We start from the raw sequence: 56,158 nt of genomic DNA on the forward strand, positions 1-56,158 counted from the left end.
CTTAGAGGATATCCGGCACACAATATGCTTGCATCTACGAACACGCGGCTTCAAGTTTCCCGGATAGAATCAGCGCACAGGCCAAATCAACCAACGCCCTAAAATTCACGCCCAAACACGTGTAGCGGGTACGAATCGCCCGAAATCCTTTCAACCAAGCGATCGTGCGCTCGACGACCCAGCGCCGCGCCGGTTGGGTGGTCGCGCCCGCGGTCGTTTTCTCTTCGCCAATCCGGCGAATGTGCGGCACATAAGCCTTCTCCGCGACTTCCGTGTCGACCCGGGCGTAGTCGTAACCTTTGTCCAAGCACAGATGTTGGGGGTGTTCGGTGGTCGGCGCGGGCCGCGGCAACACATCCAATGCCAACGTCGGGGACACCAACCGACTGTCATGCACGTTCGCGCCGACCAACTCGATCGCCAAGGGGACCCCCTGTTGCTCGACGTGTAGATGGAGTTTGCTGCCGCTGCGCCCCCGGTCCGTCGGATTTCGCCCCAGCCCCTCCTCGGCCAGACACACCGGTTGGCCACGGACGGGGGCTTGCAGCAAGGTCCCATCCATCGCCTGCCACTCCCACTGAATGCCCTTCAGTGCGTGATACTCCTGAGCATACAAGCGGAAAATCTCCGCAAACACGCCGGCGTGCGCCCAGCGCTGAAAGTGCTCGTGGACGGCACTTTTCGAACCATAGCACGGCGGCAAAAAATGCCACTGGCAGCCCGTTTTCAGGACGTAGAAGATGCCGTTCAAGATGCTGCGGAAATCACGGGGCGGACTGCCACCGGATTTTGTTCGCTTAAAGGGAGCCAACAAGGGTTCAACCTTGCACCAGAAATCATCCGAAATTTCATGGATTATCATCGTCTCCTCCGTGGTTGGATGGACAGCCCTCAAAATTTTTCCACTAGTTACATTATAGGACATAAGCATCTGCTGTGCCGGATGTCCTCTTAGCCTCCGCCGACCGCCTGGATGATCTCCACCCGATCCTCGGGAACCAGGACATGCTGCGCGAAGCGGCTGCGCGGGACCAGTTCCGCATTCACTTCGACAGCGATACGCCGGCCGGTGAGCCCCAGTTGCTCGACCAGCGCCGACATGGGGATGGACGCCTCGACCTCGGTGGCGGAACCGTTGATAAAGATTTGCATGGTCAGTTTGCCTGGACGCCGATGGACATGCTGGGATTCTATACCCTACACCGGTGCTCCGGCTCCCCGCCGCGCGCTGTTCGGACGGATCAGATCGTGCGGCCGGATTCCGCGCGGTCGGATCAAGGGTCGCCGGCACCCGGCACTTCTCAAGCGTTCTGTGTTCCGCAACCAAGCCCAGGCACCGCGCGCCCCAACCTCAAGCACCTGCCAGGATTGCAATTCCATGACCGTCTCTATACCGTACGGCACGCCGTGAATCCTGGCCGACACCGCCGACTGGCGTCGAACTCCAATTACGCGAGAAACCAGGCCGGCTGAAACCGAAAGTGGCTGAACCGAGGAGGGCACCGTGAGTCAATGGTCCGAGGATTTGATCTCGGTTGAGCGCGCCGGAACCCTGGATGGACTGTTCCTGCAGCGGGTCCGACGCTCGCCCACGCGGATCGCATACCGTTACTGTGAACGGGACCGCGGCTGGCAGCAGCTCGACTGGCGGCAGATGGGTCAGGCGGTGGCACGCTGGCGGGCTGCCCTGGCCGGTGAGGCACTGAGCGACGGTGATCGCGTCGCCATGCTGCTGCGTAACTGCCCCGAGTGGGTGATGTTCGATCAGGCCGCCATGTCCCTGGGCCTGGTCACGGTCCCGCTTTACACCGACGACCGGGCAGACAATGCCGCCTACATTCTGCAGGATGCGGCGGTGAAAGTCCTGCTGGTCCAGGACGCCAATCGCTGGAAGCGCCTGGCCGAGGCGGTGGGTGACGCACCCTGGCCGCTGCGCGTGGTGCTTCTGGACGGCGGCGCAGAGGCGCTGCGCCTGGCCGCGACTGACCCGCGCGTGGTGGTGGCGGACAGTTGGCTGCCGCCCGCGGCCCCTGATCTTAAGGCGCGCGAGGCCGACCCCAACGCGCTCGCCACCATCGTCTATACGTCCGGCACCACCGGCCGACCCAAGGGGGTGATGCTCTCGCACCGCAACCTGCTTGCCAATGCCCACGGCGGAGTGACCGTCATCGATTGCTATCAGGAAGACGTCTTCCTGTCCTTTCTGCCGCTGTCCCATTCCCTGGAGCGCACCGGCGGCTACTACCTGCCGATGATGGCTGGGGCCTGCGTCGCCTTCGCCCGATCGGTCGCCCAGCTCGGCGAGGACATGCAGACCATTCGGCCGACGGTGATGATCGCCGTACCGCGAGTGTTCGAACGTGTCTATGTCCGGATCGCGGACCAGTTGGCCGCCCGACCGGCACCGGCCCGCTGGATCTTCGCGCTGGCGGTGGCGGCGGGCTGGCGGCGCTTCCTGCGCGACCAAGGCCGGGGCGGCTGGCATCCACTGTTGCTCCTGTGGCCGCTGTTGCGGCGCCGGGTCGCGGTTCAGGTTCTGGCCAAGCTCGGCGGGCGCATGCGGGCAGCGGTGAGCGGCGGCGCGCCCCTGCCCTACGGGGTGGCACACACCTTCATTGGCCTAGGCCTGCCGCTGCTGCAAGGGTATGGCCTGACCGAGACCAGCCCGATCATCGCCGTCAACCCGCTGCAAGCCAACATCCCGGAAAGCGTGGGTGTCCCCATCCGCGGCATGCAGGTGCGCATCGGGGCGGACGATGAACTGCTGGTCAAGGGCCATAACGTGATGCTTGGCTATTGGAACAACCACGCGGCCACCGCCCGCGTCCTGACGCATGACGGCTGGCTGCACACCGGCGACCAGGCGCGCATCGCCGACGGGCACATCTACATCACCGGTCGCCTCAAGGACATCCTGGTGCTATCCAACGGCGAGAAGGTGCCGCCCGCCGACATGGAGATGGCGCTCGCCCTGGACCCCCTGTTCGAGCAGGCGATCGTGCTCGGGGAGGGCCGCTCCTACCTGACCGCCCTGCTGGTGCTCAACGCCGATCTGTGGCCCGGTCTGGCCCAGGAACTCGGGCTCGACCCCGGGTCCCCCAGGAGTATGGAAGACCCCCATCTGCTGAAAGAGATGCTCAAGCGCGTGCGCCTGACGCTCAAGGACTTCCCCGGCTACGCCAAGATCCGGCGGGTGGCCCTGAGTCTGGAGCCCTGGACAGTCGAGAATGGACTTCTGACCCCAACGCTGAAAGTAAAGCGAAATCAAGTGATAGCGCATCACCGTGCAGCCATCGAGGAGATGTACGGGAAGGAGACTTGAACGGCCCGACGCCCCGCGACCCATCCGGCCAATGCATTCCGCAGTTGCACGCGGCGCCGAGAGTGCCTAAGATTCAGGTGTCACGCGGGTGTAGTTCAATGGTAGAACTTCAGCTTCCCAAGCTGATAGCGTGGGTTCGATTCCCATCACCCGCTCCACATCCCCCTTGCCGACATGCGCCGACTCTACCAAGCCCGCGACCGCATCGAGGCGCAACTGCTCCTGGACTTCCTTGATCGCCACCTGATCCGCTCGGTGGTGCTCGGTGACTTCCTGGCGGGCGCCGCGGGCGAACTGCCGGCCGACATTTGCCCCACCCTCTGGCTGATCGACGACCAGGATCTGGACCGTGCCCACGAGGTCCTCGCCCGCTTTCTCGCTCCACCGCAATCGTCGCTGGATGCCGCTCCATGGCATTGCGCTGCCTGTGGCGAGCAGATCGAGGGCGACTTCGACCGGTGTTGGAACTGCGGTCGGGCGCGGCCCGAATGAAGTTGGCAGCGTTCGACGATCGATTTGCCCCTGCCCTGCTCGACTGGTTCGACCGTCACGGACGCAAGGATCTGCCCTGGCAGCAGCAGCCCACGCCCTATTGGGTCTGGGTCTCGGAGATCATGCTCCAGCAGACCCAGGTCGCCGTCGTGATCCCCTACTTCACGCGCTTCATGGCCCGCTTCCCCACCCTGAACGATCTGGCGGACGCACCGCTCGATGCGGTGCTGGCACTGTGGTCCGGACTCGGCTACTACGCCCGCGCCCGCCATCTCCATCAGGCGGCCCGGTTGATTCGGGACCAGCATCAGGGAGACTTTCCGAACGACCGGCAGACCATCGAATCCCTGCCGGGGATCGGGCGCTCGACCGCGGGCGCCATTCTGTCGCTCGCCCTGGGCCAGCGTCACCCCATCCTCGACGGGAACGTACGGCGCGTCTTCGCCCGCTGCTTCGGGGTAGAGGGCTGGCCTGGCCAGGCGGCGGTGCAGGCGCGGTTATGGGAGCTTGCCGAGGAGCTCATACCCGTGGAACGGGTGGGCGCCTACAACCAGGCGCTGATGGACCTGGGTGCCACCCTGTGCACCCGCGCCCGACCCGGCTGCGACCGCTGCCCGCTGGCCGAGTCTTGCGTCGCCCGCCGCCAGGGCCGCCAGTCGGAACTGCCGCAGGCGCGACCTGCCAAACCGGTCCCGCGGCGCGAGACCCTGATGATCCTGGCCCGCGATCCGCGGGGCGCCGTCCTGTTGGAACGTTGCCCCCCCGCCGGCATTTGGGGCGGACTCTGGAGTCTGCCGCAAACCGCTCCCGATCGCGATCCGGCGCAGTGGTGCCGGGAGCGCACCGGCACGGAACCCTTGCGGGTTGAAATGCGCCCCGCGCGCCGTCACTCCTTCAGCCACTTCACGTTGACCATGCGCATCGCCGAGATCTGGGCCATCGCGCCACCCGTGGGGATTGCCGATGGCGACAGCCAACGCTGGTTCAGCCCCGGCGAGCTCGCCGGCCTGGGCCTGCCGGCGCCGATCCGCTCCATACTCGCGGACCTGACGGCACCGGCCAACGCGGATTCGAACCAACCACCTGCACAGGAAGAGACCAGATGAGCCGTACCGTTCAGTGCGTCAAGCTAGGCCGTGAGGCCGAGGGCCTGGAGCGTCAACCCTACCCGGGCGAGCTGGGCAAGCGGGTGTTCGCGCAGGTCTCCAAGCAGGCCTGGGCCGACTGGCTGCGGCATCAGACCATGCTCATCAACGAGAACCGCTTGAGCCCGATGGACCCCAAGGCACGCAAGTTCCTGGAGGAGCAGATGGAGCAGTATTTTTTTGGCGACGGCGCGGAGCTCCCCCAGGGGTACGTACCGCCACCGACCTGAGCCCGACCCCGGCGCACAAGTGTGCTAGACAACCAGGCTGTCCAGGATCATTCCCCGGTAAAGCCCCCAGTCGAAACAGGGCCCCGGATCGGTCTTACGGCCAGGGGCGATATCGCTGTGACCGGTGATGCGCGCGGGCGTCATGGCCGGATAACAGCCCAGGATGGCCAGGGTGCAGTTGGTAAGAACTCGATACTGAATCGGCTCGAAGGGCAGGTCATCCGTCCCCTCCAATTCGATGCCGATCGAGAAGTCGTTACAACGTTCGCGCCCGTCGTAACTGGAGCGGCCGGCATGCCAGGCACGCCGGCCGCACGGCACGTATTGAACGAGCTGGCCGTCGCGGCGGACCAGCAGATGGGTCGAGACAGGTCCGGCAGCGGCGGCCACCACGAAATAGGGATGCGCCGCGGGATCCAGTCGGCCGAGAAAGAGGTCGTCAATCCATTGGCCGCCGAACTCACCCGGCGGCAGACTGATGTTATGTATCACCAGCAAGTCGATCGGGGCGTCCGCCGGCCGGTCGTCGCACCAGGGCGACGGCCGCTGAACCGCACCCGATAGCCAGCCCGCGGCATCAACCCGCATGCCCATCAGAGGCTTCTCCCGCACGTTCAGTTCTCCTGCGCCAAAGCTTCGGCACCTGTCCGAATCCGGTGGTTGATACCGGCCGCATCGCCCACCTCGAAAAGGACGAGTCCCGAGCGAGAAACTGCGGAACCAGGCCCTACCATTGTGTCTGTCTGTTAACCCTGGATTACAACATGATTAGGCCGGCAGGTCAGCGGGCGACCTGACCCCGGTTGCGACACCCCGCCCGCCGCCGCGTCGATGCTGCGACCCCCTCCCATCGGCTCCCGAGCACAGCCGGTTCACGGCTGAAACCAAACACCGGCACAGGTGGACAGGCGCACGATCGAGCACGGCGCGAGACAAACCGGCACGTTCTGGCGCGCTAGTTGCATGACTTCAACCAGAACCCGCGACGACAGGGAGAGCGGCCGAGCGCCGGCGGCCCCTCGTGTCATCCAGCTCGAAGTAAAAAAAGATATCAATGACAAACCGCTTCGACCGGCCTCCCACCCCCCCCCAGCCAAACCCCGGGCAAGATCCACCGCTCGGCAGCACGCTTTCATCACCACCTGCAGAACGCTACCTCACCGTTTGCGGACAAGCACTTGCCAACATCTTGCCGCCGTTGCTGCGGGCGCTGTTCGATCGGCTCGATATCGCACTCTATGACCTCGCGGACAAGTCCGCGAACAGTCAGGCCCATATCGTCTATTTCGACGCCATGCGGATCATCCGCAACCAGTGTCACACCATCCAGCGCAATTTCCTGGGCCTGCTGCGCCAAGGCGCGGGCCGTGCCGCCGCCGGACAGATCGAGCAGGATTTGCGGGCCGACCAGCGCCTGGCGAGCGAGCCGTTCTCCTTGCTTCCAGACACGGAACTCGACGAGACCCTGGCCCTGTCCAATTTGGTCTCCAAGGCCGAGGCCAGGTATCAGGACGCGTTGCTCGACATGAACGCACACCTGGCCCAACTGCTCGGCCGCGCCGCGATCGACCCGCAATCCAACCCTTATGGACCCTTCGCGCTCTGTCAGGCGTTTCGCGGAGCACTCAAGAGCGCGCAGCAGTTGGAACCGCAGATCAAGCTCGTCATCTACAAGGCCTTCGATAAGCAGGTGCTGGACCAGTTGGCGCCATTCTATCGCCAATGCATCGCCGCGGCTGCCGCCTCCGGCCACACCCGCATCAACCGACCGGGCGGCGGATCGGGCGCGGGTGGCGGCCGGGACGCCAACCAGGCGACAACAACCGTGGTCCCGGAGGACAGCATCTCCCTGGGCCCGGAACCAACCGCGGATGCGACCGAGGTCCCGTTCGAAACACTCCAGAGCCTCTTGGAAAGGACGCGCACCCAAACAGCGGCCCCGCCACCCGAGTCGGTGCGTGTCCCCACCAAAGAGTTGCTCGGCGTATTGACGCGGCTCGGCGGTTACGTCCTCGCCGAACAAATCGCTCCGGTCGGCAGCCAACTGCGCGAGCGGCTGTCGAGCGTCATGACATCAACGCAGAAACAACCCCGTCACCTTGAACGCACCGATCAAGACACCCTCGACCTGGTCTTCATGTTCTTTGAACACCTGCTTGAAGGGAATGCCTTGCCCGACCCCATCAAGGTCCTGCTGGCGCGAATGCAGATCCCGATCGCTAAACTCGCGCTCCGCGACAAGGGCTTGTTCTCGGCGCGCGAGCACCCGGCGCGCCGACTGCTCAACCATATCGGTGAAGCGGCGGTTGGTTGGAGCGAAGCCGATGGCCGCGGGCCAAACAGCCTCTATGGCATGATCGAACGGGTGACGGAACGCCTGATCCTCGACTTCGACGGCGATCTGCAGTTGTTCTCCCGCATGGACCGATTTTTCCTCGCCTATCTCGACAATGAGCGAACGCATCCCGGCCCACCGGCCGCTGCGGACCTGGGAACGGCGAGGACCAACAGCAGTGCCGCACAACAGGCGGTCGCGGCGGTATTGAGTGCCGCGCTCACCCGTTATCCCCAGAGACCCGCGGCGATCGAATCACTGCTGCGCGAGGGGTGGCAACCGATCATGCTGACGATCTATCGGGACGATGGTGTCGACAGTGCGGATTGGCGCCAGGCCATCGCCATCGTCGATCGGCTGCTCTGGAGCGTACAGCCCAAGCGCGACCTGCACGAGCGCCGGGAACTGCTGCGCCGGATCCCCGAGTTACTGAGCGCCCTGCGGGCAAGGCTCGTCAAGGGCGGCTGCGATCAACGCCAAGTTTCCCGCTGGTTCAAAGATCTGCAGACGATTCATCTAAGCATCTTACAGGCCGGACCAGACCAACCACCACCGGACTTGGCAGCAACCCGAACCCACCCCGCCGCCGCAACGCGCAGGGCGGACAGAGACACGACGGCCACCAACGATGATCGGCACCCGGAGCAGCGCACCGACCTGAAACTGCCGGTCGGCGGTTGGGTGGAACTGACGCGCGATCACGGGATCAAGCTGCGCTATCGCCACACCGGTTGGAGCCCGATGGGTTTGCGCCTGCAATTCGTCGATCGCCTGGGCCGGCCTGGTCCGGATCTGTCGGGTACCGAATTCCAGGACCTGCTGGATCAGGGCCAGGCAGCCGTCATCGCGGCCCCAGCGGAACCCCTCGCCGATCACGCCATCCGCTCCGTCATGGGCCAACTCGCCTCCTGAGCCGCGGCGATCTTGCTGATTGCGCGTTCCGGAGTAAAGTACTCCAAGTATGACCCGCGCTGATGCGGCGTTCTCGAATCCCCCTGGAGCACCCATGGACACGCCAACGACACCCGCGACCTGGCAGACACCGGACGACCTTCGCGCCCTGCTGCCCGACCGGAAACTGATCGAGTCCCAGGTGCAGGCCGCGCTGGCGGAGGATGTGGGCACCGGTGATCTCACCGCCGCCCTGCTGCCAAGCCGCCAACAGGCACAGGTCGAACTGATCACGCGGGAGGCCGCGGTGTTGAGCGGCAGCGCCTGGTTCGATGCCGCATTCCGGCTGCTGGACAGCAGCGTCGCGCTGCACTGGGAGGCGCGCGACGGCGACTGGATCAGCGCGGGACAGCGGCTCTGCGTCCTCACCGGCCCCACGCGGACGCTGCTCACCGCCGAGCGCACCGCCATCAATTACCTGCAAACCCTGTCCGGCACCGCGACCCGTGCGCGGGCCTATGCTCAGGCCGTCGCCGGACTGCCGGTGCGCGTGCTCGATACCCGCAAGACCCTGCCGGGGCTGCGCATCCAGCAAAAATACGCCGTGCGTTGCGGCGGCTGCCACAATCACCGGATGGGACTCTATGACGCCATCCTGATCAAGGAGAATCACATCCTCGCCGCCGGTTCCATCAGCGCCGCCCTGCAGGCCGCTCAGAACGGGAATCCGGGCGTCGAGATCGAGATCGAGGTCGAAGGACTGGCCGAACTCGCGCAGGCATTGAACGCCGGTGCCCGACTGATTTTATTGGATAACTTCAGCCTGACCGAACTGCGCGAGGCGGTGGCGCTGAATGCCGGCCGTGCCCGACTGGAAGCCTCCGGCGGCGTCAATCTCAGTACCATACGCGCGATCGCCGAGACCGGCGTGGATCGCATCTCGGTCGGCGATCTGACCAAGGACGTCACCGCCGTCGACCTGTCCATGCGGTTCGTCTCCTGAGCTTCCGTCCGTCTCCTCTGTGCGCGGAGTCCCTGATGCCATCGCTGTTGTCTCGCACGGTCTGGTCCTGGCTGCTGTCGGCAGCGCTTTTCCCGGTGCTGGCCGCGGCGGCCTGCGACCCCGGTCAGCGTCTCACGCTGCTCCACTTCAACGACTACCACGGTCAACTGGAGCCCTATGCCGACCCGCGGGACCACACTGAACGCGGCGGCATCGCCCGCCTCGCCGCCGTTGTCGCACAGATCCGCGGTGAGGACCCGCGCCCCGTCCTGCTGCTGTTCGGCGGCGACTTTCTGCAAGGCACCCTGACCTCCAGCCTGTTTCAGGGGATACCGGACCTGACCCTGTTCGGACGCATGGGAGTCGACGCCGCGGTCATGGGGAATCACGAACTGGACTACGGACAAGACACCTTTCGGCGTCTGGCCGGTCTGGCCCGGTTTCCGATCCTGACCGCGAATGTCGCGTCTCACCCGGACCCCCTGCCGGTGCGGCCTCAGGTGATCCTGGAACCGGCCGACGGACTCAAGGTCGGCGTCCTGGGCCTCACCAGCCCGGAACTGGCAACGGCCACGCACCCGCGCAACATGGACGGGATCAGTGTGGAGGAGCCGGTCACCGTCGCGCGGCGCCTGGTACCCGGATTACGGGAGCAGGCGGATCTGGTGGTGGTGCTGTCGCACATGGGGATCACCGATGACCGCCGCCTGGCACAGTCCGTCCCCGGCATCGACCTGATCGTCGGCGGTCACAACCACAACCTCTATGCCGAACCGGTCATGGAAGCCGGAGTGGCCATCGTTCAGGCCGGCGAACGCGGCGGCTGGCTGGGGCGCCTGGACCTGGAGTGCCGCGACGGCACGCTGTCACGCACCGGCTACACCCTGATCCCGATCGACGCATCGAGTCCGGCCGACCCCGAGATCGCGGCAGAGGTGCAGCGCATCGCCGCGTCGGCCAACCAGGAGATGGATCAGGAAGTCGGCACCAGCGCCCGCGAACTCAGCGCCTGGCGTGAACTGATCCGGCGCGAAGAGGCGCCCTTCGGCGACTTCCTCGCCGACCAGGCGCGGGAAATCACCCTGGCCGACGTCGCCCTATTCAACGCCGGGGGATTTCGCTCCAGCATCCCGGCGGGTCGCGTCACGCTCAAGGCCATCTACCAGGCCTTTCCGTTTCGCAACGAACTGGTGGTGGGCGACATCACCGGCGCCCAGTTGCTCGCTGCATTGCAACGCAGCGCCGCCCTGGACCCGGCGGACAATCACGGCGCCTTCCTGCAAGTCTCCGGCCTGCACTATGTGATCGCCGGTGATCAACTCGAATCCGCCACCCTGGGCGACGCACCCATCGACCCGACCCGCCGTTACCGGGTGGTGACCTCCGATTTTCTGGCCGCCGGCGGTGACGGTTACGCCATGCTCATGGCGATGGAGAACCAGGTCATGACCGGCCGCCTGATCTCCGACATGGTCATCGAGGCCTTCCGCGGCGGCGCACCGGTGGATCCGCGCACCGACGGACGCATTGTGCGGCGCGCGGCGCGACCTTGATCATCGTGCCGACCGGCCATGAGGGAACTTGAACTGTCCCAGTCGTTGAGCAGCGCGCGCGGGAGAGCACGGTTTTCTCTTGACAAACACATTGCAAACGCGGATAAATTCCGGTAGGAGCCTTGCCCTGCCAAGTGTATGAAGGGTCATTGGGAGGTGATTCCACGCGATAGCCTAAGTTTTGCCCGATCAAACTTCCGATTCGTGATTTCCGGGAGAAATGCCATGAACGCAAACACTGAGCAAACCACCAACACCACCGCCGAAGCAAAGCTGCCTTACGAACCGCCCACGGCGACTTTGGTCACCCGTGAGCAGGAGGATCGGCTGTTGGGGCCGGGTAATTTCCCCGGTAACGGAGTCCCCTGCGGCTGCTGAGTCCACTGCCGCTTCACGTCGACCTGTGCAATACTTTAAGCGCTCCAATGACTTCATCATGCGGAACGTCGGCGGCGAAAGCTTGCTTGTGCCGCTTGGCACGCGCGTCGTTGCTGTGAATGGCGTGATCGTCCTGAATGGCACGGCGCGCTGCGTGTGGGAACTCCTGGCGCAAGAACGCTCCTTGGACGAACTCGCCGCCGCCGTGGCGGAGCGCTTTACGGTGGATGTTGAGCACGCCCGTATCGATGTGCAACGGTTCCTCGACGAGATCGGCCGGATGCGCGCCCTGCAACCATGACCGTGCTCCCGACCGACTATGGCGCACTGCTTCGGGAGTTGCAACGGCGCGCCGCCTCGATGCGCCAGCCGGTGAGCGGCGTGTTTGAATTGACGGAACGCTGCAATCTGTCTTGTCGCATGTGTTATGTCCGCCATGACGCCCGTGATACGGCGCAACGCTCAAAGGAGTTGTCCAGCGCGCAGTGGCTTACGCTTGCACAGGACGCCGTGGACAATGGCATGGTCTTTCTGCTGCTGACCGGCGGCGAAGTTTTTTTGCGTCCCGATTTCTTCGAGATTTACATACCGCTTACGCGGTTGGGTCTCATTCTCACGATTTACACCAACGGCACCCTCATCACCGACGGCATTGCGCAACGCTTGGCGGAAGCCGCCCCGAGCCTCACTGAAATCACGCTCTATGGCAGCACTGCTGCCGCCTACGAAGCGGTCACGGGTTGTCCGGGCAGTTACGCGCGCGCCTGCGCTGGAATTGAAGCGCTCCTCAAGCAGGGCATTCCGTTCGGACTCAAGACCACGATCACGCGGCAAAATGTCGGTGAATTGGAAGCGATGCGGCAGATGGCGCGCCAGTGGGGCGTGCCGTTTTCAGGGGCTTGGCTGCTCTCGCGGCGGCGCGATGGCCATTCTTCCGATGTTGAATACTGCCGTCTGTCCGCGCAGGATTGCGTCAACCTCGAAGCCACCGACCAGGTCTCGGCCGACGAGTGGCTCGAAACCGCATTCCGCGAATCATCCGTCAAGAGTGATGCCAATTTCTACTGCCAAGCCGGCAAGACCGCATTTGTCATTCATTCTTCCGGCGCGATGAGCCCCTGCCTGACGTTGTCTCAACCCGCGGCCCGTCCGCTCGCCAGCGGTTTTCGCACGGCCTGGGAAGGCGTGCAGCGCTTTGTCGACGAGGCACCGCCACCGGACTCCGCCTGCCTTGCCTGCGACGCGCGACGCTATTGCCCGCGCTGCCCGGCGTGGTCGTCGATGGAAACCGGCACATTGACCGACGCGGTGCCCTATCTATGTGAGATCGCCCGTCTGCGCAAAGCGCGTTACGAGTGAAAACACGTGGTGGTGCCCTGACCGCCAGGCCGGTCAATCCGGCACTCGCGGGATCCGGCGCATGTGCACCGCCGCCAACCACTCGGACAAATATCCAAGCGCGGCACCCAGATTCCGCTCGGCACCCGGCGACAACCCGGCGCCGAGGTCGAACGCATAACCGCGGATCGCCAGCAACCGGCAGTCCGGCAACGGGCCGCCGATAACCTGGGCGTAGACCCGCAGCAGCGCGCCGGGCCTCATGGCATGGGTGGTGATGGTGAGCGCCGGCTCCTGGATCACGGGTCCGAAGGTGAATGGCTCCGCTCCACTGAGGGCGGCATCGACAAAGACCACGCGCTTGCGGCCATCCAGGTCCAGTACGTGCTCGATCTGAAGCTGGAAATCGGTCAGCAAATCGAACGCCTGATCTGGGACCGTGCGGGCTGCACGCATCGCGCTCAGGCGTTCGATCAGGGTGGGGCCGAGCGCATCGTCGCCGCGCGAGGGGTTACCGCAGGCTATAATTAATGTATTCGGAACGGACATGGCGCAATCAATCTTGAGGACAGTGACCCTTGATGTTCGACCGCCCAGTGAGACAATGGCCGAGTTCTCCCAGGATTGGAAGACGGGTAAGGCATCGACCACAGACCGCATCTCATTCGCCTCTCCAGAACTGCTGCGGAAGGTGCTCACGGCCAAGCGATGGGAACTACTCAAGGTGCTCTGCGGCGCCCGCCCAGTGACAGTTCACGAGGCAGCGCGTCGCGTCGGGCGTGATGTCAAGGCAGTACACACCGATTTATCGGCTCTACTCTCCGCCGGCGTTCTTGTGCGCACCGCGGCAGGACAAGTCGAGTTTCCCTACGAGGCCGTCAAGGTCGAGTTCTTGTTGCAGGCAGTATGAAGCCCTTGAGCTCCCGCCTTAGGCGGCTTCGCTCTCGCCTGCAATCAATGCGGGAGACGCCCCTATTATCTCACGCCTGCCGTGATCGGCAGACCGACCACCATCGGGTCTCCGCCCTGCCCGACACCCTCAGCAACTGAGTCGAGGTCCATCAGGACGTGTCTACGGCCTGCTATTCAAGACCGCGTGGGCGAGTTTGTCCTGGCAGCCTGATCCACCGCTTCCTGCTGCATTTGCTGCCCAAGGATTCATACGGGTGTACCGCTTCGGCTTCCTGGCCTACTGCTGCCGGGTGCGCTGTCTGGAGCTAATCCGCACGGCATTCGCCGCCCCTTGGCAGGAACCTGCCGAAGCACCTGCAGCAACCGCACCCTTTGACGACTATCATGTCCCAAATGCCGCGCCGGCCGGCTGTCTGTGACCATGAATCTGGCCCCGCAGCGGCGTGGCCAGGGAGTCGTGACTGCGCTGGTTCCCATCGCGACACCAAGGCTCTCTCGCCACCCTGGACCGGCCCGCCCGCGGCCTTGACAGGCCTGCGCTCGCGCTCGCCCGCACTTCGGAAAATGATCTACAATTGACACACAATCGCCTGATTGCCCGCCCTGCGGCCCCCCTCGGTTGCCAGGTTGGTACGCCTCACCGACGGCCTTCCCAGTGCTGACATGCCGCCCGGCACCGGCCGGCGACCCGGGCCTCGGAGATACAATACTTCTCTACAGACGGCCGCGCCAGCCGGGGTACCGTGCCAGGATCGGATGAGTCAAACAACCGTTTATCCGTCGAGCGTGCCAGGCGCCGTGCCACGACCGGGGATCAGCGCGGCGCGCAGGATAGACGTTAGTCGTTAGGTCCACCAAGGAAAGCATATGAAAAACCGAGGGGAATTTATCGTATTCCGTTATTCGCTAGTCGAAGAAGCGCAACAAGCGTTAATCGTTGAGCCGCTTCCAGACCCGAAAGGCGAAGCAGTTACGTTTGCATTGCTTGGAGATCCTGAATTTTCCCGAAACAATGTCTCGTATGCATTTGTCGGGTTTTCCCGAGTTATTCCTACTCCGCTTTTTCGTTTCCAGGAGAATCGATATCTTGCCGGAAAAGTTGCAAAATTGCGCAAGGCCCAAGTACACGAGAAAATACCAGGGGATATTATTGAGCACGAAGCGGACGACTGGGTCCCGCTCGTAGCAATATTTGATCTATTTGAACAGTATATTTTCGTGCAGCGCGAATTGGAAATTTGGGACAGAGACTCAAGTTGCTAACGCGATCCAAACCGGACTGCGAGAGCCTGTCCTAGCCAAATATAATCACAGATTGTTTGTGGAGCCTAAGACCCGGACTGAGGATTTTTGGTCGGTGGTCGAAACACATAACCGAATCTACAAGTTAGAGATTCGCCTTATCTCTCCTAATATACTGCGAACAAACGAAAAAGCACGAGAGGCGTTAGAGGAATTGAAAAGACTCTATGGCCAAGACGAAATCGCTCTGACGCTTGAGAACGAGTCAGGGAATTTGCGGATTCCTAAGATACCCATAGCTGATTACATTGACTATGCTGCAGAGGGAGAAGGTAAATGGACACTAATAACTGAAGGCGCTAAAGGAGGAAAGAAAAAGCACACGAGCGACAAAGCAGCAATCACATTAGACTTACCTATTCCGTCCGAAGACGAAATTCATAACGAAGGACAATTGGAACTCGAAACGGGCATTCCCGCACCTGGACGAGGCGCAAGTGACGCACAACTCGTTGCAGAGTTGTTGGAAGAAGCTAACGCCCTAGAAAAGTCCCCGAGCCGTGGTTAGATTCATACTTGTTTTCTGCCTAGCATTCAGTATTTCGCTATTTGGTGCGTTCTACGCAGGCAATGTCGCTAAGTCGGTATTCGAGGATTTGCTGTCTTCGTTTACAGTACTCGCGATGATTACCGGAACGGTCTCTTATGCTCTATATGCCTACGTCGACACGATAACTAAAGATGTCGCAGGTGACAAGAAAACATGTGCGCACGAAAGCTATCGCGCTGCTATCGACAAGCTATCCGATCTAAAACAAGAGATTATTGTAAATGCGTTTGCGGTCGTTGTATTATTGATCATAGAGCAGCTTGCGCACAGCATTTCTTTAGCGTTTCCAACCAGCCCAGCGGAGCCTTTCAACTGGTACTGGGCGGCCCTTTTCTCCATAAGGATGGCTTGCTTTTCCAGCAGCGTCTTAATTGTCGTAATCCAGTTCCATGCGTTTATTGTCGCGAGCGATTACCGTCGCGTTATTAGCAGAAAAGGGCCGTAGGCCGTAGGCCGCAGGATGGCCTGAGGAACGAACCCCAACATTTCAAGACTCAGATCTCATTGCGGAACGAATTCAAGAAAGCGCCCAACAATCTCGTGGAGAATATCAACCAATGCGACTTTACTTGGACATGTGTTGTCTACAGCGACCAATGGACGACCAAACGCACCTTCGTATTCATATGGAATCTGAGGCCATTCTTGGCGTGTTGGCTTGGTGCGAAGCGGGAAAGGCAGACTTGCTGAATTCAGTCGCGTTGAGTTACGAAGTCGACCATAACCCGCACCCAGCAAGAAAAGCCTTTGTTCAAGAAGCCTTGCTGAATAGCAAGCAATTTATTCACACATCGGATTCAGTAAAACAACTGGCCCGCGGATACTGTGATCATGGAATTAAAGCATTAGATGCTTTGCATCTGGCCTGTGCTGTGGAAGCACAAGCACATTATTTCTGTACATGCGATGATCGCTTGTATCGGCGGGCTAAACAGCTAGATAGCAAACAAACGCTGGTTGTCTTTCCGCTGGAACTTGTTGAGATGATTGAACCATGAGCGTACCTGCAAAGTCTTTAACTGATATTACCAATCAAGCCATTCATGTGCTTTCCAGAGAAATTGGTGCCGCTGATACCATGCGTTTTTTAAGTCAATTCTCTACAGGCAGTGGAAACTATACTGAGGAACGAGCCGCACTTTTTGACCATTTGACATTGGACGAAGTTCTTGCCGAAATTAGGGAGAAACATGGCGACAAAAAGCAAGCCGGATAGGACAGCTTGGAAAAGCGATATGCTGAAAGCGTCCGTGTCGGGACCGAGTGCAGTCAACCAAGGTTGACCTCTCATTTCCGGATGATGACCAGATCATCCTGACTGGGAATCGTTGCCGGATAGATCAACCCCGGATATGTTGCATCCAGGTAATCGCTGATAAAAGCGTCGAGCCTGGCCGTATCGCAAGGGGCCGCGGACAATGGATTGAGGAGACACATTCTGAACAGGACAAGCAGGTCTTCGCGAGTCGGCACCTGGTCCAGCGGGGTATCGATGGTATAGATGGTGACCTCCGCTTGTCGACCGGCCAGGGCCTGGTAAAAACGCGACTCGTGGCAGCACGCGTGCAAGTCCAGATTGGTCGCCGCTTCGTCCCAGCGCCCTGCCGCCCGCTGGAATCCGATACCGATCAGCGCCATCGGGGCCGAGGGTTGATTGAGGATGATCGCCAAGTTTCCACCGGGCTTCAGCAGGGTCAGTGCCAACCGGATCTTTTCGCGAATATCATCGAGCCCGTTGAAGTGATACAGCACATGCGAGAGTGTTATCAGATCGAATCCCTGAGGATGATCAGTGGACACCCGATGCCGGGCAGATGCGCCCCAAGGGCACGCATACACATCGGTAGACTTTTTCGTCAACACATCGCAACAGCGCGGATTCGGCTCCAGCAAAATGATCTGTTCGGCATAGGGCCGCATCAAGTCCGGTAAATGGCCTTGTCCGGCACCAATGTCGAATATGGAAAAGCCGGCACGATACACGATGGGCAGCGCCCCTTTGTCCTGCAACTGCCGAACGGCTTCGCTATTTTGAAGTGAATAGCGATGAAACAGAGTGAGCGCTTGCTCAAAAACTTCATAATCCAATAGCATCTTATTGGCGGCACCAGCTTAGAAGGCTGAACTCAGGAGTCAAGTACCAGCGCCCGCCCCAGGCTGCCATCCGGATGCCGGCAGAGACGGTCCAGCACCAAGCCCGCGGCGTCCTGTAATTCGATATCCAGGGGCATCCGCCCCAGGGCATGGGTGGCACAGGAGAGGCAGGGGTCATAGGCGCGAATCGCCACCTCGATCTGGTTCAGCAGCGGCTCGGTCAGTTCCCTGCCGCTCAGGTAATCGGCGGCCACCTGGCGAATCGCGGTGTTGATGGCCTGATTGTTGTTGGTCGTGGAGACGATGAGGTTGGCGCGCGTCACGAGTCCGTCTTCGTCGATCTCATAATGATGGAAGAGCGTGCCGCGGGGGGCCTCCACGACACCGATGCCCTTGCCATGCATCGCCCCGCGCAGACGCAAATCCGTACCCTGTAGATCCGGGTCCGAGAGCAGTTCGCGGATCCGCTCGGCGCAGTGCAGCAGTTCGATCACCCTGGCCCAGTGGGTGGCGAGCGCCGCCTGGAGCGGTCGGCCCTCACCGGCGGCGGCGAAGTCCTGACGTTCCTGCTCGGCCAGCGGGGTATGGAAACAATCGCAATTGTTGACGCGGGCGAGCGGTCCCACCCGGTACCAGCCGCGCTCCGGCCCCAGTTGTGTCAGGAAGGGAAATTTCATGTAGCTCCAGTCCTTGACTTCTTCCTGAATCAATTGCTCATAACCTGTGCAGTCCTGGTGATCCATGAGCGTGTCGCCGTTCGGGTCACGCACACGCAGGCCCCCGTCGTAAAGTTCTAAAGCCCCGTCCGGTCCGATCAGGCTCAGGGTGTTGGCATCCACTGCCCCGAACCGGTAGTGATACTCCGGGTTGCGCAGGATGATCCGTTTCATCAACTGGACCGCGCCCTCGGCCCAGTCGCACACCTGATCGATATCGGCCTGGAGCAGATCCCGCTCCTGTGCACTCACATGCTTATTGACCCCGCCGGGCAGCGCACCGGTGCCGTGGACCCGCTTGCCGGCGGTGATGCGGATCACCTCCTGTCCGAACTTCCGCAGCAACACACCCTGCTTCGCAATCTCCGGATGATCCTGGATCAAACCGACGATGTTGCGGTGAGCTACCGGGTCGTCGACACCGAACAACAGGTCCGGGGATGAGAGATGAAAGAAGTTCAGCGCGTGCGATTGCAGCACCTGCCCCAGATGCATGAGCCGCCGAACCTTCTCCGCGGTCGGGGTGAGCACATCGACACCGACCAACTGATCACAGGCCTTGGCCGCCGCCAAATGATGGCTGACCGGGCAGATACCGCACAGGCGCTGGACCAGCACCGGCAACTCCCAATAGGGCCGGCCCTGGATGAACCGCTCGAACCCGCGAAACTCGACGACATGCAGCCGCGCCTGCCGCACGTGGTTGTCTTCATCCAACAGCAGGGTGACCTTGCCGTGCCCCTCGACCCGCGTCAGCGGCTCGATACAGACACGCTTCAAGGTCTCCGGATGGCGGGCGGTTTCAAGTGGATGGATCATGGGTAAGTCTTCCGCGCGCTAATCGTAATGAATCTGATGATAAGAGAACGCAATCGGTTCTCCCGACAGCCAGGCGGTCAGGAAGGTCCAGAGGGTCTCAGCGGAAGGCGGACAGCCGGGCAGGAAATAATCGACCTTCACGACCTCGTGGATGGGATGGACCCGGTCGAGCAAGAGCGGGATTTCCGGGTCGCGCGGGATGCCCGGATGATAGACACCGACGCCGCGCACATAGCTCTCTTCCAGACACTCACGCAACGCGAACGCGTTGCGCATCGCCGGAATACCGCCGTTGACCGCGCAGGCGCCAACCGCCACCAGGGTCCGGCAGTGGCGGCGAAACGCGCGTAAGACCTCCAGATTCTCGGTGTTGGCCACACCGCCCTCGATCAGGCCCAGGTCGCAGTCGCCGACCGTCTTGATATCAGTCAGTGGCGAGCAGTCGAACTCGACGAGATCCACCAGTTGCAGGATGCGCTCATCGATGTCCAAGAGCGACGTATGACACCCGAAACAGCCGCACAGCGAGGCGGTGGCAATGCGCGGTTTGGCGGACACGTCAATCACCCCCCGGCTGAGCACGCAGGTCCCCGACCACGCTGATCGGCGCCTGATCATAGAGCCGTTGCCCGATCGGTTGCTCATACCCACGATGCTTGGGGAGAATGGCTCCGGTCGGACAGACCTGGGCGGCTCGGTCGCTCGCGGCGAATTGCGAGTCACCGAGCAGGCCGCTCGGCGAGTCGATCACCAGATGGCTCGCCAACCCGCGACCGCTGACTGCAAAGACCCGCTTGTGGTCATGATCGCGGCTGGCGCGCACACACAGTTCGCACAGGATGCAGCGGTTGAAATCGATCATGAAATCCGGATGCGAGGCATCCACCGGCCGCTGGGGAAAGCACTGCGGGAAGTGAGGGCTGAGCATCCCGACGTAATAGGCAACGGCCTGGAGCTGACAACTGCCGCTGCGTTCACAGGCCGGGCAGACATGATTGCCCTCGACGAACAGCAGTTGCACGATCGAACGCCGCGTGGCCGCAATCGTCTCGGTGTTCGACTCCACCGTCATGCCATCCAGCGCCGCCGTGGTGCAGGCGGAGACCAAGCGTCCGTTGACTCCGACCATGCAGACCCGGCAACTGCCATGGGGTGCATAGTCCGGGTTATGACACAGGTGCGGGATATAGACGCCGACGGCCAGCGCCGCATCCATGATGGTCTGGCCGGGCGTGAAGGGAATCTCCCTGCCATCGAGACGCAGCGTCGTGCTCATGCCTCCTCCTCCACATGATCCGCGACACCGTCGCGGCCGGTGAGAGCCCGCGCGCACCCCAAGGCGGCATCCAGGTCGAACGACGGGCTGTAGTCGGCGCTGCGCAGGTGTCGCTGATAGATCGCGGGGAATTTGTCCAGCGTATTGAGCACATGGTTCGGTGCGGTGTGCCCGAGGCCGCAATAACTCGCCTGCCGCATCAGCGGGCCGATGTCACGCAACTCCTGGAGATCATGGGCGGACGCCTGACCGGCCGCGACCTTCTCCACCAGATTCCTCAGCAGTGCCGTGCCCACCCGGCAGGGGGTGCAAAAGCCGCAGGACTCGTGGGCGAAGAAGGCGGCAAAATTGCGGACCAGCTCCAGCAGGTCGCGCGAACGGTCGAAGATCATGAATGAACCGGCGGTCGGCAGGTCCTCGAACGCCAGCAGACGGTCGAACTCGGCGGGCGCCAGCGTGGTCCCGGCCGCCCCGGACACCTGAACCGCCTGCACCTCCCCTGCCCCGCAGTCGGTCAGCACCCGATGCACCGGGGTGCCGAAGGGATATTCGTAGATCCCCGGCCGGGCACAGTCGCCGCTGACGGACAGGATCTTGCTGCCGGCCGACTGATCCGTTCCCTCACCGCGCAGCCAGTAACCGCCCCACTGAACCACCCGTGCGGCCGCCAGAAAGGTCTCCACATTGTTGACCACCGTCGGTCGGTCCTGGTAACCGCTGATCACCGGGAAGGGCGGGCGCTTGCGCGTGACCCCGCGCTTGCCCTCGAGCGACTCGATCAGGGCGGACTCCTCGCCGCAGATATAGGCCCCGGCGCCCAGGTGGATGGCGATATCGAAATCGAAGTCCGGCTGGCCGAGGATGCCCTTGCCGAGCAGCCCCTCGGCACGGCGGCGCGCCAGGACCGATTCCAGATGCGGCACCAGATAGCGGTACTCGCCGCGCAGGTAGAGGAATCCCAGACGGGCGCCGATCACCCCGGCGCACAGAGTCATCCCCTCGAATACCAGATCGGTGTAACTGGTCAGCAGGACCCGATCCTTGAAGGTCCCGGGCTCACCCTCATCCGCGTTGCACACGACAAAGCGCGGCACCGTCCGGTCGCCGCCCTCGGCTTCGCGACAGAAACGCCACTTCAAGGCGGTGGTGAACCCGGCACCGCCGCGCCCGCGCAGCCCCGAGCGCTCCAGTTCGGTCAGCGCCGTATCGGCTCCATTCTCCAGCAAGCGGCGCAGACTCGCCCCATCGGTTACCGGATTGCTGAGCAAGAGCCCGCACCGACGGATATTGTCCGCCACCCGGAAAAACGCGCCGGGCCAGCGCGCCAACGGCACCCCCTCATCCACCAGGTCGGCGATCCGATCCACCCGCGCCGCGGTCAGCGCGGTCACCGCCTGACCATTGACCAGGAGCGCCGGTCCCTGATCGCACATGCCGGTGCAGGAGGTGAGCCCGATCGTCACCCGCCCGTCGGCCCGGGTCTCATTCAGCCCCAGACCCAGGCGCTCGGCGAGCAGTCCGACCAGACGCTGGTTGCCGAGCATCCGGTCAGTGATATTGTCCGAGAACAGAATATCGAAGTCGCCGCGGGGCTGATCGTGCAGGAAGGCATAGAACGCGACGGCCGCGCGCACCTGGGCATGCGCGACGTCCAGCGCGGCGGCCAGGGCATGGACCGCCGCCGGCGGGACCCAGCCGAACTGCTGCTGGACCGCGATCAGATGCTGGAGCAACTGCTCCGGCGCCAGTCCGCGCAAATCGAGCGACCGGGCGACGAAGGCCTGGACTTGCGAGTTGACGGGTTCGCCCATCACAGCCTCCAGTGGTTGCGGGATGCATCGGCGTACTCAGGCGATTTCCGGCAATCGCCTTAAAGAGTATAGAACGACGGCCGCTCTGGCGCCCGGCGGCCTGTCGGGGGACAATCAAGGTTCCGACTCCCCCCTGCACGACCGGCACCGCGACCCGATGGACCCAGCACAAATCGATTGTCAAGAGAACACAGATCCCCCGCAGGTGCAGATCGTCTCCTTATGGCGCCGACTCGGCGCCCTGCTCTATGACGGAATCCTGCTGTCGGCGCTGCTGCTGCTCGCCACCGCCTGCCTGATCATCCCCTATGATCTGCTCGCCACCCGGCCCTATCCCCACGCGGATTGGCTGTACCGGACCTTGCTGCAGCTCTATCTGTTGGCGGTGATCGCCGGCTTCTATGTGTATTTCTGGACGCACGGCGGACAGACGCTTGGGATGCGCAGTTGGCGCGTGCGCGTCGTCCGCGCGGATGGCGGACCACTGAACACCGGCGACGCCCTGCGCCGCTTCGCCTGGGCCGCGCTGAGCCTGCTGCCGCTGGGCCTGGGCCTCTGGTGGTGTCTGGTCGACCGTGAGCATCTCGCCTGGCATGACCGGGCCTCGGGGACACGCCTGTTGCTCGCCCGGCCAAAAGCAGCGACCCGCCCAATCAAAGCCTAACACTAACGAGGTATTCGCAGCGGATCGCCGCGACCAACAGCCGAGCCGCCGGGCGTCCGGCGATCCCGGTGGGTTCGAGGCTCGCCTGATCGCCGACCGCCGGGGCACCCTCAGCCCACCCGCCGCAACAGCACCAAGGCCGCGCCGACGAACAGGAGCGGCGGGGCCAGTGCCGCGGCCAGCGGACTCAGACCATAAATGAGCGCGAGGTAGGAAAAGGTGCGGCTGATCAGATAATAGACGATGCCGACCATGACCCCGACGAACATCCGCGCACCGGTACCGCGGCTGCGCGCGGAACCGAGCAGGATGGGAATGGCCACCAGAACCATCGACAGGGTCAGCAACGGATAGACCACCTTGCCCCAGAAGATCACCTCGTAGTTGCCGGCATCCTGCGCGTTGATCCGCATGAAGCGGATGTATTTCCAGAGCCCCCACACCGGCAGGATGCGCGGATCGACGACCACCACCTCCAGGATGCCAGGGTCCAGCATGGAATCCCAGCCGGCGTTCGGGAGGCGTTCGATCCGGACCCCATCCTGACTGACATGACTGCGCGAAATGCCCTCGAGCACCCATTGACCGTCGAGATAGCGCGCGCCTTCGGCGTAAGTCGCGATCAGGGTTCCCGCGGTATTGTCGACCCGGTAGGTCGAGATGGCACGCAGACTGGTGCCGGATAGAATCTCGCGGATATTCACATAGGCACCGTCGTCGATCGCCCAGAACCCGGAATCGGTACTTTGCGCAACCTCGCCGGAGAGCGCCGTGCGTTTCAACTCAAGGCCATGTTGCTCGGCGACCGGCGCCACCACCTCGCCGACGAACATGGCGATCACGGCCAAGACGATGCCGCCCATGACGCCGGCCCAGGCGATGCGCAGGATCGAGATGCCGGCCGCCCGCATCGCCACCAGTTCCGAGCGGTTGGCCAGTGCCCCCAAGCCGAGCAAGGCACCGATCAGCGTCGCGATCGGAAACACCTGGTAGGCATAACGCGGCAGGGCGAGAACCATGAACAGCAGGGCGTCCTGGATGCGGTAGCCGGCCGTACCCACTTGCTCCAGCTCATTGGCCAGGATGAAGAACCCCAGCAGCGGCAGCAGCACGCCCAGGGTCAGCAGGGCTCCGCCGATCACCGCCCCGGCCAGATAGCGATCGAGAATTCCAGGGATCATGTAAAGCTCACCGCGGTGGTAGACTCAGAACCCTTAGGATACTCACCCCGATCGCTCAACGCTGACTGATTCCGATCCGATTCGTTCCCCGAGGTACCCGCTGATGGAGTTCAAGATCAAGACCGGCGATCTCGCCAAACACAAGACCCCCTGCCTGGTGCTGGGTGTCTTCGAGAAACGCAAGCTCGCCGAACCCGCACAGGCCGTCGACCAGGCGAGCGGCGGCCGCCTCACTGAGATTCTCAAGCGGGGCGACCTGGACGGCGAGACCGGCCGGACCCTGATGCTCTATGACGTGCCCGGCATCGCGGCGGAGCGGGTACTGCTGGTTGGCTGCGGCAAGCACAAGGAGTTCACCCGCGCCAACTACCGTCAGGCGCTGGCGGCCGCGGTGGACCTGCTGCAGCGCACCCATGCCGGTGATGCCCTGAGCACCTTGGCCGAATCGATTCCGGATGGCCTCACCCGCTATCTGGCGCTGCGTGACGCCGTGACCACCACGGCCGACCGGGTCTACCGCTACAGCCGGACCAAGGAAGACAAGCAAGCCCCCAAGACTCCGCTGCGCACCCTCACCCTCTGGGTCGCGACCCGGCAGCAGGTCGACACGGCCGAGCAGGCCACCCGGCACGGCGCGGCCATCGCCGCCGGGGTGACGCTGGCCAAGGAACTGGGCAACCTGCCGGGGAACATCTGCACCCCGTCCTATCTGGCCGATCAGGCACTGGATCTGGCCAGCCGCTTCGACAAGCTGACGGTCGAGGTCTTGGAAGAGGCGCAGATGGAAGAACTGGGCATGGGCGCCCTGCTCTCGGTCTCCCGCGGCAGCCGGCAGCCAGCCAAGCTCATTTGCTTCAAGTACCAGGGCGGCCCGCAGGACCAGAAGCCGGTGGTGCTGGTCGGCAAGGGCTTGACCTTCGACGCCGGCGGCATCTCCATCAAGCCGGCCGCCGAAATGGACGAGATGAAATACGACATGTGCGGCGGTGCCGGTGTCTTCGGCGCCGTCCAGGCGGCCTGCGAACTCGACCTGCCGCTCAATCTGGTGGGTCTGGTTCCGGCCTCCGAAAACCTTCCGGATGGTGCGGCCAACAAGCCCGGCGATATCATCAAGAGCATGTCGGGTCAGACCATCGAGGTCCTCAACACCGACGCCGAGGGCCGGCTGATCCTGTGCGACACCCTGACCTACAGCGAGCGCTTCGACCCCGCGGTGGTGATCGATCTGGCGACCCTGACCGGCGCCTGTGTCGTCGCCTTGGGTAAGCACCCCTCCGGTCTCTTTACCGCGGACGACCGCCTCGCCCAGGAAATCCAGGACGCCGGTAACGATGCCTGGGACCGTGTCTGGCGGATGCCGCTGTGGGAGGACTACCAGGCCCAACTCGACAGCAACTTCGCGGACATGGCCAACATCGGCGGACGCGACGGCGGGGCCATTACCGCTGCCTGCTTCCTGTCACGCTATACCAAGAAATACCGCTGGGCACACCTGGACATCGCCGGCACCGCCTGGCTGAGCGGCAAGGAAAAGGGCGGCACCGGCCGACCCGTGCCACTGCTGGTGCAGATCCTGTTGCAGCGCAGCGGCGTGCTCCCGATGACCGATTAGGCGATTGCCGGAAAATCACGTACCGAATCGCGAAGGAATTTCGTCTGCCTTCAAGGAGCGCCGACCGGGGCATTGCCGGGCTACGTGACAAACCCCGGGGATTCACGGTGCAGACTGAGCGCCACCGGCCGCTACGCTGATCAGAACCTGGTCGTTGTCACTGGATGGATGAGCTGCGGCAACTGGTGTCGAAATTGACTGATCCAGATCAGGACCGGCGATACGGCAGGCAGGATGAGATAGCCGAACTGGTAGACGAGGGCCAGGCCCTCGTAGCCCAGTGCAGAAAAGCCCAGCCGCTCGCGTGCCTCATCGTTGATGTTGAACGCCAGAACCTTCGTGATCTCGGCGGCGAGGCCAAACAACTGCACCAGAAACAGGATCAACATACCGATGATCCAATATCCGAGCGTCTTGCTGTCATGGCCGGGAGCGGCGAGCACCAGGGCCGTGTAGAACGGTACGCAATATCCATAGATCAATGGATTGACCGTAAACACCAAGTCGCCCTTTACCGCCGCACCAAGGTCCGCCTGGAGCGCCGTGAGTTGCGTTGTAATTGACACGGCATTGCCATCCGGCTTGATCGCGCGTACGAGATCAGGGAAGGCCCAGCTCATCAGGCCATCGAGCGCAGCCGCGACGGGGAGCACGAACAGGATCGAAAGAAAATACCAGGCGCCAAAACACAGCGGCAGCCAAATCAAAGCCTTTAGTGTAAATTTTCCGATCGGACTCATCTTCGGATACCTTGGTTACCGATTTGGGGTAGGCCCATGGGTGGATTGCCAGCGCAGCCACAACAGGAAGACGATCAGCACATCCAACATAATGAGCGTCTGCCAGACATACAGGTGCGCCCATTCAAAAAACGTTCTGTTCCATTGGCCGATATAGAAAAGACTGATGATGCGAAGCAGGTTCAAAGCCTGGATGGTCGCCAGGCCGACGACGATGCCGATGAGCTTTTCGCGCCAGCGAGAAGGAAAAGCGAGGATCGCCGCGACCAGAATGATACCGGCCTCCACGCCATTGCATCCGGCTTCGATCGAGACGGCGAATCCCGTGCCATGGTCCCAGATCAGTTTTCCTTGGGCCTGGACTTGATCATCAAAAAGCTGCATCAAGCCGGCGCTGATCCATGCGATGGCCGAGGTGAACGGCAGTACGAATCCCGTTTGCCCGATCGGCAGGAGTTCGATGGCAAACAGAAAGCCAACGAGCGACAGGAAGACAAGGACATAACGCACCATAGGATTTCTCTCACGGCTAGGCGGATAAGGCGATTGGCGGAAAAGAACCGCAGTGGGACTGTTTGCCCTTGATCCACCCATCAGGGAGCACGATCAAAGCCATCCGCCGAGTCCCGCTCGTCAAGCAAGCGGCCGACAATCTCCCGCAGGATCTGGATCAGCGCCGCACGGCCACCCGCCTGAAACAACGCCACCAACTCGCCTGCCGGCCGCAGTTGGAAGACCACAGCGACCAGCAGGGCGGCCTCCTTGAAGCTGACCTGACCGGAGCGCAGCGCAACGCCGAGCCGCTGGCGGGTCGCCGTGGCGAGCACGGGCAAGGCAGCCTCCAGCGTGCGGAATCCATGGGTGAACGACCGCAGCTCCATCAGATCCGCACTGTCCGGCACGCCGGCAATCGAACCCCAAGATACAGCAATCAATGACGCTGCCACGGCGGAGTCGAGCCGACGTAACGGACCCGGCAGCAGCACCGGAAGCCGCGCTTCCAGCCGCCGCCCGGCCGCGCCAAGGAAGGACGCGCCTTGGCGGCTGACGCGGCGCAGCATGACCACCGCGTGCTCGCCGCTCGCGGCATTACGGCTCAAGCCGATTTGCACCGGATGGTAGCCGCCGGCGGACCAGAAACCAATCAGGCCCGGGGTAGCCCCAAAGCTCGTACCCAAGAGATCGATCCCCTCCAGGCGCGCCGCACGATAGAGCCCGCGCAGCAGTCGGCGGCCCAGGCCGCGACGCGCCAGCGCCGGGTGCACGGCGATGCGGACCACCCGCAGGTAACGCAGCCGCGGCGCATCCAGGAGACCGGCGTGCGCGGAGAGTGTCTGCGGCAGCAGGTGACCCCGCGGTCGCCGACGGCCGTCATAAACCGCCTGAAGCAGATCCGGATCGGTCATGCCCCCTTCGGCCACCGCGATCAGGGTCCCCGCGACCAGCCCCTGATGGCGCAGCACCAGGACGCGCACTCCGGGCCCGTCGAGCAACAACCGCAGATCGAGCGGCCGGGTCTGGTAATGCGCAAGGACCAGGAGCCCGAAGACCTGCCCGAGCAGGCCGTCATCCATCGTCAGGGCGTCGCGATTCAGACGCTCGGGTTGCCAGGCGGCGGGGTCGATCGACTCCAGATCGGCGTCGCCGGCAGCGGCGGCATCCAGCAACAGGGCGCGAAACACCAGCGACTCCAAGGGGTCGTCGGCAGCCCAGCGAATCGGTTGCTCCAGGGTCAGGCCCCGCCATTGGGGAGTCAAGCGGTCCAGGGTCTCGCGAAAGCGCAGGTCGAAACCGCGGCCGGTCCCCTCATACCCGTGAACCGTGGTCGCGAAGACCACGCGTGGATACTGTTCCAGCAACGCGGTCAGCAGCGGGGCGGGGATGCCGGCAGCTTCATCCACCAGCAGGAGATCCGCGTCCGGCTGCGCCTCTCGGCAGGCATCGGGCGCCATGAAGACGATGGCCCGGTCACCCGCGCGCAGCCCACTGCCGTCCGGTCGCGACCCCGGCCAGGCCAGGGCCGCGTGGTGAAACAAGGCATCGCAAGATGCGCGGTTGGGGGCAGTCACCAGGATACGGTAGGGCCGCGCCGCGGCGGTCGCGGTCTCCGGAGCGAGCAAGCGGGCGGCAGCGAGCCCCAGGGCCGCGCTCTTCCCGCGCCCGCGGTGCGCGGTGAGGACCAGCGGTCGGCGGGGACGGCCGCGCGCGTGCCGCAGGATCACCGTGATGGCGTGCTGCTGGTCAGGGGTCGCCGCAGCGGCGGGATCGACGTCCGGCCAGGATGCACCGGTCGCCGTGCCGTTGACGAATGGCAACGGCAGGTCAGTGACTGAACCGGCAGCGCCGTCCCTCTGCGCGCGGATCACCACGCCGGACTGGCGCCGCAGTACCCGGATGAAACGGGCGATGAAGCGTCCTTGCGGCGCGTCGGCACCCACCGGCCAAGGCGCGATGCGCGCCGCCTGGGGGTCAGGCAGACATGACCAGTCGTCAAACGGCGGGGTCAGGAGCACCAAGAGACCGCCCCCGCGCAGGGTTCCGGTGACGGCACCGAACCCGTCCGGATCGAATCCGGACCAGGCGTCATACACCAGTAGCTCACACTCACTGCCCTGCAGACGCGCGCCCGCTGCCAGCGGACGCACGCCTGGGTCGAGCGGACGATCGGAGAGCCGGAACACCTGGCGGTCACCACACCCAGCCGCCGCGACCACGGAGCGCGCCGCGGCGGCCGTCCAGTCCGGATCGCCACTGAGCACCAGGGTCAACCGATGGCGCAGCGTCCGGGCCTCGACCAGCATTCGGGCAGCCAGGGAGACCACCAAAGGGTTATGACTTCACCTTCACTGAGTGTTCTGCGCGGGTATCGGGCGCCTCTCCCATGCGAGGCGTAGGCGGCATCGAGTCCGGATCGGCGTCCGGGAAGCGGCGCGGGTCGACCTCGTCCTCATCCATGAGAATGCGCCGGCCGTCGCCTTCCAAGTCGTCGAACTGACCGTTACGGGCCGCCCAGAACAGCACGGCGACCGCCACCAGCCCGAGCACGAGCATTCCGGGAATCAAACCGTAGATGACGTCCATTCGCTATCCTATTAAAACGTTAAACCGCGCCGGCTCCGGCAATCGTCGCGTCTGCCGAGGCCGATCTCATCCAATAACATCGCATACCGCGCCGGGCGCGGTTTAATTGAACATACCGCGAATCCGCGCCGAGTTGCCGATCACCGCCAGTGAGCTGATCGGCATGGAGATCGCGGCGATCAGGGGCGTGATGACAGCGGCCATCGCCAGCGGCACCATGATCAGGTTATACGCGATCGAGATGGCAATATTCTGCCGGATGGTCCGTAACGTCCGGCGGGACAACTCGGCGGCTTCGAGCACCCGCTCCAGGGCGTCGGACATGAGCACAATATCCGCGCCGGCGATCGAGACATCGGTCCCGCTGCCCATGGCGATGCCGACGTCAGCGCGCACCAGGGCCGGCGCGTCGTTGACCCCGTCGCCGACCATGGCGACCCGCTGTCCAGCGGCCTGTAAATCCGCGATCACCCGGTCCTTGTCCGCCGGCAGGACCTCGGCGATGACCTCGACATCGCCCAATGCGGCAGCGATCCGCCGGGCGACGGCCAGTCGGTCACCGGTGAGCAGGGTCACCCGAATACCCTGGGCCCGCATCCGCCCGACGACCTCGGCCGCCCCCGGCCGCAGTCGATCCTCGGTGGCCAGGACCAGGGCTCCCAGACCAGCGACCGCACAGTGAATCAAACCGGCGTCCACCGGCCAGTCAAGGTCCGCCGCGGCGCCGTCGGCCGGGGGCGCCGTCAGACCCTGACGTTCAATCCACTCGGCCGTTCCAACCGCCACCAAGGCGCCATCGACCAGGCCGCGGATCCCCTGACCGGGCACCACCTCGACCGCAGCGCAGTGTATCCCCTCCAGCCCGATGCCGGCACGCGCGCACAGATCCAGCACCGCCGCCGCCGCCGGATGCTCGGAGAGCCGCTCCAGGGCGCCGACCTGCCGCAGCAGCGACCGCTGCGCCGCGCCGAGATCCAGTCCATCCGCGTCCAGCCGCCGCCACGGGCCGGAACCAACCCGCCACCCGGTCACCTCGGGCCGCCCCAACGTCAGGGTGCCGGTCTTGTCGAAAACAAAGTGGTCGATGTCCGACAAACGCTCCAGCACGGCGCCGTTCTTGACCAGGATGCCGCGTGCGGCGCCCAGACCGGAGGCCACGGCCACCGCCATCGGGGTCGCCATGCCGAAGGCGCAGGGACAGGTGATGATCAACACCGAGGTCCCGGCCATGAGGGCGATCTCGATGCCCGCACCCAACCAGATGATGAAGGTCAGGGCGCCGAGCCCCAGGGTGAGCGCGACGAACCAGGGCACGATGCGGTCGGCCAGGCGCTGAATGGGCGCGCGGCTCGACTGGGCGTCCTCCACCAGACGGATGATGCGCCCCAAGGCGGTGTCGCGCAGCGTCGCCGTGGCGCGCACCCGCAAGACCCCGGCGCGATTGATGGTGCCGGCGGACACCGCGGCACCCGCCGCTTTGGGCACCGGCCGGGACTCCCCGGTCAGCATGGACTCGTCGACCTCGCTGGTGCCGTCCGTGACCTCCCCGTCCACCGGCACCCGCTCGCCGGGCCGCACCAGCACCAGTTCCCCGCGGACGATCGAACGCAGCGGGACCACGGATTCGCTCCCGTCGCGCAGCACGGTCGCCACCTTGGGCTGGAGGTCGAGCAGCCGCTGGGTCGAGGCCACCGCCTCGCGCTTGGACAGCCCCTCCAGAAAACGCCCGACCAGGATCACGAACAGAAAATTGACCACCGTGTCCCAGTAGACCTCGCCCGTGCGGGTGCCGCTGACCGTCACGTAAAACGAATAGCTCCAGGTGATCGTGGCCCCGACGGCGATCGGCAGGTCCATACTGAGATGCCCGGAGCGCAGTCCCTTCCAGGCGCCTTGGTAAAAGGGATAGCCCGAGTAGAGGAGCGTGGGCGTGGCAAGCAGCAGACCGATCCAGTGAAAGAGCCCGCGAAACTCCCCTTGGTCCGCGCCGCTGTAGAGCGCGATGGAGATCCACAGCAGGTTCATCATCGCGAACCCGGCCCAGGCCAAACGATAGAGCAGGTTACGCCCCGCCCGCCGCAGGGCACCCTCGGCCGACTCCGGATCGAAGGGCAGCGCGGCATAGCCGATCGCGCCCAGTCGTCCCAGAATACGCGAGAGCTGGATGCGCCCGTTGTCCCAGCGCACGCGCAGCCGCCGCCCGGTCAGATTGACCCGCGCCTCCTCCACCCCCGGCAGCGTCTTGAGCCCGTTCTCGATCAGCCAGACACAGGCGGCGCAGTGGATCCCTTCCACCAGCAGATTGATCTCCCGATCCGCGCGGGCGGTGTCGACAAACTCCTCCTGCACCGCGTCCAGATCGTAGAGCGCCAAATCCCGCGGCAACTCCGGCGGTGGACCCAGCGGCTCACCCGCGGTCGTGCGGCGATAGAAGCCTTCAAGTCCGGCAGCATGAATCGCCTCACAGACCGCCTTGCAGCCGGTGCAGCAAAACATCCGCTCATGGCCGCGGATGACGGCCTGTGCATCCGTCCCCGGATTCAGCGGTAAGCCGCAGTGGAAGCAACCGCTGGGAGACTCGCGGTCAGGCGACTGGAGCGCCATCCCGGCTGCCGTGTCCGAAGCCGGATCGGACACCGCATCACCCCCAACCGCGTGCCGAAACGATGTCGTCCTAATGTCCGGGACGATCGGGACGGGTCACGATGATCGCGTCGCCGGTGGTGAACTCATCCTCGCCCTGACGCACGGCCACCAGGCCGTCCCAGGCGCCGAACAGCGGAAACACGACCTGGGCCGCGTAGCGTCCCGGCGCCTCGGCAACCATCGGCACCGAGAAATCACGCGACTTGTCCGAGGGCCGGTAGGCGAAGAAGGTGACCTGATCGGGCGTCACCGGCTGACCGACCTTGTCCACCAAAACGACCCGGATGGTCGCGGGCTCCCCCGGCCGGAGATCGTCGGGAAGGTCCGTGTGCATGGTCCAGCCTGGATCTTTCGCCAGGCGGGAGACCAGCGTCTGTTCGTAGTGCTGCCCGCGATTGTAAAAATCGTCACTGACCAGGCCCGGATTGGTCGAGACGGCCAAATAGACCATGGTCAGATTGACCCCCAACACCACAACGATCAGGCCGATCCAGCCAAGGACCCACGGATTGCGCCAGGGTGAATTGGAACTGTTGGCCGTTACGGATGACTGCATCGACTTTAATCTCCTGACGACTGATATCGCTTTCGGACGTGATAACCGGACGTAGGGGCGGGTTTTAAACCCGCCCCTACACGAAGGTCTGTCTGGATATCAGGTGCGAACGCTTTAGCGGTGACCGGCTGGATCAGCGGTCCGGGCCGACAAAGACGCTGGTACGCTCTGACTCGACCACCAGACCGTCAGGCCGCGTCGCCTCCACCCGGAAGCGGATCGGTTCCTGCGCCTTTTTCAGATGGCGCTTCGGCACCTTGACGAAGACCATCGCGGGCGTCACCCCGCCGGCGTGAATGACCACCGGCGCCTCGGCCCCGATCAATTTCAACCCCTCCGGGCCAGAGACACTGATCCGCACCGCAAGTTCCTCCGGCATCTTATTTAACATCTTGAGTGTGTATTTGTTCTGGATCGAGCCGTCACTCAAGGTCACGAATAGCGGGGCACGCTCATGCAGCACCTTCAGGTCGATCGCATCCAGCGAGGACATGCCGTAGAAGATGCCGGACAGGGCGACGACCAGGATGGTCGCATAGACCCAGACGCGCGGGCGCTTCAGCAATGCCTTGGGAGCCTGTCCGGCGAATTCGTCCAGCGAGGCGTACCGGATGAGACCGCGCGGCCGGCCCACTTTCTCCATCACCTCGTCGCAGGCGTCGATGCACAGGGCGCAGGTGATGCATCCCTCCTGCTGCCCCTGACGGATATCGATGCCGGTGGGGCAAACCGCGACACACTGTTTGCAGTCGACACAGTCGCCGTTGGTGCGCGAGGCCTCCGTTTCGCCCTTCTTGACCCTGCCGCGCGGTTCACCGCGGCGCTCGTCATAGGTGGGGACGATGGTCGTCTTGTCGAGCATGACCCCTTGAATGCGGGCGTAAGGACAGAGCCAGAAACAGGTCTGTTCGCGCAGGTAGCCGGCCAGAATGTAGGTACCGACAGTGAACAGCGTGACTGAGATATAGACCGCGCTGTTCGCCTGCCCGAGGAAAAACGCGCCCCACAGCGCAGGGGCATCACTGAACCAGGCCACAAAGCTGAAGCCGGTGAAAAAGCCGATCAGGATCCACAACAGATGCTTGGTCAGCTTGATGCGCACCTTCGCGCGACTTAAAGGCGCCTGATCGAGCTTGCGCCGCTGGGGCGGCGTTCCCTCCAGCCACTCCTCGATCCAGGTGAAGATGTCGGTCCACACTGTCTGAAAGCAGAAGAAGCCGCACCAGACACGCCCGACCAGAGCCGTCACCACCGCCAGCAAGATCGCGAAGAACAGCAGCAGGAGCGACAGCATCCAGAAATCCTGGGGCAGGATGGTCACCCCGAAGAGGTGATACTGGCGGTTGGGGATATCGAACAAAACCGCCTGGCGGCCGTCCCAACGCAAATAGGGACCCAGGAAGAAGATCAGCCAGACGCTAGCCGTCATCCACTTGATGGTGCGCCAGCGTCCACGGATGCGCTTGGCATGGATGGTCTCGCCGCCGGTATTGACGTGCCAGTGCTCGGCCTCGTCGTAAAGCGCGTCGACAGCGGCCTGATGCTGACGTGTGTCACTCATACTCACGGAACAACTCCTGAACCCGACCGATGCCGAATACGTGCCGGGTCTCTCCACGGCGGGGACGAACAACTGAACTTCCGCGGGCGGGGGCGGATCATCGTAGCGTCCCGGCAACCTTCAGCCTATGTCTATTCGCAATGATATACCCTTGATCCGGAGAAGACCCCAGACAGAAAAAGGGGAACATCGGCCCCCCTTGGGATCGGGTATCGCGCCGCAGCGGCGCTAGGGCTTCTGTTGCTTATGGGCCTCGGCGTCATGCTTGATGAGTGCCGCGACCTTAAAGGCCAGAAAGGTGATGATGACGACGGCCATGACGACCATCAGGATGGACAGCCAGGCGACCGGATCCCAATTCATCAGGTTGGTAACAACATTCATGACAGCTCCCCTCTTCGCGCCGCAGTGCCGGCGGACGGCGCAACTGCCGCCCGCCGGAGTCGTTTGCGTCCCTCGCGCGGCCTATTGGCCGCCGCCGAACTCGTGGACATAGACGACGAGCTTCTTGATTTCCTCAGGCCCCAACTTCGCCACTCCACCACGCGTCGGGTCCGGCCCCCAGACCGGCATCACGGCATCGCGCGTACCCGGAACATTGGTCTGATTGACCCCGTAGAGAATGGTGTGTTTGGCACTCTCGAAACCGCCCGGCTCGAAGCGCCAAATCCCGTCCGCGAGATTGGCTGCACCAACCGAAACAAAGTCACCGTTCGGCAGGTCGACCACGTGTCCGTTCGCTTTCTCGCCATGGCAGGCGGTGCAGCCCTTGCTCTTGAACAATGCCCAACCCTCCGGACTCCCACCGGCTCCGGCCGTATCGTTCATCTGCACGGCCCAGTTCGCCAGCGTGTCCACCTCGACGGGGGAGAGGACCTTCTCGTGTGCCGTCATCACTCCCTTACGCCCGGCCGCGATGGATTCCTGGATCTTGCCCGTGGTGCCGCCGTACAGCCAGTCGTCATCCGCCAGGACCGGGTAGCCTGGATTACCCGCCCCGCCGCTGCCATGACAGGCACGGCAGTTATCGCCGAACAGCACCTTGGCGGAAGCCAGGGTGTACTCCTTGAGCCCGGGGTCAGCGATGATCTGGTCGGCCGTCATGCCTGCCAGCTTTTCTTCGAACTGGGCGCGCTTGGCGGTGATCTGCTCCACCCCCTCCGCGTACTCCTTCATCTGGCTCCAGCCGAGCACGCCCTGGGTTGGCTCCTGGCCGATCGGCCACATCGGATAGAGAATCGCATAGCCGACCCAGAAGGCGACGGAGGCCCAGAACGCCAGCATCCACCACCGCGGCGGCGGATTCTTCAACTCCCGCAGGTTGTCGTCCCAGACGTGCCCCGTGTTGTTCTCGCCGGGGAAAGGGTTATTTTCCGCCATCTTTGTCTCCGCTGAACGCGTTGTCCTCTTCGAACGGGATGTATTTGCGCGCTTCGAGCCGCTCCCGGTTCTTGGGACGGAATACCTGGAAGTAGGCCACCACCATGAGCAGGAAGATGACGACGGTCAGGATCGTGCCGATCCAGTCGTTGGTCGTCATCGCCTGCCAGTCGGTATGAAAATACTCGCTGATGCTATTCACGGTAGGCCTTCGCCTCGTCCAGCTTGGCCATGGTGCCCAACACCTGGAGATAGGTGACCAACGCATCCATCTCAGTCTTCCCTTTGACCACCTCCGGCGCCTGCTCGATGTCGGCTTCCGCATAGGGAACGCCGATGAGTCGCAGGCCGCTCATATGCCTGCGCATCCGCTTGCCGTTGACATAGGTTTCATCCAGCCAGGGATAGGCAGGCATCACGGACTCCGGCACCAGGTTCTGCGGCCGGCGCAAATGCTGGCGGTGCCAGTCGTCCGAGTACTTCCCGCCCACCCGCGCGATATCCGGGCCGGTGCGCTTGGAACCCCATTGCATCGGGTGATCGAACATCGACTCGGAGGCCAGCGAGTAATGACCGTAACGCTCTTTCTCATCACGGAACGGTCGCACCATCTGCGAATGACAGAGGTAACAGCCCTCGCGCTGATAGATGTCGCGGCCGGCCAACTCCAGTGCGGTGTAGGGACGGACACCATCACCCGGTTGCCAGTTCCACACCTGCTTACCCGCCTCATCCACGGCCACGATCGGCTCGACCCCCGCCTTGTCCCAGACGATCTCCGGGAACTTATTATGCTCCATGGTGTTTTTCATGAAGAACAGCGGCACGATCTCGACCAGACCACCGACGGCCAGGGCCATCCCGAGAAAGAACAGGAGACCCCAGATGTTGATCTCCATCCATTCCTGAAAGCTCTTCGCTTTGACTTTGCGATCAGCCATATCTCTAAAACTCCAGTAGGTTGATCAGGCCGGGACCGGAACGGTGCGCGCCCGCACCAGACTGCCGTCAACGGCCGACTTGCGCACGGTCATCAACACGTTGAACAACATCACGATCGCACCGGTCAGGAAAATGGCGCCGCCGATTGCCCGCATCGCGTAGTAGGGGTGCATGGCATCCACCGATTCGACGAAGGTGTAGGCCAGCGTGCCGTACTCGTCATAGGCGCGCCACATCAGCCCCTGCATGATGCCGGACACCCACATGGCGACGATATAGACCACGGTGCCGATGGTCGCGGTCCAGAAATGGAAGTTGACCAACCGCTCGGAGAACATCTCGGTGTGGAACAGGCGCGGCATCAGGTGGTAGATGGCGCCGATGGAGATACCGGCCACCCAGCCGAGCGCGCCGGAGTGAACGTGGCCGATGGTCCAATCGGTGTAATGCGACAGTGCGTTGACCGTCTTGAGTGCCATGACCGGGCCTTCGAACGTGGACATGGCATAGAAGGCCAGGGCCATGATCAGGAAGCGCAGGACATAGTCGGTGCGCAGCCTGTCCCAGGCGCCGGACAGGGTCATCATCCCGTTCACCGCACCACCCCAGGAGGGGATGATCATGGCGATCGAGACCGCCGCTCCGAGTGAACCGGTCCAGTCAGGCAGGGCGGTGTACTGGAGGTGATGGGCGCCCAGCCAGACATAGCCGAACATCAAGGCCCAGAAATGGATGACCGAGAGTCGGTAAGAGTAGATCGGGCGGCCGGCCTGCTTCGGCACGAAGTAATACATGATGCCGAGGAAGCCGGCCGTCAGGTAAAAGCCGACGGCGTTATGACCCCACCACCACTGGATCATGGCGTCCTGAACACCGGAGAACAGCGAATAGGATTTGAACAACCCGACCGGGATGGCCAGACTGTTGACCACGTGCAGATAGACGATCATCACCATCATGCCGAGGAAGAACCAGTTCGACACATAAATGTGCGAGGTCTTGCGTACCGCGATGGTCATGATGAAATTGAAAGTGAACGAGAGCCAGACGACGGCGATCAGGATATCGATCGGCCATTCGAGTTCGGCGTACTCCTTGGACTCGGTGAGACCCAGCGGGAGGGTGATGACCGCGAGCAGGATCACGGTGTTCCATCCCCAGAAGACGAACCAGGCGAGCTTGTCGCTCCACAGGCGCACACCGCACGTGCGCTGCACGGTGTAAAAAGCGGTCGCCATCAACGTACAGCCGCCGAAGGCGAAGATGACCGCGTTGGTATGGACCGGACGCAACCGTCCGAACGAGATGTAGGGACTGTCGAAATTGAGGAACGGCCACGCCAGCTCCGAGGCGATATAGACACCGACCGAGGCACCGACCACCAGGTAGACGGCTGCCATGATGGTGAACCAGCGTACAACATCGAAGTTGTACTTCTGCTCCAATCCGGATTCCATAAACCCTCCAGGGATTCTTTAAGAAAAGCGAAGAAGGACACCAGGCCATCCAGCCTAACTTCTGTGCGCCTCAATCCCCAGGCGTAACCTCGGCAATCAGACTGGATTAGACCCGGAAAGTCAACCACGACACGACAAACGGCACAGTCGACCGCGTGATTTGCCGCAATGTTCGTTGACCTGGATCCAGCGTTGCGAACACCCGATGGCTACTCGACCCTACTTGAAGAACGCGTCGATCGAGAACCCCTCCTTCTCGAGGATGTCGCGCAGACGCCGCAGCGCGTCCATCTGGATCTGGCGCACCCGTTCACGCGTCACGCCCAGTTCCTGGGCGACCCGTTCCAAGGTCGCGTTCTCGTAGCCGTGCAGCCCGAAACGCCGCTCGACCACCTCGCGCTGCTTCTCGTTGAGCTTGCCCAGCCAATGCTCCAGATTGGACTGGATGTCCTCGTCCTGGATACGGTCGGTCGGGTCGTCCGCGGACTCGTCCTCAAGCATGTCCACCAGCGGTTTGTCCACGTCCTTGCTGAACGGGGTATCGACCGAGGTAATCCGCTCGTTGAGACCGAGCATGCGCTTGACCTCGTGGATCGGCCGATCCAGCAACACGGCGATATCCTCGGTCGTGGGTTCATGGTCAAGCTGCTGCGCGAGTTTGCGCGCGGCCTTGAGATAGATGTTGATCTCCTTGACCACATGGATCGGCAGACGCACGGTGCGCGTCTGATTCATGATCGCGCGCTCGATGGTCTGACGGATCCACCAAGTGGCGTAGGTTGAGAAGCGAAACCCGCGTTCCGGATCGAATTTTTCCACCGCGCGGATGAGGCCGAGGTTGCCCTCCTCGATCAAGTCCAGCAACGGCAGCCCGCGGTTAAGGTAACGGCGTGCGATCTTCACGACGAGGCGCAGGTTGCTCACGATCATGCGCTGGCGTGAGGCGTTGTCGCCGCGCTGGGCCAGGCGCGCGAAATAAACCTCTTCCTCGGCGGTCAGCAGGCGCGACTCGCCGATCTCGTTTAGGTAGATCCGGGTTGCGTCAAAGTCGCCATCGCCGGACGGAAAGCGCTCACTGACCGGCCCGGTCCCTTCCTCGTCGACCGGGTCTTCGACCGGCTCGACCGGCTCGGCGTCGTCGATGATCTCGCTGATCTCATCCGGGTCCTCATCAAGCAGAATCAGGGACTCGCTGTCCGGGTCGATATCGGAATCGAGAATCTCGGGTTCAATGATCTCGAGGTCGACCGGCTCGGCCGCCACGATCTCGGTGTCCTCGCTGATTACCATCCACATCTCCCTCCGTCCGCTCAGACGGTGTTACTCGCGCGGGGGCAGGTATAGAATCGGATTGACCGAGGCACCGTCACGACGTACCTCAAAGTGAAGCAGGTAGGCCCCTTCCGGTCCCTCGCCACACTCCGACACCGCCTGGCCGCGCTTGACGCTGTCCCCTTCCTTGACGAACAGCCGACGGTTGAAGCCGTACGCGCTGAGATAGTTCTTGTTGTGTTTGACGATGATAAGGTTGCCATAACCCTTGAGTCCACTACCGCCGTAGACGACTTGGCCGGCAGCCGCCGCCCGCACTTCCTCGCCTGGCCGACAGCCAATGCGCAACCCCTGGCGAGCGGGGTCGCCGGCACGAAAGCCCTGTAAGATCGCCCCTGACAACGGCCAGGCCCAGGCGACACCAGAACCTTTGGTGCGGCTCCCCGGGGTCGGCGCGGCAGCGGCGGTCTGACCCGACGAAGTTTGGGACTTTGGCTGAGTCACCTTTGACAAATCGCGCGCCCTGCCGACCCGCGCCTTCCCCGCCGAGCGGCCCGGCGCCACCACCCGCAGCAACTTGCCGGCGTAAACGGTGTAGGGGGGCTTGAGGGCGTTCCAGCGAATCAGGTTCTTCGTGCTGACGCGGCGCCTGGCGGCGATCTCACTGAGACTATCGCCCTTGCGCACCAGATAATACCCTTTGGGAACCGGACCCTTTCCCGACCACCCCCCGACCGGCGCTGGACCAGTGGAACCACACCCGGCCAACACCAGAGTCACCAGCCCCAGAATGAGTCCCAGCAGTAACCCCGACCGACGCTTTGCACCGCCATCGCTGGACGATCCCCAACCTTGCGGCCGGCAGCCCTTGCAGCAGACGTCGAAGCCGAGTTCGTCCACCATGGCGCGCCCCAGCGTTCGACCTGGTGGTCGGACCTTAGTCCGAACTACAGGCGGCAAGCGGACTGGACGCGCGACCCACGCCGGGGGACTCACGACGAAACAACCCGCGGGAAACGCTCATGCAACCCCTCCCAGTAAAGGCACAAAGCTAACCGGCTCAAGAATTTGCTGTGCAAACCCACCCGGTACCCGGGTCACCCGCACCAGCGCTTGGCGGTCACCTTCGCCCATCGGCAACACCAGGCAACCCGTGGGCGCCAATTGGTCGGCCAGGGCGCGCGGCACCGCCCGCGGCGCGGCGGTCACCAGGATCCCGTCATAGGGCGCATACTCGGGCCAACCCAGAAAACCATCGCCATGCCGGAAACGCACATTGCGCACCTGCAGCAGGCGCAGGCATGCTTGGGCGCGGATTTGCAGTGACTGAATGCGCTCGATGCTATACACCCGCCGCACCAGGGCGGCAAGGACCGCGGTCTGGAAACCCGACCCGGTTCCGACTTCCAGCACCGTGTGCATCGGTCCGGCCGCCAACAGCGCCTGGGTCATGCGCGCGACCATATAGGGCTGCGAGATCGTCTGACCGTGGCCGATGGGCAGGGGTGAATCCTCGTAGGCGCGGCTCGCCAGAGCCTCATCGACAAACAAGTGCCGCGGCAAGTCGCGCATCACCCGCAACACCTCCGGGTCGCTGATTCCGGCCTCGCCCAGTCGCGTGATCAACCGCTCACGGGTGCGCAGAGAGGTCATCCCGATCCCGATATGGCTCAGGTTCGACATCAACGGCAGACACGCAGCCACTGCCCGAGCGACTCCAGGGCGGCGTGGCGGGTCAAGTCCACCTGCAGCGGGGTGATGGACACAAAACCGGCCCGTACCGCGTGAAAGTCGGTCCCCGGCCCCGCATCCGCCTCAGGCCCTGCCGGACCGACCCAGTAGATGGCCCGGCCGCGTGGGTCCTTGGCCGCCACCACCGCTTCAGCCTTGTGGCGGTGACCCAACCGGGTCGCCAAGAACCCCTGCAGTTCCTCGTAGGGTCGATCCGGGACGTTGACGTTGAGGATCAAATTGGAATCCAGGGGGTCGGAACGCAGCCGCTCCACCAGCAGGCACGCCACCCGCACCGCGGTCTGCAGATGCCGGGGTTCGCGTGAGTCCATCGACACGGCGATGGCCGGCAGCCCGAGGAAGCGCCCCTCGGTCGCCGCGGCGACGGTTCCCGAGTACAGCACGTCGTCGCCCAGATTCGCTCCGTGGTTGATCCCGGCGACCACGATGTCCGGTTCGCCGTCAAGCAAGCCGGTGATCGCCAGATGGACACAATCGGTCGGGGTACCGTCCACGCGGATAAAGCCGTTACTCATCGTGCTGGCACGCAACGGCACATCCAGGGTCAGTGAATTACTGGCACCGCTGCGGTCGCGTTCCGGGGCCACCACCACCACTTCACCAAGACGGGCGAGCCCGGCGGCCAACGCGAGCAAACCCGGAGACTGGTAACCGTCGTCATTGCTGACCAGGATCTTCATCGGACTGCTGCCCGTGTGGGAGAGAAAAAAGCGGACCAACCCGACGATGATACTGGAAAGGACCGTCGCGGGCATCGTCGCACCCCCGCGCCGGGCCGTGCCGGGGTCGCCGCCAGCGACCAGAAGCGCTTGATTGTTTGGCCGACGCTGCTCTATGTCTTTCTATATCATCGGAAATCATTTATATCTGCAGTTGCCGCCCACCACTGCCCAGTATACTCCCGACCTGACCCGCGCCGAAACGAGACCGACGATGAAGAAGCAAGTCCCCCCGGCTGACCTGGCGCTGTTTCATGAGCAGGTTCAGGACGCGCAACCGCTGCGCGAGGCAGGCATCGAGCCCTATCGGCGGCGCCCCCCGCCTATCCCCCGACCGCGCCCGCTGGAACTGCCCGAGGACGCGGGTGTCACCCTGTCCGAATCCGAGGTCGAAACCCACGAGTGCCTGTCCTTCGCGCGCCCTGGGGTCCAGCAGCGTGTGCTGGCCGACCTGCGCCGGGGTGCCATCGAGGTCGGCCTGGAAGTCGATCTGCACGGACTCACGGTCGAGATAGCGCGGCGTGTCCTGGCCGAATTCCTGATCGAGTGTGGACATCGCCGGGTGCGTTGCGCCCGCATCATCCATGGCAAAGGCATCCGCTCCTCCAGTGCTCAACCGGTGCTCAAGCAGAAGGTCAACTACTGGCTGCGCCTCCACGAGGAAGTGCTCGCCTTCTGCTCCGCGACACGCGGTGACGGCGGCACCGGCGCCGTCTACTGCCTGTTGCGCAACCCCAACAAGGCCAAACGGCAGGCGGGGAAAACCGCTCCGGCGGGGCGCCCGTGACGACCAGTGACCTGAGACCCAGCCGCCGGAGTCAGCTGTTGACATTTTCACCGGCGGGTTCATCATTTCCGGTAGGGTTAAATTCTCCAACGTCCGCTCCACCGCCAACACTGAGGTGTACTATGCGTTACGTCCCCATCGTATTGATCGGTCTGCTCGTTGCCGGCCCGGCCCAGGCGCTGCGCTGCGGCAACGCGATCGTGTCCGAGGGTGATGACACCTCTAAGGTGATCCAGCGCTGCGGGCGGCCGACGAGTGTCGAGCGGATTGACGCCCCAGTCGTCAATCAGCCAATCTACAATGCCTTGGGAAACCGGATCGGCTACCAGCCGGTGCCGGCCGGTGAAAGCTATGAGATCTGGACCTATAACTTCGGTCCCCAGCGTTTCGTCGCCAGGATCACCATCAAGAACGCCAAGATCTTCAAGATCAATGAGGCCGGTTACGGTTACTGATTTCGACGTGCGCTGACCCGCGGCGGACGTTCGCGGACCGGCGCGCACATCACTGCATGAGATCCACCGTGATTCCGCGGGCCGCCAGCGCCTCGCGACGCGCGGCGAGGTAGCGCTGAAAGCTCGGCTGAGCGATGTAGGCGCCGGTCGCCACGTAGTCCAGGGCGCCGTGAACGTGGAATGATTTGAGGTAACCCTCGACACGAAAGACCTCGCGACCCGCGGCATCGAAAAAAACCAGGGTCGGGGTGTATTTGATGCCCAATTCTACGGCCCAGTCATGTGCCGTCAGGTCACGTCCGTCCGGGGTCTGTACCGGTGCTTTCGAGTAGGCATTGAGGATTGCGCCATCGAAGCCGCTCAACGAATAGGCGACTGCCTCCTTGCGCAAGATGATCCCATGCAACTCATCACACGCCTTGCAGACCGGCTGCTCGAACATCACGACCAGCGGGCGGGAGGAGATATCCCGATTGTGCGCCAAGCGCAGCGGATGCGGCAGGAATCCGCCCTCGTCATGCACCTGACCCGTCGCCGCCGTTGCCAACCGCGCGGCGAGAAAGTCCGCGAAACCCTCCCCCATCTGTTCGCGCCGCTCCGCCGCATAGGCCAATGCCGCCGCGAACTGGTCCGGCGGATAATAGCCGTTGACGCGCAAGATCACCTGGCCGCCCTCGTCCAAAAACAAAAGAGTCGGAGTAAACTGGACCTTGAGACCGACACCGAACTGCTTCTCCGTCGTCGGTTCCCCCGAAAAACCGGTCACCTCCCGATCACCCCACAGATTGATCGCAACCAGATCGAAGCGCTGACGCGCCAGCGCCTCCGTGGTCCTGTCGCCGAATCCCTCGCGGAGCAACTTGGCGCAGTAGGGACAGCCGTCCTGATAGAAATAGAGGATGACACGCTTGCCGGCCGCGGCGGCCTCGGCCACGTCCTCGCGAATGTCGAGAAATGAATTCTTGAACCAGTCGGGCCGATCCTGCTCGTTCGGGGTCGCGGGCGCCGGATCGACGGACCCGGATCGCGCGGGGGCCGCCGCGGCGGATGGAACCAGCGTCAAAGGCTGGCAGAGGAGCAGCGTCACCAGGACGATAATGAACCGGAACATGACAATCTCCAGCGGACAAGCCTGAATTGCGGAAGGATACCGCAGAGTTAAACCGACATCGCTCAGACACAGAAAAGTCACTTTCATCTGGTACCCTTAGGCCATCGTTGCAGCGCGTCGCAATCCATCCCAAGCGTTGCAAAGTCGATCACAACATCGTAGTCGACGATGACCAATTCCTCTACTCCAATAGAAGGTAACCGATGAAAAAACCACTGCTCGGAGTTGCTGTTCGTCAGGTACTCGCCGCCGCCCTCATTACTTCGTGCTCGCTCAGCGCACTCGCCGATTCGGGTCCACGAGAAGCGAAGCACATCATTCTGCTCATTGGCGACGGCATGAACATCGAACATGAAATCGCCGCCAGCCGTTATCTGTTCGGCAATGATTTCGACCTGTCGTTCCACACTCTGCCCTACCAGGGAAACCAGTCCACCTGGGACGTCAGTACTTACAAATACTGGTCCGACGGGATCTACGACCCACAAGCCATTCGGCCCACCCTCGGATATGATCCAGCGCAGGGCGGCGCCGCCCCCTATCCCCTGAGTCCCGAAGGTCCCGGCGCCGAGGGCTACCTCAAAGCCAAGGCAACCGACTCGGCCTCGGCGGCAACCGCCTGGGCCTCCGGCTACAAAACCGATGACGGCAATCTCAGTTGGCTGCCGGGAGACCCTGACACCGGCGGCAACCGCACCGGCGACGGCTCGCTCAAGACCATTGCCGAACACCTGCGCGAACTCAAAGATTATGCCATCGGCGTCGTCAGCACAGTGCCGTTCACCCATGCCACTCCGGCCGCCTTCGTCAGCCACAACAAGAGCCGCAACAATTACGGCGATATTGGACACGAGATCATCGCGACGCTCAAGCCCGAGGTGGTCATCGGCGGCGGTCATCCTGGTTACGACGGCTCGCCGACCAATAACTACATCGCGGCAGAAGATTACGACAACCTGAAGAACGGCGTCTACGGTGCCGAGTACGTGTTCGTTGAGCGCTTTCCTGGGGTTGACGGCGGCTTGAGCCTGCTCACGGGAGCCCAGCAAGCCGTTGCTGAAGGCAAGAAACTGTTCGGACTCTTCGGTAAGGAAGGGGACGGCAACTTCGAGTCGCTGAAGCCCAACGACCTGCCCGCCACGCCCACGGTGACTCAGGCGACCCGGGAGAACCCCACCTATACGGAAGCCACACTGGCGGCACTGAAAGTGCTGAGCCAGGATCCGGATGGCTTCTTCCTGATGGCGGAACAAGGCGATATCGACTGGGCTAACCACGCCAATGACTTTCAGCGGATGGTCGGTACGATCAAGGATCTGCACGATGGTGTCCAGGCCGTCATCGACTTCGTCAACCAGCCGAACGACGCGATCGATTGGCGCAATACGCTGCTGATCGTGACCTCCGACCATAGCAACAATTACATGCGTAACCGCACCGTGCTGGGCGCCGGTGACCTGCCGGAGCAAACGCCGAACTGCACTGGCTCGCAGTGTTATCCGGGAGGGGAAGTCACTTTCGGCACCACCAGCCATACCAACGAGCTGACCCGTATTTACGCCATGGGCGCCGGCTCGCGGCGCTTTGAGTCGGCTGAACTCGAGTGGTACCCCAGAGTCCGTATCCTGGACAACACCCAAGTCTTCCAGGTGATGATGGCGGCCGCCGGCGTACCCCAGGTCTCGCCGCTGCGGATCCGCAAATAATCGCCTGATGTCCGGGGCGGGACGCCGCCGCCCCGGATTCTCAAGCTGGTTGCCGATCGCTAATTGCGGGATCATCCCGTCATCCAGGCTAACCCGTGTATTGCGCATCCGGCGCCGACGGCAATTCGACCCGGAACTCGGCCCCCGGCTCACGATTGACCACCTCCACCCGCCCGCCCATGGCCTGCACCAGGCGCTCGACCAGGGCCAACCCGATACCGGTACCTGGAATCGCACGCCGCGCGGCGTCCTCCCCGCGGTAAAAGAGTTGAAACACCTGCCGCAGCGCTGCCCGCGGCACCCCGGGTCCGAAATCGCGGACAGCCACCCGCACCCAACCCGCGCGCGGACACTCGCAGCGGATCTCAACGATCTTCGGTTCGGCCTGCGCGGCGAACTTGACCGCGTTATCCACCAGGTTGATCAGTATTTGCACAAAGGCATCCGGGTCCGCCTGGACCACCCCCGGCGCCCGACACTCCAGCACCAACGTGAACCCCGCGCGCTCCACCTGGGCGGTCACCCGCTCCTGCACCAAATCCATCAGCGCGGTGAGCGGCACGGCCGCGGGCGACACGATGAGCGCATCCCGGTCGATCCGCGACAGGGTCAGCACATTGGCGATCAGCCGGGACAGCCGCTCGCTCTCTTCCTGAATATAGCGGTAATAGACCTGCCGACGGTCCGCGTCCGCGAAGCCGGCCCGCAGCAACTCCGCATAGAGCCGGATCGACGTCAGCGGGGTCTTGAGTTCATGGCTCACCGCGGACACGAACGCCTGCTGCTGACGGACCAGGCCGATCTGTTTTCGGCCCAGCCGATCCATGAGCCAGGTCCCGGCAACCAGCACCAGGGTCAACAGACCTGCCACCCAGCCGATCACCGCCGCACCCGGCGGCACCGGCAGCCGCCCGACGCTGAAGATCAACTCCAACCCGCCGAAGGGTTCGCGCGGCCGGGTCCGATAGAGCAGCGCGCCGGACAGTTCGCGAACACTGGAGATAGACCCCCGCTCTTGCCGGGCGCGGAAGGCGGTCAGGACCTCATCTCGAAAGGCGACGATCAGATCGGTGGTCAGCGCCAGCCCGGTCGCCTGGAAGGGCTCGCCCATGAGGCCGATCAGGAACGGCTCCTGCTCGATCAGTAACCCCTGGATGATCCGCGCACCGCCCTGATGCACGGCGCGGAAGAGCACGAAGTGCCCGCTGCCAAGCAGCCCCAGCGTCAGCGGTTCCACCGTGTTGGTGAAGAGCCTGACGGTTGACGCCGCACCCCTGTCACCGCGTTGGGCGGCCAGTGCCGCAGCGGCCGGCGCATCCTGCGCTCCCTCCCGTCGTGGCGAGTTGACGGCAGATGCGGCCGACGTGCGGGCGCGCAACACCGCATCCGCAGGCGGCGCCGGCTTGGCCGCCGTGGGAGCCGGGGCGGCCCGTTTCGCCAGCGCGGCGTCCAGAGCAAGGGCTTCCACCGGCCCAAGACCCTGAACGGCGGGGGCTGACAGCGCCACCCCGTCATCGGCCTCGACCTTGGCCTTGGCCTTGTCGGTGGCGGACCTGGTATTCGCATAGCGGGACTCGCCCAATGCATCGAACGCCTGTTGGGAGAGCCGCTCGCGCGCTGCCGTGACCTTCGCCGGCGCGGTCTCGGGCAACGCGGCCGACGCCGCCTGCTCCCGGCCCGGCGCCTCAACCGGAACAGGCCCCCGCTCGACCAGGCGATTGCCGATCAGTACCCCCTCGATCCGCGCCGCCGCCGCCTGGCGCCGCGCCAGTTCCGCGGGGTCGATTCCATAGCGCGCCGGCGCGCGCGCATCCTCCGGTACCAGCGGGGTGCTGAAGTCGCCCTGCTCGTCCACCTGAAACCAGCCCACCAGGCCCGGAACATCCGTTTGGATCGGGTGTTGTGCGAGCGGTGAGCGCTGCACACCCGGGCGCTCCGGGTCGCCGGTCAGAAACCCATAGTCGGTCACCGGACGCGCATCCTCGACCCGGGCGATCTCGCCCAAACGCCGGTCCACCCGCGCCGCCAGCTCGGCGGCGGCGACCTGCTGTTGTCTGAAGGACTCCCACTTGAGCTGGTCATAGGCTTTGTAGACCAGCACGGTGCTGGGTAGGGCCAAGGCGATGAAGAAGAGCCCGAGCCAGAGGCGCAGGCGCGTGCGCTGCCGGTCGAGGCCCTGGCCCTTCATCCGCGCAAAACCATCATGACGCCTCCCCATCCGCTCCGACCAGCAGCCGGTACCCGACCCCGCGCACCGTCAGCAGCACCCGCGGAGCCGCCGGGTCGGTTTCCAGCTTGCGGCGCAGCTTGGCGATATGAATGTCCACCGTGCGGGTCTCGATACCGCAGCCGCGCGAGTAGCCCCACACCTTGGTCAGCAATTCGTCGCGTGACACCGGGCGCTCGCCATGGGCGGCCAGATACTGGATGATCGCTACCTCCCGACGGGTAAAAGGAATCTGCACCGCACCGCGGCACCCGACCAGATTGGCCGTATCCAGCGTCAAGTCGCCCAACCGCAGACTTGGCGCCCCGGCCAACGCACCCTGACTGCGCCGCAGCACCGCCTGCACCCGCAGCACCAATTCAGTGATCGAGAACGGCTTGGCAACATAATCATCGGCGCCGAGCTTGAGCCCGCGAATGATGTCCTCGTCCGCCCCGAGGGCCGTCAGCATGATGATGGGTTGAGCGCGATCCACCACCCGCACCCGATCGCAAATGGCGAAGCCGTCCAGTCCGGGCAACATCAGATCCAGCAAAATCAGGTCGAAGGTACCCGTAAGCGCCAGGTTGAGCCCGGTGGGTCCATCCGCGGCGGATTCGACCGCGAACCCGTGAAAGACGAACAGGTCGGTCAGACCAACCCGGATCGGCTCTTCGTCCTCGATGATCAACAGGCGCTGGCGTTTCGACATGGGCGATGCGTGATGAGTGACGTAACGAGTCAAGAACAAGTTATACCCAATCGTTGTCGTTGTCGTTGTCGTTGTCGTAATCGAGTTTACGATACCCGCGAGCATACCCACATTGAATCGCTTCTTCGATCACGACAGCGACAACGACAACGATTCGCTGGACTGATCGCCAAGGTCCGCTAACCACCGTTTCAGCATCGGCCGTCAGCCATGTTCTTTCCGTAAATTGCTTGTAAAACCCTTGCATCCGGTTTTACGCCGCCATGCCTGACCGAACCGCCTGCCCCGCTCTAGACTGCAATCAGACCGAATGCAGATTCCCTGGAGGTGACGACCATGGCACTCATGACCCGGCTGGCGCGTCTGGTGCGCGCCGATCTCAACGCCATCCTCGATCGGCTGGAAGCACCCGAGTTGGTGCTCGCCCAGTCCGTGCGGGAGATGGAACAGGCCCTGGACCAGGAGCGGCGCACCTTGGCCGGAATGGACCGGGAACTCGAACGGCTCGCGCGGCGCGACCAGGCCTTCGCCGAAGAAGAAACCCGCGCCACGGACGCCCTGGCCGAGGGCCTGGCCGAGGGTCGCGAAGCCCTGGCTCGCCCGCTGATCCGCCGCCGACTGGAGGCCGGCCGTCGCCGTGCCGTCATCCGGAGACAGGGCGTCGAGCGCGGCGCCGAGCGGGATCGACTGGCGCAACGACTCGCGGCCCACGCCAGTCGATTGGACGACCTGCGCACCCGCGCCGATCGCTGGCTGGCGGACACCGCGCCGACCGCGGACGAGCGATCACCAACGTGGGATCAGGACCCAGTGTGGTCGGAACCGGACACCGGCGTCTCGGACGCTGAGGTGGAACTGGAACTGCTGCGGCTGCGCCGCCGCCAGGGGGTGACCCCATGAACCGCCCGACCTTCCTTGAAGGTGCACTGGTGGCACTCATCGCCGCCGTCGCCGCCGCGGTGCTCAATAGCGGCCTGGGTCTGTTCGTCCCGGCCCGCGAGGCCCTGGCCCTGACCACTGCCGCCTTGGGTCTCGGCTACCTGCTCTACCTGCTCGGACGCAGCGGTGAGCGCGCCGGCAGGATGGTCATCGTACTGGCCTGGGTGCCGGTCACCGCCGCCGCTCTGGCGCTGGCCCCCGGTGTCTGGTCACCCATCCTGGTGCAACTCGGATGGGTGTGGCTGGTCCGCGTCTGGTGTTTCCAGGGAACCCCGACCGCCGCACTGCTCGACCTGGGCCTGATCCTGGCCGGCGTCGGCGCCGCGCTCTGGGCCGGCGGCCACAGCGGCAGCCTGTTCCTGGCGGTCTGGAGTCTGCTGCTGGTCCAGGCGCTGTTCGGCATCATCCCGGCCCGACCGGGGCATCCCGCCAGCAGCGCCGCCGGTCCGGCGACCGCAGCGGATCCGTTCGACCTGGCACGGCGGTCGGCCGAATGGGCCTTGCGTCGGATCGTGCGGTAATCCCGCCAAAGACCGCGAAAGTTGCGTAGCCACCCCGAATCAACGCTAACGGAGCCAATCATGAACACCAAACTCGTCGGTCTCGCGCTCTTCGGCCTCACGGCCGCCGCCGTCACCGCTTACCCCGCCTTGACGCGAACACCAGTGCCCCACCCGGGCGATCAGGACCCCGCCATCGTCCTCCCGCACCCGGGCCGGCGCCCGGTCGTGGAGGCGGTCTTCGTGCTGGATACGACCGGCAGTATGGGCGGGCTGATCCAGGCCGCCAAGGATAAGGTCTGGTCCATCGCCTCCACCCTGGCTTCCGCACAACCGGCACCCGAAGTGCGCATGGGCCTGGTCGCCTACCGCGACCGCGGCGACGACTACGTGACCCGGGTCATTGACCTTTCACCCGACCTGGACCAGATCCAGGCCGAGTTGTTCAAGCTCCAGGCCCAAGGCGGCGGGGACGGTCCCGAGAGCGTCAATCAGGCGCTCCACGAGGCCGTCACGCGGATCGGCTGGAGCCGGGACCCGGCCGTCTATCGCGTGGTCTTCCTGGTCGGCGACGCCCCGCCTCACCAGGATTACCCCAACGATGTCCCCTATGCCCAGACCCTGGCGGAAGCCGGCCGCCGCGGCATCCGCGTCAACACGATCCAGTGCGGTCAACAACCGGACACTCGCGGGGAATGGCAGCGCATCGCTCAACTTGGCAACGGCGGTTACTTCCAGGTCGACCAGGCCGGCAGTGCCGTCGCCATCACCACACCCTATGATGCCCCGCTGGCCAAGCTGTCGGCCGAGTTGGACGGCACGCGACTCTATTTCGGCAGCGCCGACGAACGCGCCAAACGCAATGATGCGGTCGACGCGGCCAAGGCCGTTCAGGCGGCCTCCGCACCTGCCGTGCTGGCCCGGCGTGCCGAGTTTGTCGCATCCGAGAGCGGCGCCTCCAGCCTGCTCGGCGACCAGGAACTGGTCGAGGCCGTGACCAGCGGCCGCGTGGACCTGGACAAACTGCAACCGGAGCAACTGCCCCAGCCCCTGGCCGAGTTGGACAGCGATGCGCGGGCGCGGGTGGTCAAAGAAACGGCGCAGCGGCGGGACGCCTTGCGCGTCCAGATCCAGGACATCTCGGCCAAACGCGCCGGCTACCTCAAGCAAGAGGTGGAAGCCGCCGGCGGGGCCGAGGACTCCCTGGACCACCAGGTCTGGAACGCGGTGCGCGAACAGGGGGCGGACGCCGGCCTGAGTTATGGCACTGGTGGGCCAAAATATTGAAAATGGACAACGCTTGACCCCACCTCAACCACCGGGAGCGAACCGGATGTTTCGAGCCTATTTCGGCGGCCTGCGAACCGGCCGCCTCGCCCGCCTGCCCTTCCTGGGATTTCTGCTCCTGCTCTCCATCCTGTTCGTCTTGTATGGACTCGGGATCGCCTTCGGTGTCGGCCTGGCCGAACACCTGATCCGCGCGGACCGCGTGCCCGCTCCGGCCGATCTGTTGCAGCAGATCGACGTCAGGGCGCTGGCCCTGCTGGGGCCGCTGGTCCTCGTCTTCGGCTTTGCAAAGGCGAATCTGCTCGCCAAGCGGATTCGCGACATGGGTCTGCCCGGTTGGCGGACATTGCTGGTAATCGCCATCGCCGCCGCGGGGCTGGGCTATGCGATGCACGCGAGCGGTGTGCCCCCGCGCGAAAGCTACCCGATTCATGGAGCAATCAGCGGCATCCTCTCGCTCGGCCTGCTGCTGATTCCCAGCGGGTTGTTCCACCCCCGGCCAGCGTCCGCCGAGACCTTGGGCAAAAATTTTGACCACAGATGAACGCAGTTTTTTCTTCATCTGTTACACTCGATGAAATCTGTGGAAAAACCGGGGGATCGCTTTGGCCCAAACGGCGATCATGGCTGCCCTGCCGCAGTCGACGCGGCCCCCGCCGCAGCCGAAAATCCTCGCGTCCCTGGATTGACCCTGTGGCCATGGAGACCCTGGTGCCGGCAGGTGACCCGGCGGCGGATTGCCTGACACAAATATTCGCCAACGCACCGGATATTCCTGATGCTGCAGCGGGTCAAACGAAGTGACCGGGCGTGGATCAGTTCTGATGGCCGTTCACAATCGGAGCGGGAGTGTCAGTAGATGAGCAACTCCTCGATTCCTCTCAGCAAAGAGATCGGCGAGCGTCTCCGCGACGCGCGGCGTTCCGCCAAACTAACCCTCGGTGACCTGTCCGAGCGTACCGAATGGCGACTCTCCAAGTCGCGAATCAGCAACTACGAGCAGGGCATTCGACGGATGGGCGTCGAAGAGGCGCGGGAATTGGCCGCCGCCTTGGGGACTGTGACGCCGGCGTGGCTGTTATGCGTCGAGAACCCGATGGACCTCGGCCTCGACGAGATGGATCTGATCAACCGCTACCGCGCGACCGATGCCCGCGGCCGCGCGCTGCTGATGGGTTTGGTTGGCATGTTGTCGGCGACGGGTGACGAATCTGGGTCAGCGGGTTCCCCGGCCTGATGTCGTCTGCGCGGACCTTTGTGTAGGGGCGGGTTTGAAACCCGCCCCTACGTCCGGTTATCACGTCCGAAGGCGATAAGACAGAACGCCCTACTAGGTAACCGGCACCCGAGGTAGGGAATCCATTCCATAGCCGCCTGGAGCGTGACGCGCCGCGCGCAGTCAATCGGCATAGAAAATAATTTTCAACATACTGATCGTAAATCTCTATTTATTTTCCGACAAGCTTACCAAATTATGGCACGATGTATGCTTTATTAGGACTAAGCGAGCAAGCCGGCAAGACGCCGCACCGTCAGAACCCATGGCCCCCAGGCCATCACGGGAAACGCGTTTTCATACCGGACATGCACTCTCGCCACAGCCGCACATCCTGTGCAGTCTTTTTGAATTTCAGAGCATACAGACATGGCAAAAGTCGCAAACTCCACTGATTCCTCCAGCCTGGCAGAAGTGGTCGACCGCATCCTGGACAAGGGCATCGTCATCGACGCGTGGATCAAGGTCTCGCTGGTCGGGATCGAGCTGCTCGCCATCGAAGCGCGTATCGTCATCGCGTCGGTCGAGACCTACCTGAAATATGCCGAGGCCATCGGCCTCACCGCCCCGGCTGCCGCCCCGGCCTGATCGAGCCCCGCACCCGCTGGGGATGCCGCCTGGCGTCGATGCGGCAATCGCATCGACGCCAGACGGCATCCCGCGGCGGATCAAATCCCCTACCGCCAAGACCGACCCGCGACATCCTCGCGGCGGGCGTCAATACGACCCGAACAGGATGACCGGACGCCGCAAGTTTCCGATCACTTCAAGCAACGCATCAAGGCCGCCGTCAGCCAATCGAATCCCACGCGCTCCTGTTCCAAGCGCAGGTTTTGGCGGATGCGATTGTCGCGCAATTCATTGAACAAGGCCGCTTCCGCAGCGGTGAGCCGCAGCAGGTCATGGGTGACCTGGTCAGCCTCCTCGCCCCACAGGGCTTCATGCGCCATCAGTGTCGGGCGATCCATCAGGAAAGACGCCACCCGAGGGAAACGACCGCGCAACTGATCGAGGATCGCGAAGCCATGGGTGTCGATGTCGCCCCAGTAGTGGATGGCGCAGCGCGCCGGCCACTCGGCCTGCGCTAATGCATCCCATCCATAGCCGGCACCGAAGACCACCAGGGCATCCGCGGCGGGCGGGAAGGCCAGAAAGTTGGTCTCGTTTTCGGTGATGAATAGACGCTGCACCGGCACCTCGAGTCGCCCGAAGCTCGCCGCGTCGAGCGTCACATCGGGCAAGTCCGGACCCGGCAGCAGGCAGAGCCGCGCATCGAGCACCCGAAAGCGGATCCGGTCCGGCTTGTCGAGAAAACCATAGCGCGCGGCGAACTGACCGACACCGCTGCGATCGGCGGCGATGGCGCCTGCCGGCAACGCCAGGTCGAGCAACTCGGCGAGGACCCCACGGTAGGCCTCGATAAACTTGCTGTGCACACCCGGAATGTCCACTTGCCGCAGGTAGATACCGGGACGGGGATGGGCGGCCAGCCAGTCCACCACCGCGAGCAACTGCGGCCACCGCGGCGCCAGCTCGATGGCCTGCAAGGGCCGCTTGCCGACCCATTCCACCAAGGCCGGCCGGCGTGAACGCGTGAGCGCCAACAGCTCGGCGAAGCGTTCGGCCTCCCGTCGCTTGCCGATCAACCCGAGTGCGTCATCGCGTGTGTCGACCCAGATCGACTGGGGGAGGCGCTGTGACCCCAGCACCCGATGATTGACCTCACGCCACAGGACCCGCCACTGCGCGACGGCGACCAGTTCGGCAATCCAGGCACGGACGGACTCGAATTGCTCGGCCAGCTCGGTTGAGCCGGGTCCCTTCAGTGTCAGACGCAGCGGGAAGCGCGGCTCGCCCGTGACCAGTGGACGCAGCAGTTCGCCACGCTCCCACAGCCGGCGCAGTTGCGCCTTCAGATCGCTGGCCGTCGTCCAGTTCATACCCTGAGTTCGGCCTTGCGCGCCCGGTATTCCTCGATGGACAGGTTACGCAGCTTGGAGGACCGGCCGCCCTCGTTGTGGACAAAGCCAACGCTTGCGACATAGGGCTCGATGATGTGGATCTTCTGCAGCGGGGTGACGATCAGCAGTTGCAGATTGAGCTGCTTGAAGAGTTGGAGCCCGTACTGGGTCGACTCGTCCGAACCCCGGCCGAAGGCCTCGTCGATGACCACGAAGCGGAATGAGCGCGAACGCACCGCCCCCCATTCCAGTCCGAATTGATAGGCGAGACTGGCCGCGAGGATGGTATACGCGAGCTTTTCCTTTTGGCCGCCGGACTTGCCGCCGGAGTCCGAATAGTGTTCATACTCGGCCCCGTCCTCGCGCCAGCGCTCGCTGGCGGCGAACAGAAACCAATTGCGCACATCGGTCACCTTGGCGGTCCAGCGCCGGTCCTGATCCGAGGTCCCATCGCGGCCCCGGAAGCGGTCGATGATGGCCTTGACCTGCATGAACTTGGCATCCGAGTACTGCGCGTCCTCAGAACCGGTCAGCGCCCCCTCGGTGCAGGCGCGCAGATCGCACTGAAAGTCCCGGATCTCGGTATCGGGGCTGATCTGCGATTCCAGCACGATGTAGCGCCCCGGGTTGTAGTCGATCTGGGTAAGCGATTCGTTGATGCGGGCCAGGCGCTCGCGGATGGTCTCGCGCTCGCGGGCGAGTTGCGCGTTGAAGTTCGCGATCTCGTTAATCGTATTGACGTTCAGGAGTTCCTTGAAGCGTAGCTCGAAACGCGGCAGATCGTCCCGACCCAACTGGTCCAGGAGCTTGCGATATTCGAATGCGGCCTCGAGGCTCGCGTCGAATTCGGCGGTCTCGAGCCGGTAGGCGTCCTTGAAAGCCGACATCGCCTTGATGATCCGCTCGGCGAGCCGGGCGATCCCGCGGGCCTCGGTGTCCATCCGCTGCTGCAAGCTGTCACGCAACTCGCGCTCGCGGTGGTCACAGGACTCGATCGACAGTTGGTGCTCGCCCAAGACCTGAGCCCGCAGGGCGTCCAGCCGCAGACGCAATGACGCATCCATCACGGTGACCAGGGCGACGGTCTCCAGGCGCAAGGCCGCGGCGGCCTCTTGCCTGGTCTCGACGCCGCCCAGGTCTTTGTTCAGGGACGACAAGGCCGCCTCGCTCGCATTCAAGGCCACTTCGACCGCGGCCAACTGGGCCGCCAGTTCGCGCAAGCGGTCGCTGGCCGCCTCCAGCCTGGCCCGCTCATCCTGCAGACGCGCGATGGTGGCCGCACAGCTTTGCCAATCCAGGTCACGAAAGACATCGAACTCATGCAGCGCCGCCAGGGTCTCGATGCTCCGACGCAACTGCGACTGTTCGGCCTGCGCCTTGGCGATGGACGACCCGATCCCGCCCATCCGGGTCTCAAGCGCCCGCCGCTGCACCTCCAATGCCGCGATCTTGGCCGCGTTGCTCCAACCCAGCACATAGCGGCCGCGG

At 63.6% G+C, this 56,158-nt stretch carries 58 protein-coding genes, 1 tRNA gene and 1 pseudogene (1 of these 60 cut by a window edge); 29 read left to right on the forward strand and 31 right to left on the reverse strand.

Translation table 11 applies throughout. From position 1 onward, the window contains the following. Positions 1-34: 34 nt before the first annotated feature. On the reverse strand, positions 35-925 hold the full coding sequence (locus A39O_RS0111305; RefSeq protein WP_157639991.1) for an IS5 family transposase: 891 nt from the start codon (positions 923-925) through the stop codon (positions 35-37). A gap of 26 nt (positions 926-951) precedes the next feature. Next, positions 952-1,152 carry a sulfur carrier protein ThiS gene (gene thiS / locus A39O_RS0111310; RefSeq protein WP_020504766.1) on the reverse strand — a complete coding sequence of 67 codons (201 nt, stop codon included), beginning with the start codon at positions 1,150-1,152 and terminating at the stop codon, positions 952-954. 352 nt (positions 1,153-1,504) lie between these two features. Here thiS and A39O_RS0111315 point away from each other — a divergent pair, with 352 nt between their 5' ends. The 5 genes from A39O_RS0111315 to A39O_RS0111335 all read left to right on the forward strand — a co-directional run bounded on the left by A39O_RS0111315 (position 1,505) and on the right by A39O_RS0111335 (position 5,189). After that, complete coding sequence (locus tag A39O_RS0111315) at positions 1,505-3,322, forward strand: AMP-dependent synthetase/ligase (protein ID WP_020504767.1); 1,818 nt, start codon at positions 1,505-1,507, stop codon at positions 3,320-3,322. Positions 3,323-3,406: 84 nt separating this feature from the next. Further along, positions 3,407-3,480, forward strand: a tRNA-Gly gene (locus A39O_RS0111320). Between the two features lie 16 nt (positions 3,481-3,496). Then, a complete protein-coding gene (locus A39O_RS0111325) occupies positions 3,497-3,814 on the forward strand; it encodes a putative signal transducing protein (RefSeq protein ID WP_020504768.1) in 318 nt (105 codons plus the stop codon). Continuing rightward, positions 3,811-4,920, forward strand: coding sequence for an A/G-specific adenine glycosylase (gene mutY / locus A39O_RS0111330; protein WP_020504769.1), 1,110 nt, complete (start codon positions 3,811-3,813; stop codon positions 4,918-4,920). The genes A39O_RS0111325 and mutY overlap by 4 nt, the downstream gene beginning before the upstream one ends. Further along, positions 4,917-5,189, forward strand: a complete 273-nt coding sequence (locus A39O_RS0111335) for an oxidative damage protection protein (protein WP_020504770.1) — start codon at positions 4,917-4,919, stop codon at positions 5,187-5,189. The genes mutY and A39O_RS0111335 overlap by 4 nt, the downstream gene beginning before the upstream one ends. A gap of 24 nt (positions 5,190-5,213) precedes the next feature. Here A39O_RS0111335 and ampD read toward each other — a convergent pair whose 3' ends face one another. Beyond that, entirely contained in the window at positions 5,214-5,777 is a 564-nt protein-coding gene (gene ampD, locus A39O_RS0111340) for a 1,6-anhydro-N-acetylmuramyl-L-alanine amidase AmpD (RefSeq protein ID WP_040527743.1), read from the reverse strand. Positions 5,778-6,243: 466 nt separating this feature from the next. Here ampD and A39O_RS0111345 point away from each other — a divergent pair, with 466 nt between their 5' ends. From A39O_RS0111345 to A39O_RS0111370, 6 genes are all read left to right on the forward strand, one after another. Further along, a complete protein-coding gene (locus A39O_RS0111345; protein ID WP_083924637.1) occupies positions 6,244-8,436 on the forward strand; it encodes a DUF1631 family protein in 2,193 nt (730 codons plus the stop codon). A 94-nt stretch (positions 8,437-8,530) separates the two neighbouring features. Then, entirely contained in the window at positions 8,531-9,418 is an 888-nt protein-coding gene (nadC, locus tag A39O_RS0111350) for a carboxylating nicotinate-nucleotide diphosphorylase (protein WP_020504773.1), read from the forward strand. A gap of 35 nt (positions 9,419-9,453) precedes the next feature. Beyond that, positions 9,454-10,971 carry a bifunctional metallophosphatase/5'-nucleotidase gene (locus A39O_RS0111355; protein ID WP_020504774.1) on the forward strand — a complete coding sequence of 506 codons (1,518 nt, stop codon included), beginning with the start codon at positions 9,454-9,456 and terminating at the stop codon, positions 10,969-10,971. A 225-nt stretch (positions 10,972-11,196) separates the two neighbouring features. Further along, complete coding sequence (locus A39O_RS40670) at positions 11,197-11,349, forward strand: hypothetical protein (protein ID WP_020504775.1); 153 nt, start codon at positions 11,197-11,199, stop codon at positions 11,347-11,349. 25 nt (positions 11,350-11,374) lie between these two features. Then, positions 11,375-11,650, forward strand: coding sequence for a PqqD family protein (locus tag A39O_RS0111365; protein WP_020504776.1), 276 nt, complete (start codon positions 11,375-11,377; stop codon positions 11,648-11,650). Continuing rightward, a complete protein-coding gene (locus tag A39O_RS0111370; RefSeq protein ID WP_020504777.1) occupies positions 11,647-12,708 on the forward strand; it encodes a radical SAM protein in 1,062 nt (353 codons plus the stop codon). Before A39O_RS0111365 ends, A39O_RS0111370 begins: the two co-directional genes overlap by 4 nt. A gap of 33 nt (positions 12,709-12,741) precedes the next feature. Here A39O_RS0111370 and A39O_RS0111375 read toward each other — a convergent pair whose 3' ends face one another. Further along, a complete protein-coding gene (locus A39O_RS0111375; protein WP_026199326.1) occupies positions 12,742-13,236 on the reverse strand; it encodes a hydrogenase maturation protease in 495 nt (164 codons plus the stop codon). A gap of 55 nt (positions 13,237-13,291) precedes the next feature. Between A39O_RS0111375 and A39O_RS0111380 the strand changes: the two genes are divergently transcribed. The 7 genes and pseudogenes from A39O_RS0111380 to A39O_RS38330 all read left to right on the forward strand — a co-directional run bounded on the left by A39O_RS0111380 (position 13,292) and on the right by A39O_RS38330 (position 16,667). Beyond that, positions 13,292-13,597: an HVO_A0114 family putative DNA-binding protein gene (locus A39O_RS0111380; RefSeq protein WP_020504779.1), complete on the forward strand. Its 306-nt coding sequence runs from the start codon at positions 13,292-13,294 to the stop codon at positions 13,595-13,597. Positions 13,598-13,806: 209 nt separating this feature from the next. After that, positions 13,807-14,128 (forward strand): annotated as a pseudogene (locus tag A39O_RS43810) (hypothetical protein); the annotation flags it as partial. Between the two features lie 338 nt (positions 14,129-14,466). Further along, entirely contained in the window at positions 14,467-14,862 is a 396-nt protein-coding gene (locus A39O_RS40675; RefSeq protein WP_157639993.1) for a hypothetical protein, read from the forward strand. A gap of 58 nt (positions 14,863-14,920) precedes the next feature. Beyond that, a complete protein-coding gene (locus tag A39O_RS40680) occupies positions 14,921-15,409 on the forward strand; it encodes a hypothetical protein (protein WP_157639995.1) in 489 nt (162 codons plus the stop codon). Between the two features lie 115 nt (positions 15,410-15,524). Next, positions 15,525-15,896 (forward strand): hypothetical protein, encoded by a 372-nt coding sequence (locus tag A39O_RS0111385; protein WP_020504780.1) that lies wholly within the window; start codon positions 15,525-15,527, stop codon positions 15,894-15,896. Between the two features lie 151 nt (positions 15,897-16,047). Continuing rightward, positions 16,048-16,449 (forward strand): PIN domain-containing protein, encoded by a 402-nt coding sequence (locus A39O_RS40685; protein ID WP_157639997.1) that lies wholly within the window; start codon positions 16,048-16,050, stop codon positions 16,447-16,449. Continuing rightward, positions 16,446-16,667 carry a hypothetical protein gene (locus A39O_RS38330; protein WP_083924638.1) on the forward strand — a complete coding sequence of 74 codons (222 nt, stop codon included), beginning with the start codon at positions 16,446-16,448 and terminating at the stop codon, positions 16,665-16,667. The genes A39O_RS40685 and A39O_RS38330 overlap by 4 nt, the downstream gene beginning before the upstream one ends. A gap of 71 nt (positions 16,668-16,738) precedes the next feature. On the opposite strand, the gene A39O_RS0111390 is transcribed toward A39O_RS38330, so the two are convergent. Genes A39O_RS0111390 through A39O_RS0111410 form a run of 5 tightly spaced genes read right to left on the reverse strand, consistent with a single transcriptional unit; the run spans position 16,739 to position 22,167 of the window. Beyond that, complete coding sequence (locus tag A39O_RS0111390) at positions 16,739-17,539, reverse strand: methyltransferase domain-containing protein (RefSeq protein ID WP_169338434.1); 801 nt, start codon at positions 17,537-17,539, stop codon at positions 16,739-16,741. A gap of 38 nt (positions 17,540-17,577) precedes the next feature. Then, positions 17,578-19,080, reverse strand: a complete 1,503-nt coding sequence (locus tag A39O_RS0111395) for a Ni/Fe hydrogenase subunit alpha (protein ID WP_020504783.1) — start codon at positions 19,078-19,080, stop codon at positions 17,578-17,580. A gap of 18 nt (positions 19,081-19,098) precedes the next feature. Then, on the reverse strand, positions 19,099-19,638 hold the full coding sequence (locus A39O_RS0111400) for an NADH-quinone oxidoreductase subunit B family protein (RefSeq protein WP_026199328.1): 540 nt from the start codon (positions 19,636-19,638) through the stop codon (positions 19,099-19,101). A 1-nt stretch (position 19,639) separates the two neighbouring features. Further along, positions 19,640-20,356, reverse strand: a complete 717-nt coding sequence (locus tag A39O_RS0111405) for a 2Fe-2S iron-sulfur cluster-binding protein (protein ID WP_020504785.1) — start codon at positions 20,354-20,356, stop codon at positions 19,640-19,642. Beyond that, positions 20,353-22,167 (reverse strand): NAD(P)H-dependent oxidoreductase subunit E, encoded by a 1,815-nt coding sequence (locus A39O_RS0111410; RefSeq protein ID WP_020504786.1) that lies wholly within the window; start codon positions 22,165-22,167, stop codon positions 20,353-20,355. The genes A39O_RS0111405 and A39O_RS0111410 overlap by 4 nt, the downstream gene beginning before the upstream one ends. Before the next feature lie 157 nt (positions 22,168-22,324). Here A39O_RS0111410 and A39O_RS0111415 point away from each other — a divergent pair, with 157 nt between their 5' ends. Continuing rightward, complete coding sequence (locus A39O_RS0111415; RefSeq protein ID WP_051088800.1) at positions 22,325-22,831, forward strand: RDD family protein; 507 nt, start codon at positions 22,325-22,327, stop codon at positions 22,829-22,831. Between the two features lie 110 nt (positions 22,832-22,941). On the opposite strand, the gene lptG is transcribed toward A39O_RS0111415, so the two are convergent. After that, positions 22,942-24,012: an LPS export ABC transporter permease LptG gene (gene lptG, locus A39O_RS0111420; protein ID WP_020504788.1), complete on the reverse strand. Its 1,071-nt coding sequence runs from the start codon at positions 24,010-24,012 to the stop codon at positions 22,942-22,944. Between the two features lie 103 nt (positions 24,013-24,115). On the opposite strand from lptG, the gene A39O_RS0111425 reads away from it, so the two are divergent. Further along, positions 24,116-25,624 (forward strand): leucyl aminopeptidase, encoded by a 1,509-nt coding sequence (locus A39O_RS0111425; RefSeq protein ID WP_020504789.1) that lies wholly within the window; start codon positions 24,116-24,118, stop codon positions 25,622-25,624. 140 nt (positions 25,625-25,764) lie between these two features. Here the strand turns inward: A39O_RS0111425 and A39O_RS0111430 are convergent, their stop codons facing one another. The 16 genes from A39O_RS0111430 to surE form a co-directional block, all read right to left on the reverse strand. Further along, positions 25,765-26,364 (reverse strand): exosortase H-associated membrane protein, encoded by a 600-nt coding sequence (locus A39O_RS0111430; protein WP_157639999.1) that lies wholly within the window; start codon positions 26,362-26,364, stop codon positions 25,765-25,767. 15 nt (positions 26,365-26,379) lie between these two features. Further along, entirely contained in the window at positions 26,380-26,877 is a 498-nt protein-coding gene (gene xrtH / locus A39O_RS0111435) for an exosortase H (RefSeq protein WP_020504791.1), read from the reverse strand. A gap of 80 nt (positions 26,878-26,957) precedes the next feature. Beyond that, positions 26,958-29,165 carry a GNAT family N-acetyltransferase gene (locus tag A39O_RS0111440; RefSeq protein ID WP_020504792.1) on the reverse strand — a complete coding sequence of 736 codons (2,208 nt, stop codon included), beginning with the start codon at positions 29,163-29,165 and terminating at the stop codon, positions 26,958-26,960. A gap of 28 nt (positions 29,166-29,193) precedes the next feature. Then, positions 29,194-29,445: a cbb3-type cytochrome oxidase assembly protein CcoS gene (gene ccoS / locus A39O_RS33135; protein ID WP_020504793.1), complete on the reverse strand. Its 252-nt coding sequence runs from the start codon at positions 29,443-29,445 to the stop codon at positions 29,194-29,196. A 102-nt stretch (positions 29,446-29,547) separates the two neighbouring features. Then, positions 29,548-32,049 (reverse strand): heavy metal translocating P-type ATPase, encoded by a 2,502-nt coding sequence (locus A39O_RS0111450; protein WP_020504794.1) that lies wholly within the window; start codon positions 32,047-32,049, stop codon positions 29,548-29,550. Between the two features lie 70 nt (positions 32,050-32,119). Beyond that, entirely contained in the window at positions 32,120-32,647 is a 528-nt protein-coding gene (locus A39O_RS0111455; protein WP_020504795.1) for a FixH family protein, read from the reverse strand. 133 nt (positions 32,648-32,780) lie between these two features. Further along, on the reverse strand, positions 32,781-34,208 hold the full coding sequence (ccoG, locus tag A39O_RS0111460) for a cytochrome c oxidase accessory protein CcoG (RefSeq protein WP_020504796.1): 1,428 nt from the start codon (positions 34,206-34,208) through the stop codon (positions 32,781-32,783). Positions 34,209-34,436: 228 nt separating this feature from the next. Continuing rightward, positions 34,437-34,592 (reverse strand): hypothetical protein, encoded by a 156-nt coding sequence (locus A39O_RS40690; RefSeq protein WP_157640001.1) that lies wholly within the window; start codon positions 34,590-34,592, stop codon positions 34,437-34,439. Positions 34,593-34,673: 81 nt separating this feature from the next. Next, positions 34,674-35,588 (reverse strand): cytochrome-c oxidase, cbb3-type subunit III, encoded by a 915-nt coding sequence (gene ccoP / locus A39O_RS0111470; RefSeq protein ID WP_020504798.1) that lies wholly within the window; start codon positions 35,586-35,588, stop codon positions 34,674-34,676. Beyond that, entirely contained in the window at positions 35,575-35,790 is a 216-nt protein-coding gene (locus A39O_RS0111475) for a cbb3-type cytochrome c oxidase subunit 3 (RefSeq protein ID WP_020504799.1), read from the reverse strand. Before A39O_RS0111475 ends, ccoP begins: the two co-directional genes overlap by 14 nt. Then, entirely contained in the window at positions 35,783-36,529 is a 747-nt protein-coding gene (ccoO, locus tag A39O_RS0111480) for a cytochrome-c oxidase, cbb3-type subunit II (protein ID WP_020504800.1), read from the reverse strand. Before ccoO ends, A39O_RS0111475 begins: the two co-directional genes overlap by 8 nt. A 24-nt stretch (positions 36,530-36,553) precedes the next feature. Then, entirely contained in the window at positions 36,554-37,987 is a 1,434-nt protein-coding gene (ccoN, locus tag A39O_RS0111485) for a cytochrome-c oxidase, cbb3-type subunit I (RefSeq protein ID WP_020504801.1), read from the reverse strand. 219 nt (positions 37,988-38,206) lie between these two features. Then, entirely contained in the window at positions 38,207-39,283 is a 1,077-nt protein-coding gene (gene rpoS / locus A39O_RS0111490) for an RNA polymerase sigma factor RpoS (protein ID WP_020504802.1), read from the reverse strand. A 24-nt stretch (positions 39,284-39,307) separates the two neighbouring features. Next, complete coding sequence (locus A39O_RS0111495; protein ID WP_020504803.1) at positions 39,308-40,162, reverse strand: peptidoglycan DD-metalloendopeptidase family protein; 855 nt, start codon at positions 40,160-40,162, stop codon at positions 39,308-39,310. A 117-nt stretch (positions 40,163-40,279) separates the two neighbouring features. Beyond that, on the reverse strand, positions 40,280-40,942 hold the full coding sequence (locus A39O_RS0111500) for a protein-L-isoaspartate(D-aspartate) O-methyltransferase (RefSeq protein ID WP_020504804.1): 663 nt from the start codon (positions 40,940-40,942) through the stop codon (positions 40,280-40,282). Next, the gene (gene surE, locus A39O_RS0111505) at positions 40,942-41,691 is read right to left on the reverse strand and encodes a 5'/3'-nucleotidase SurE (protein WP_026199331.1); all 750 of its coding nucleotides are present in this window, start codon (positions 41,689-41,691) and stop codon (positions 40,942-40,944) included. The genes A39O_RS0111500 and surE overlap by 1 nt, the downstream gene beginning before the upstream one ends. 253 nt (positions 41,692-41,944) lie before the next feature. On the opposite strand from surE, the gene A39O_RS0111510 reads away from it, so the two are divergent. Together A39O_RS0111510 and A39O_RS0111515 are read left to right on the forward strand one after the other, a co-directional pair. Continuing rightward, complete coding sequence (locus A39O_RS0111510) at positions 41,945-42,517, forward strand: Smr/MutS family protein (protein WP_026199332.1); 573 nt, start codon at positions 41,945-41,947, stop codon at positions 42,515-42,517. 122 nt (positions 42,518-42,639) lie between these two features. Next, a complete protein-coding gene (locus A39O_RS0111515; RefSeq protein WP_020504807.1) occupies positions 42,640-42,972 on the forward strand; it encodes a DUF2845 domain-containing protein in 333 nt (110 codons plus the stop codon). Between the two features lie 49 nt (positions 42,973-43,021). On the opposite strand, the gene A39O_RS0111520 is transcribed toward A39O_RS0111515, so the two are convergent. Continuing rightward, the gene (locus tag A39O_RS0111520; protein WP_026199333.1) at positions 43,022-44,083 is read right to left on the reverse strand and encodes a thioredoxin family protein; all 1,062 of its coding nucleotides are present in this window, start codon (positions 44,081-44,083) and stop codon (positions 43,022-43,024) included. A gap of 203 nt (positions 44,084-44,286) precedes the next feature. Here A39O_RS0111520 and A39O_RS0111525 point away from each other — a divergent pair, with 203 nt between their 5' ends. Then, positions 44,287-45,789, forward strand: coding sequence for an alkaline phosphatase (locus A39O_RS0111525; protein WP_083924639.1), 1,503 nt, complete (start codon positions 44,287-44,289; stop codon positions 45,787-45,789). An 88-nt stretch (positions 45,790-45,877) separates the two neighbouring features. Here A39O_RS0111525 and A39O_RS0111530 read toward each other — a convergent pair whose 3' ends face one another. Beyond that, complete coding sequence (locus tag A39O_RS0111530; protein WP_020504810.1) at positions 45,878-47,977, reverse strand: sensor histidine kinase; 2,100 nt, start codon at positions 47,975-47,977, stop codon at positions 45,878-45,880. Positions 47,978-47,990: 13 nt separating this feature from the next. Beyond that, positions 47,991-48,707 (reverse strand): response regulator transcription factor, encoded by a 717-nt coding sequence (locus tag A39O_RS0111535; protein ID WP_020504811.1) that lies wholly within the window; start codon positions 48,705-48,707, stop codon positions 47,991-47,993. Positions 48,708-49,043: 336 nt separating this feature from the next. Here A39O_RS0111535 and A39O_RS0111540 point away from each other — a divergent pair, with 336 nt between their 5' ends. From A39O_RS0111540 to gvpA, 6 genes are all read left to right on the forward strand, one after another. Further along, positions 49,044-49,607, forward strand: coding sequence for a PspA/IM30 family protein (locus A39O_RS0111540; protein WP_020504812.1), 564 nt, complete (start codon positions 49,044-49,046; stop codon positions 49,605-49,607). Further along, positions 49,604-50,167 carry a hypothetical protein gene (locus A39O_RS33140; RefSeq protein ID WP_020504813.1) on the forward strand — a complete coding sequence of 188 codons (564 nt, stop codon included), beginning with the start codon at positions 49,604-49,606 and terminating at the stop codon, positions 50,165-50,167. Before A39O_RS0111540 ends, A39O_RS33140 begins: the two co-directional genes overlap by 4 nt. Positions 50,168-50,227: 60 nt before the next feature. After that, entirely contained in the window at positions 50,228-51,433 is a 1,206-nt protein-coding gene (locus tag A39O_RS0111550) for a vWA domain-containing protein (RefSeq protein WP_020504814.1), read from the forward strand. A gap of 46 nt (positions 51,434-51,479) precedes the next feature. Further along, entirely contained in the window at positions 51,480-51,977 is a 498-nt protein-coding gene (locus A39O_RS0111555; RefSeq protein ID WP_020504815.1) for a DUF805 domain-containing protein, read from the forward strand. A gap of 315 nt (positions 51,978-52,292) precedes the next feature. Beyond that, positions 52,293-52,670, forward strand: a complete 378-nt coding sequence (locus A39O_RS0111560) for a helix-turn-helix domain-containing protein (RefSeq protein WP_020504816.1) — start codon at positions 52,293-52,295, stop codon at positions 52,668-52,670. Positions 52,671-53,078: 408 nt separating this feature from the next. Next, on the forward strand, positions 53,079-53,297 hold the full coding sequence (gvpA, locus tag A39O_RS0111565) for a gas vesicle structural protein GvpA (RefSeq protein WP_026199334.1): 219 nt from the start codon (positions 53,079-53,081) through the stop codon (positions 53,295-53,297). Positions 53,298-53,470: 173 nt separating this feature from the next. Here gvpA and A39O_RS0111570 read toward each other — a convergent pair whose 3' ends face one another. Together A39O_RS0111570 and A39O_RS0111575 are read right to left on the reverse strand one after the other, a co-directional pair. Beyond that, positions 53,471-54,649 carry a DUF3322 domain-containing protein gene (locus A39O_RS0111570; protein ID WP_020504818.1) on the reverse strand — a complete coding sequence of 393 codons (1,179 nt, stop codon included), beginning with the start codon at positions 54,647-54,649 and terminating at the stop codon, positions 53,471-53,473. After that, on the reverse strand, positions 54,646-56,158 hold the end of the coding sequence (locus tag A39O_RS0111575; RefSeq protein ID WP_020504819.1) for an ATP-binding protein. Its footprint extends 1,850 nt past the window's final position; 1,513 of the gene's 3,363 nt are visible here — the last part of the coding sequence; its start codon lies beyond the right edge, outside the window; it ends in the stop codon at positions 54,646-54,648. Before A39O_RS0111575 ends, A39O_RS0111570 begins: the two co-directional genes overlap by 4 nt.

It is taken from the genome of Lamprocystis purpurea DSM 4197 (assembly GCF_000379525.1).
Taxonomy (GTDB): Bacteria; Pseudomonadota; Gammaproteobacteria; order Chromatiales; family Chromatiaceae; genus Thiodictyon; species Thiodictyon purpureum.

Bases quoted from the DNA above. Each gene is read 5' to 3' on its own strand.
- A39O_RS0111385 (WP_020504780.1), top strand. From the start codon at position 15,525: ATGATTACCGGAACGGTCTCTTATGCTCTATATGCCTACGTCGACACG.
- gvpA (WP_026199334.1), top strand. From the start codon at position 53,079: ATGGCAAAAGTCGCAAACTCCACTGATTCCTCCAGCCTGGCAGAAGTG.
- A39O_RS0111525 (WP_083924639.1), top strand. From the start codon at position 44,287: ATGAAAAAACCACTGCTCGGAGTTGCTGTTCGTCAGGTACTCGCCGCC.
- A39O_RS0111430 (WP_157639999.1), bottom strand. From the start codon at position 26,364: ATGAGTCCGATCGGAAAATTTACACTAAAGGCTTTGATTTGGCTGCCG.
- A39O_RS40670 (WP_020504775.1), top strand. From the start codon at position 11,197: ATGAACGCAAACACTGAGCAAACCACCAACACCACCGCCGAAGCAAAG.
- A39O_RS0111345 (WP_083924637.1), top strand. From the start codon at position 6,244: ATGACAAACCGCTTCGACCGGCCTCCCACCCCCCCCCAGCCAAACCCC.
- A39O_RS0111540 (WP_020504812.1), top strand. From the start codon at position 49,044: ATGGCACTCATGACCCGGCTGGCGCGTCTGGTGCGCGCCGATCTCAAC.
- A39O_RS0111375 (WP_026199326.1), bottom strand. From the start codon at position 13,236: ATGTCCGTTCCGAATACATTAATTATAGCCTGCGGTAACCCCTCGCGC.
- A39O_RS0111510 (WP_026199332.1), top strand. From the start codon at position 41,945: ATGAAGAAGCAAGTCCCCCCGGCTGACCTGGCGCTGTTTCATGAGCAG.
- A39O_RS0111560 (WP_020504816.1), top strand. From the start codon at position 52,293: ATGAGCAACTCCTCGATTCCTCTCAGCAAAGAGATCGGCGAGCGTCTC.
- rpoS (WP_020504802.1), bottom strand. From the start codon at position 39,283: ATGTGGATGGTAATCAGCGAGGACACCGAGATCGTGGCGGCCGAGCCG.
- A39O_RS40675 (WP_157639993.1), top strand. From the start codon at position 14,467: ATGAAAAACCGAGGGGAATTTATCGTATTCCGTTATTCGCTAGTCGAA.
- A39O_RS0111555 (WP_020504815.1), top strand. From the start codon at position 51,480: ATGTTTCGAGCCTATTTCGGCGGCCTGCGAACCGGCCGCCTCGCCCGC.
- A39O_RS0111370 (WP_020504777.1), top strand. From the start codon at position 11,647: ATGACCGTGCTCCCGACCGACTATGGCGCACTGCTTCGGGAGTTGCAA.
- A39O_RS0111520 (WP_026199333.1), bottom strand. From the start codon at position 44,083: ATGTTCCGGTTCATTATCGTCCTGGTGACGCTGCTCCTCTGCCAGCCT.
- surE (WP_026199331.1), bottom strand. From the start codon at position 41,691: ATGAAGATCCTGGTCAGCAATGACGACGGTTACCAGTCTCCGGGTTTG.
- A39O_RS0111455 (WP_020504795.1), bottom strand. From the start codon at position 32,647: ATGCAGTCATCCGTAACGGCCAACAGTTCCAATTCACCCTGGCGCAAT.
- A39O_RS0111380 (WP_020504779.1), top strand. From the start codon at position 13,292: ATGGCCGAGTTCTCCCAGGATTGGAAGACGGGTAAGGCATCGACCACA.
- A39O_RS40690 (WP_157640001.1), bottom strand. From the start codon at position 34,592: ATGAATGTTGTTACCAACCTGATGAATTGGGATCCGGTCGCCTGGCTG.
- A39O_RS0111535 (WP_020504811.1), bottom strand. From the start codon at position 48,707: ATGTCGAAACGCCAGCGCCTGTTGATCATCGAGGACGAAGAGCCGATC.
- mutY (WP_020504769.1), top strand. From the start codon at position 3,811: ATGAAGTTGGCAGCGTTCGACGATCGATTTGCCCCTGCCCTGCTCGAC.
- ccoN (WP_020504801.1), bottom strand. From the start codon at position 37,987: ATGGAATCCGGATTGGAGCAGAAGTACAACTTCGATGTTGTACGCTGG.
- A39O_RS0111515 (WP_020504807.1), top strand. From the start codon at position 42,640: ATGCGTTACGTCCCCATCGTATTGATCGGTCTGCTCGTTGCCGGCCCG.
- A39O_RS40685 (WP_157639997.1), top strand. From the start codon at position 16,048: ATGGACGACCAAACGCACCTTCGTATTCATATGGAATCTGAGGCCATT.
- A39O_RS0111570 (WP_020504818.1), bottom strand. From the start codon at position 54,649: ATGAACTGGACGACGGCCAGCGATCTGAAGGCGCAACTGCGCCGGCTG.
- A39O_RS0111410 (WP_020504786.1), bottom strand. From the start codon at position 22,167: ATGGGCGAACCCGTCAACTCGCAAGTCCAGGCCTTCGTCGCCCGGTCG.
- A39O_RS38330 (WP_083924638.1), top strand. From the start codon at position 16,446: ATGAGCGTACCTGCAAAGTCTTTAACTGATATTACCAATCAAGCCATT.
- A39O_RS0111425 (WP_020504789.1), top strand. From the start codon at position 24,116: ATGGAGTTCAAGATCAAGACCGGCGATCTCGCCAAACACAAGACCCCC.
- A39O_RS0111440 (WP_020504792.1), bottom strand. From the start codon at position 29,165: ATGCTGGTCGAGGCCCGGACGCTGCGCCATCGGTTGACCCTGGTGCTC.
- thiS (WP_020504766.1), bottom strand. From the start codon at position 1,152: ATGCAAATCTTTATCAACGGTTCCGCCACCGAGGTCGAGGCGTCCATC.
- A39O_RS0111355 (WP_020504774.1), top strand. From the start codon at position 9,454: ATGCCATCGCTGTTGTCTCGCACGGTCTGGTCCTGGCTGCTGTCGGCA.
- A39O_RS0111550 (WP_020504814.1), top strand. From the start codon at position 50,228: ATGAACACCAAACTCGTCGGTCTCGCGCTCTTCGGCCTCACGGCCGCC.
- A39O_RS0111530 (WP_020504810.1), bottom strand. From the start codon at position 47,977: ATGAAGGGCCAGGGCCTCGACCGGCAGCGCACGCGCCTGCGCCTCTGG.
- A39O_RS0111325 (WP_020504768.1), top strand. From the start codon at position 3,497: ATGCGCCGACTCTACCAAGCCCGCGACCGCATCGAGGCGCAACTGCTC.
- ccoS (WP_020504793.1), bottom strand. From the start codon at position 29,445: ATGGACGTCATCTACGGTTTGATTCCCGGAATGCTCGTGCTCGGGCTG.
- nadC (WP_020504773.1), top strand. From the start codon at position 8,531: ATGGACACGCCAACGACACCCGCGACCTGGCAGACACCGGACGACCTT.
- A39O_RS0111395 (WP_020504783.1), bottom strand. From the start codon at position 19,080: ATGATCCATCCACTTGAAACCGCCCGCCATCCGGAGACCTTGAAGCGT.
- ampD (WP_040527743.1), bottom strand. From the start codon at position 5,777: ATGCGGGTTGATGCCGCGGGCTGGCTATCGGGTGCGGTTCAGCGGCCG.
- xrtH (WP_020504791.1), bottom strand. From the start codon at position 26,877: ATGGTGCGTTATGTCCTTGTCTTCCTGTCGCTCGTTGGCTTTCTGTTT.
- ccoP (WP_020504798.1), bottom strand. From the start codon at position 35,588: ATGGCGGAAAATAACCCTTTCCCCGGCGAGAACAACACGGGGCACGTC.
- A39O_RS0111405 (WP_020504785.1), bottom strand. From the start codon at position 20,356: ATGAGCACGACGCTGCGTCTCGATGGCAGGGAGATTCCCTTCACGCCC.
- A39O_RS0111495 (WP_020504803.1), bottom strand. From the start codon at position 40,162: ATGGTGGACGAACTCGGCTTCGACGTCTGCTGCAAGGGCTGCCGGCCG.
- A39O_RS0111450 (WP_020504794.1), bottom strand. From the start codon at position 32,049: ATGGCGCTCCAGTCGCCTGACCGCGAGTCTCCCAGCGGTTGCTTCCAC.
- A39O_RS0111415 (WP_051088800.1), top strand. From the start codon at position 22,325: ATGGACCCAGCACAAATCGATTGTCAAGAGAACACAGATCCCCCGCAG.
- A39O_RS0111305 (WP_157639991.1), bottom strand. From the start codon at position 925: ATGTCCTATAATGTAACTAGTGGAAAAATTTTGAGGGCTGTCCATCCA.
- A39O_RS0111500 (WP_020504804.1), bottom strand. From the start codon at position 40,942: ATGTCGAACCTGAGCCATATCGGGATCGGGATGACCTCTCTGCGCACC.
- ccoO (WP_020504800.1), bottom strand. From the start codon at position 36,529: ATGGCTGATCGCAAAGTCAAAGCGAAGAGCTTTCAGGAATGGATGGAG.
- A39O_RS33140 (WP_020504813.1), top strand. From the start codon at position 49,604: ATGAACCGCCCGACCTTCCTTGAAGGTGCACTGGTGGCACTCATCGCC.
- lptG (WP_020504788.1), bottom strand. From the start codon at position 24,012: ATGATCCCTGGAATTCTCGATCGCTATCTGGCCGGGGCGGTGATCGGC.
- A39O_RS0111335 (WP_020504770.1), top strand. From the start codon at position 4,917: ATGAGCCGTACCGTTCAGTGCGTCAAGCTAGGCCGTGAGGCCGAGGGC.
- ccoG (WP_020504796.1), bottom strand. From the start codon at position 34,208: ATGAGTGACACACGTCAGCATCAGGCCGCTGTCGACGCGCTTTACGAC.